This window comes from Streptomyces scopuliridis, assembly GCF_042790125.1.
GTDB lineage: Bacteria > Actinomycetota > Actinomycetes > Streptomycetales > Streptomycetaceae > Streptomyces > Streptomyces scopuliridis_A.
This window is the reverse complement of record NZ_JBHTZS010000016.1, coordinates 112,653-170,323: the sequence shown is the minus strand read 5'-3', so window position 1 is coordinate 170,323 and position 57,671 is coordinate 112,653. Positions and strand designations below refer to the sequence as shown.

The following is a 57,671-nucleotide window of genomic DNA, read 5'->3' as shown; positions in this document are numbered from 1 at the left end:
GCCGCGTTGGCGGCGAGATCGACGGGGAGCGGGGCGCCCGTGTAGGTCCCGTCGCCGGCCCGGAAACGGTAGGCCGTGCCGAACCGTTCCGCGCCGACCGTCTCGGACAGGCCGCCGATGGACGCGTATCCGTGGTTCTGGAGAATCACGGCCTTGAAGGGCAGCCGCTCCTGGACGGCCGTGACGATTTCGGTGGGGTTCATCAGATACGTGCCGTCACCGACGAGCGCCCAGACCGGCCGGCCCGGCGCCGCGAGCTGCACGCCGATGGCCGCCGGGATCTCGTAGCCCATGCAGGAGTAGCCGTACTCGACGTGGTACTGGTCGCGGGAGCGGGCCCGCCACAGCTTGTGGAGATCGCCGGGAAGCGATCCGGCCGCGTTGATGACGATGTCCTCGTCGGTGACCAGGGCGTCGAGCGCGCCGAGAACCTGGGCCTGGGTGGGGCGCACGAGATCTTCGTCGGCGGCGAACGCGGCGGCGACGCGGTACTCCCAGCGCTCTTTGTCCTCGGTGTACTCGGCCGCGTAGGCGGGCGCGACCCGGTGGCCGACGAGGCCCGCGGCGAGCAGTTGCAGGGCCGTACGGGCGTCCGCCACCAACGGGTCGGCCACGAGCTTGTGGGCGTCGAAGCCGGTGATATTGATATTGAGGAAGTGGACGGCGGGGTTCGAGAAGAGCGTGCCGGACGCGGTGGAGAAGTCCGACCAGCGGGTGCCGACGCCGATCACCAGATCGGCGGTCCTGGCCAGTTCATTCGCGGTGGCCGTGCCGGTGTGGCCGATGCCGCCGACCTCGCAGGGGTGGTCGTACGGCAGCGAGCCCTTGCCGGCCTGGGTGGCGGCGACCGGAATACCGGTCTCGTCGGCGAACGCGGCGAGCACCTCCTCCGCCGCGCTGTGGTGCACTCCGCCGCCCGCGACGAGCAGGGGACGGCGGGCTTCCCGCACCAGCCGTACCGCCTCGGCGAGTTCGTCGGGATCGGGCGCCTGACGGCGGACTCGCCAGACACGTTCGGAGAAGAACTCCTCCGGCCAGTCGTACGCCTCCGCCTGCACGTCCTGGGGCAGAGCGAGGGTGACGGCCCCGGTCTCGGCGGGGTCGCTGAGCACGCGCATCGCGGCGAGCGCGGCCGGGATCAGCGCCTCGGGGCGGGTGACACGGTCGAAGTACGTGGAGACGGGCCGCAGGGCGTCATTGACGGTGATGTCGCCCGCGCTGGGCAGTTCGAGCTGTTGCAGGACGGGGTCGGCGGGTCGGGTGGCGAAGGTGTCACCGGGGAGCAACAACACGGGGAGGCGGTTGATGGTGGCGAGAGCCGCACCGGTGACGAGGTTGGTGGCGCCGGGACCGATGGAGGTGGTCACGGCATGGGCGGACAGGCGGTTGCTCTGGCGGGCATAGCCGACGGCGGCGTGGACCATGGCCTGCTCATTGCGTCCCTGCAAGTACCTCATCTCCGAGGCGGACTCGACAAGGGCTTGGCCGATACCCGCCACGTTGCCATGGCCGAAGATGCCCCAAGTGGCGTTGATCAAACGCTGCTTGTGGCCGTCCCGCTCGGTGTACTGCCGGGACAGGAAGCTGATCAGCGCCTGGGCGACGGTAAGACGACGCGTACTCATCGGGAATCCTCCTCGGCTGCGGGTGCGGTGCCCGCTCCGACCGTGGCCCCTGGCTTCGCGGCCGCGCGCTCGGGGTCGGGGTCGGAATCGGGCCCGGCCGACGGCGCCTCGTACAGCGGCAGCCGGGGGTCGACCGCCAGCCCCGGCCAGGTCTCCCTGATCCAGCCGTGGTCGGGGTGGTCGCTGATCAGCCACTCCCGCGACTCCCCCGGCCCCGCCATCACATTGAGGTAGTACATGTCCCGGCCCGGCGAGGCGATGGACGGGCCGTGCCAGCCGTCCGGGATCAGGACGGTGTCGCCCGTACGGACCTCGGCGAGCACATCCGTACCGCCGGGCCGGGACGGCGAGACCCGGTGATAGCCGACGCCGTCACCGTCGATCTCGAAGTAGTAGATCTCCTCCAGCTCGGACTCGACGCCCGGCCGGTGCTCGTCGTGTTTGTGCGGCGGATACGACGACCAGTTGCCGCCCGGGGTGAGCACCTCGACCGCGATGAGCCGGTCGCACGCGAAGACCCCCGCCGCGCCGAAGTTGTTGACCTGGCGCGAGCAGCCGCCCGCGCCGCGCAGCTCGACCGGAACCTCCGGCGCGGGGCCGTAGCGAGCGGGGAGTCGTCGCTCGCACTTCGCTCCTGCCAGGGCGAAGCGGCCTCCCGCACCGGAGGCGATCTGTGCGTGGGCATCACGCGGCACGTACGCGAAGTCCGTGACTCCGCTGAACACGCTTGCCCTGCCCCGCAGTTCAAAGAGTTTGCCCTGTGTGTTCACCGTACAACCGCCGGTGAGCGGAAGAACGATCCATTCGCTCTCCCCGGCGTCCAGCGCGTGCGTACCGCCGGGCGGGAGCTCCAGGACGCGCAGACTGCTGTGTGCCCAGCCGGCCCGCCGCGGATCGATGTCGAGGGCGTACGGTCCCGCCGCGGCGCTGCCCGCGGGTACGTACCATCCGTACGGTTCGTGGTTGGTCGTCATGAAGTCTCCGTACCCCCTAGAGCAGACCCACGGCCGTATCGACGGCACGGGCCACATCCCCGTCGACCGGATAGAGCAGCGAACGGCCGACGACCAGCCCCCGGACGGTGGGCAGTTGCAGCGCCTTGCGCCATTTCTCGTACGCGCCCTCCTGATCGCCCCCGATCTCGCCGCCCAGCAGGACGGCCGGGAGTGTCGAGGTCTCCATCACCCGGGCCATATCGTCGGGGTCCTGGGTAACGGGAACCTTCAGCCAGGTGTACGCGGAGGTACCGCCCAGTCCGGAAGCGATGGCGATCGAGCGCGTCACCGCGTCCGCGCCCAGATCGGTGCGGAGCCGGCCGTCCGCGCGGTGGCAGATGAACGGCTCGACGAAGACCGGCAGCCGGCGTTCGGCCATGGCGTCGATGGCACGGGCGGTGGAGTGGAGCGTGTCGAGGGAGCGCGGGTCCTCGTAGTCGATACGGAGGAGCAGTTTGCCCGCGTCGAAGCGGAGCCTGGCGAGGTCCTCGGGGCGGTGCCCGGTGAAACGGTCGTCGAGTTCGAACGCGGCGCCGGCGAGCCCGCCGCGGTTCATGGAGCCGACGACGACACGGTCCTCCAGGGCGCCGAGGAGCAGCAGGTCGTCGAGGATGTCCGCGGTGGCCAGGACGCCGTCGACACCGGGGCGGGACAGCGCCAGACAGAGCCGCTCCAGCAGATCGGCGCGGTTGGCCATGGCGAGCCGCCGGTCCCCGACGGCCAGGGCGCCGCGGGCCGGATGGTCGGCCGCGATGATCATCAGCCGGCCGCCGGCGCGCAGCAGGGGGCGGCGGGTACGGCGGGCGGCGGCCTCGGCGACGGCCTCGGGATGGTGCGTACGCAGCCGGACCAGCTCGGACACATCGACGCCGCTCATGAAAGGGCCTCGGGGGTTTGAGCGGAAGACCGCGCAGAAGCTGACGGTGTCACGGTGGACGCCGCGGGGTCCCCCGCCGCGACCCGTCCGTCCGCGAGCGTCCGGGCGACCTCTCCGTCGTACGGCATGGCGGAGGAGCAGGCGAGGCGGCCCGCCACGATGGCCCCGGCGGCGTTCGCGTACCGCATCACGCGCTCCAGATCCCAGCCGGCCAGCAGCCCATGGCAGAGGGCGCCGCCGAACGCGTCCCCCGCGCCGAGTCCGTTGACGACATCGACGGGGACGGGAGGCACTTCGGCCCGGGTGCCGTCCCGGTGCACGGCGAGCACACCCTTGGGACCCTGTTTGACGACGGCCAGCTCGACCCCGGCGGCGAGCAGCGCCCGCGCGGCGGCGTGCGGTTCGCGCTCCCCCACGGCCACTTCGCACTCGTCGAGATTGCCCACGGCGACGGTGGCGTGCCGCAGCGCCCGCGCGTACACCGCGCCCGGCTCCGTGCCGTTCGCCGCTGCGTCATGCGCCCCCGCGCCGTCCGCCCCCGCGCCGTCCGGCCAGAACATCGGCCGCCAGTCGAGATCGAAGACGGTGAGCCCCGTCTTTCCGCGCGCTTCCAGCGCCGCGAGCGTCGCCGTACGGCTCGGCTCCGCGCACAGACCGGTGCCGGTCATCCAGAAGATACGGGCCGAACGGATGGCGTCCAGGTCCAGTTCGTCCGGATGGATCTCCAGATCGGGGGCCTTGGGCAGCCGGTAGAAGTAGAGCGGGAAGTCGTCCGGGGGAAACACTTCGCAGAACGTGACCGGGGTCGGATACGCGTCCACCGGCGTCACCCAGCGGTCATCGACCTCGAACTCCCGCAGCGCCTGGTGCAGATAGTCCCCGAACGGGTCGTGGCCGGTACGGGTGATGACGGCGGCGCGCCGGCCGAGCCGGGCCGCCGCGACGGCGACATTCGTCGCGGAGCCGCCGAGGAACTTGCCGAAGGTGTCGACCTGGGCCAGCGGGACACCGGTCCGCAGCGGGTAGAGGTCCACCCCGATCCGGCCCATGGTGATGACGTCGTACGGCTCAGGCATGCGCGTCCCTTCGGTTCGACGGTCACTCCGATGTCATTCCCACGTCCACGTCACTCCCAGGTCTAATGCCCGGCCCGGAGCCCTGTCAACGTTTTGTCCTTACATTCGGACGAAGGGGTTGACACTCTTTCCGCGCGGCCGGAAAGCTGACCGGTATGACCTCTTCCGTACCCACGTCCAACCGCATCCGGGTCGGGTCGGCCCCCGATTCCTGGGGCGTGTGGTTTCCCGACGATCCCCAGCAGGTTCCCTGGCGGCGATTCCTCGACGAGGTCGCCGAGGCGGGCTACGAGTGGATCGAACTCGGCCCGTACGGCTATCTCCCCTCCGATCCCGTCCGGCTGGGCGAGGAGACCGCCCGGCGCGGGCTGAAGGTCTCCGCCGGAACCGTCTTCACCGGACTGCATCACGGCCCCGCCGTCTGGGAGAAGACCTGGGCGCATGTCGCGGACATCGCCGCGCTCACCCAAGCGATGGGCGCGGACCACCTGGTCGTCATCCCTTCGTTCTGGCGCGACGACAAGACCGGCGAGGTGCTGGAGGACCGCACCCTGACGGCGCGGCAGTGGCGCGATCTGACGGCGCAGACCGAGCGGCTCGGCCGTGAGGTGCGGGACCGGTACGGGCTGCGCATCGTCGTCCATCCGCACGCCGACACCCATATCGACAGCGAGGAGAACGTCAGCCGCTTCCTCGACGCGACCGATCCCGCCCTGGTCTCGCTGTGCCTGGACACCGGGCACTACGCCTACTGCGGCGGCGACAGCGTCAAACTGATCGAGACCTATGGGGAGCGCATCGGCTATCTCCACCTCAAGCAGGTGGACCCGGAGATCCTCGCCGGGGTCGTGGCGGACGAGGTGCCGTTCGGGCCGGCGGTCGGGCGCGGGGTGATGTGCGAGCCGCCGGGCGGGGTTCCCGCACTGGAGCCGGTGCTCGCCGCGGCGCGGCGGCTGGATGTGGACCTCTTCGCCATCGTCGAACAGGACATGTATCCGTGCCCTCCGGACAAGCCGTTCCCGATCGCCGCACGCACCCGCCGTTTCCTGCGGAGCTGCGGCGCCTGACGCACCGCTCCACTCCGACGGCGCCCTGACGCCGCCCCGCGGCCGACCTGACGCCCGGACAGGATCCGAGAGGTTCCGTCCGGGCGTTTCCGCTTCTCCGTCCAACAGCCCCACCGGCCTCATTGATCCGACCTCTCCTCATGTCGCCACCTTGACAGGGACACGACTGCGCAAGGATCGTCCCAGTAAGGGCTATTCCTGAACCGCAGACAGGGGACGTCGTGCATTCACCTGTTCCTTCACCTTCATCGCGTCCCGGATTCCTCGGAGGTATCACGCGAGCAGGGCACATCTCACGGCGTACGTTCATGACGGCGGCGGGAGCGGCGGCCTTCGCGGTCTCCTCCCGCACCGCCTGGGCACGGACCTCCGACGGTGACGGCGGCGATGTGCGCGGCGGGAGTGGTGACACGGACCCACATGGACGCATCCTGCTCGACGCGGCCATGAAGTGGCGCAGGCTTCCCTCCGGTTGGCAGTCCGCGCCGTTCTTCGGCAACGGCTTCCTCGCCGCGCATCTCTACAGCAAGGCGGGCGAGGGCAACGCCCTGAGGATCATGCTCAACCACTCGCTCGTGCAGGACCAGCGCGGGCAGTGGGAGGCGGCCATCGGCTACTCCCGGCTGCCGGTCGGCTATCTCACCCTGACGTTCACGGGCACGGTCACGGATATCGACTGGTCCCTGGATCCGGCGACCGCCGAGCTGAACGGCACGGTCACCACCACCGCCGGCGGCGTCCGGCTGCGGGTGCTGATCCTGCGTCAGAGCGATGTGCTGCTGGTGTCCCTGGAGCCCACGGCGGGTGAGCGGGAGGCCGCCTGGGGGTTCACGGCGCTCCCGTCCGCGACCACCAGGACCACCCGCGTACCACCGGAGTACACCGCCAACCCCGATCCGGCCGCGGGGCCCGGTTTCGTGGAACAGCCACTGGACGCGGGCGGCGGGTACACCACGGCGTGGCGGGAGATCCACGAGGGCAGCCGCCGGCTGCTCGCGGCCGGCATCGCCTACGGCTTCCCGGATTCGACCGGCCGCGAGCGTGCGCTGTCAGCCGTGAACCGGGCGCTGACGACCTCCCCGGACACGCTCGTACGCGAACACCGCCGGTGGTGGGGCGACTTCTACCGGCGCAGTCTGGTCTCGGTCCCCGACAAACATCTCCAGCGCTTCTACTGGATCCAGCTCTACAAGATGGCGTCGTCCACCGGGAAGGACTCCCCCGTACTGCCCGTCTTCGGGCCGTGGTTCCCGGAGACCGGGAACAACTGGACCAATATCTGGTGGAACCTCAACACCCAGGTCGCGTATCCGCTGATCAATGGCTCCAACCATCTGGAACTGGATGCGATCACCCCCACCTTCCGTACGTACCACCGCAATCTGGAGCTCAATATCCACCCGGCCCACCGGGACGGCGAGAGCTACGCGCTCTGCCATCCGGGCGACCGGGAGCTGCGTCCGGGCCCGCGCTATGTGGGAGTGCCCGGGATCAGCCCCAACGACCACACCGGCAATCTCACCTGGGCCATGCACAATGTGTGGCTGTCCTACCGGCACTCCATGGACCGGCGGATTCTCCAGGACGTGCTGTATCCGGTGCTCAGCCGGGCCATCGCCTACTACGCGCGCTTCCTGACCGAAGGGTCCGACGGTCTGCTGCATCTGCCGGAGACCCGGTCACCGGAGTACGCCAACGCGTCCGACTGCACCTACGACCTGTCCCTGATCCGCTGGGGCTGCCGGACACTGCTGGAGACGGCGCGGGCACTGCGGATCGACGAGGCGCCGACCGCGCGCCTGCACGACATCCTGACCCGGCTGGTGCCGTACCACCGGGGCGAGCAGGGCGTGCTGATCGGCGCGGAGGTGCCGCTCGCGGAGTCGCACCGGCATTACTCGCATCTGCTGTGGCTCTACCCCCTCCAGGAGTCGCTGGACCGCACGAGCTTCGAGCACTGGGCGGGCATGCGGGAGCGCTGGCACGGCTACAGCTTCGCGGCCGCCGCCTCGATGGAGACCCTCTTCGGCAACGCGGACCGGGCGCTGTCCCATCTGAAGTTCTTCACCGACGGGAACACCGTCGACGGCACGCAGCTGACGCCGAACACCATGTACCGCGAGGGCTCCAACTTCGCCATCGAGAGCCCGCTCGCCGCCGCCCAGTCACTTCTGGACATGCTGGTCCAGAGCCATGGCGGTACGGTCCGCGTGTTCCCCGCCGTCCCCTCGGGCTGGGCCGACGCGTCGGTCCAACGCCTGCGTACCCAGGGGGCGTTCCTCGTGGACGCGTCCCGTTCGGCCGGCCGCACCGACTGGGTGACGGTACGGAGCGAGGCGGGCGCGCCGCTGGTGCTGGAGCACGGCATCGACGGCGCGATCGACGTACGCGACGAGCGCGGCCGGAAGCTGCCGTACCGGGGCACCGGGACCATCACCGTCGATCTGCCGAAGGGCCGTACCGCCGTGGTGACCCGACGAGGCTCAGACCCGGTGCTACGACCGCGCGATGTACCGGCGGACGGCACATACCCGCGGTGGGGGCTGCCCGAGCCGGACTGACGCAAGGCACCTGACGTCATGTAACTGATGTGCGTATCCATGCCACATGAGGTGCGCGCCACATGAGGTGCACGCGCCAAATGTGCCGTGTGTGCCACAAAGATCCCTCTACTGTCACGCATATCTCGATTACACGGTCCTTCCGTCACAGGAAGGTGACAAATCCACTCTCTTCATCACTCTGTGTCGCTCAAGAGGCACAGGCTGGGTGATCACCAGCGTCGTGCCGCAGCTCCCCCGACGGCCCACCGGCCTCCCTGCGGCGGACGCGGGGAGGTGCCACTGATGACGGACAAAAGGCTCTGGTCCTACAAGGAGATCGCGGCGCACATCAGCGTGCAGCCGGACACCGTCCGCTCGTACCGCAAGCACGGACTGCTTCCGCCGCCGGACCATGTGGAGAACGGAAAGCCCTACTGGTACGCGGACACCGTCCGCGCCTGGGTGGCCCAACGTCCCGGTAACAGAAGCAGCAGAAGCTGAGCGAGGCGCTCGCTCAGGGGCCGCCCAAGGGCCCGCCGTGGGGGCCGTGCCGATCCGGTACGGCCCCCACGGCCCCCATTCCGTTCCTCCGCGCGGCCCCCGTTCCGTCCCGGTCAGACGCCCGCCGTGTCCCGGTCGCGGGCAGAGGGCTCCGGCCGGGCCGGATCTCCCGTATCCCCTCCGGCGGCCGGCTTCGACTCACCCTCGCTCAGCCCGAACCGTTCATGGAAGCGGCGCAGCGGCCCGGGGGCCCACCACATCGCCCTGCCCGTCAGCTTCATCACCGCGGGCACCAGCAGACTGCGGACCACCATCGCGTCCATGAGTACGGCGAGCGCGATACCGAGCCCCAGCATCTTGGTGTTGGTCACCCGCGAGGTGCCTATGCCCACCATGACCACCGCGAGGATCACGGCCGCCGCGGTGATCAGTCCTCCGGTGCGCCGGAGGCCGAAGGTCACCGCCTGTTCGTGATCACCGCTCCGGTCGTATTCCTCCTTGATCCGGGAGAGCAGGAAGACGCCGTAGTCCATGGAGAGTCCGAAGGCGACACAGAACATCAGGACCGGCAGGGTCGTTTCGATGTCGCCGGTGGCGGTGAAGCCGAGCAGCCCGGAGAGGTTGCCGTCCTGGAAGACCCAGACGACCGCCCCGAACATGGCCGTGAGACTCAGCGCGTTGAGCACCACCGCCTGGACCGGGATCAGCACACTGCCGGTCAGCAGGAAGACCAGCAGCAGGGTCACCACCACGATGATGGCCACCGCCCAGGGCAGTCGGTCGGCTATCGCCTCCTTGGAGTCGACCAGCACGGCGGCGGTGCCGGTCACCGACGTGTCGAACGCGGCCGGTACCGCACGGATGTCCCGGACGAGCTGCTGGGCCTCCTGGCCCACCGCCTCTCCCTCGGCCCGCACCGTGAAGTACCCGTGCTCGCCCTCGGTGACGGGACCGTCGACCCCGAGCGTCCCCGGCAGAGCCTCTATCCGGCTGCGGTAGTCCGCGTATTCGGCGGGTGTGCCGGCGGACCCCACGAAGATCTCCAGGCTCCCGCTGGGGCTGCCGGGGAAGCCGTCCCGTATCTCCTCCTGGACCACCCGGGAGTCGGCGTTAGACGGCAGCTGACGGTAGTCGGCGGTGCCGAACGTGGCCCCCAGGAAGGGCAGTCCGAGCACGATCAGCCCGGCCGCGGTCGCAAGGGCGAAGACCGGCGCCCGGCGCATGACCAGCGCTGCCGTACGCCCCCAGCCGGCCCCCGGCTCGGCGGACTCGCCCGCGGCTCCCGATCCGTCCCGCGTCCCGGACTTCCGCCGCCTCCGGCGCAGCAGCACCCGCAGATCCAGCGCGTTGACCCGGTGGCCCAGCAGCATCAGCGCGGCCGGCAGCAGTATCAGCGCGGCGGCCGCCGCCAGCAGCACCACCGCGATCCCGGCATAGGCGAAGGAGCGCAGGAAGTACTGGGGGAAGACCAGCATGGCGGCCAGCGACACGGCCACGGTGAGCGCGGAGAACAGCACCGTCCGCCCGGCGGTGCGCAGCGTGACACCCACGGCGTCCCGTACCTCGGCGCCCTCGGCCAGCTCCTCACGGAACCGGCGCACGATGAACAGGGCGTAGTCGACGGCCAGTCCGAGCCCCAGGGCCGTCGTGAGGTTCTGTGCGAAGACCGAGACATCGGTGAGCTCGGTGATCCCGCGCAGTACCGCGTTCGTCCCCAGGATGGCGACGATGCCGAGCCCGAGCGGCAGCAGAGCGGCGACCGCGCTGCCGAAGACCATCACCAGCAGCACCAGCGTCACCGGCAGGGCGATCAGCTCGGCCCGCAGCAGATCCTCCTGGATGATCTCCTGCATCTCGTGCTGTACGGCGACGGGTCCGCCGAGCGAGACCTCCAACGGTCCGTGCGCGCCACGGAATTCCGGCGCTATCCGGTCCAGGGCCGCGGCGGCCGTCTTCTCGTCGCCCTCGATCCTCGCCGCGATCAGCGCTTCCCGGCCGTCCTCGGCGCGCAGCGCGGCCGATCCGGTCCCCCAGTAGGAACCGACCCCGGTGATGCCCGGCTCGGCCGCGAGCCGGTCGGTGAGACGCTTGGCCTCCGCGGCCACCGCGGGGTCGTCCACACTCCGGCTCCCGCTGTCGACGAGCAGCAGCAGATTGGGCTGGGAGGCCGGGAACTCCCGCTCCAGCGCCTGGGTCGCGTACGTCGACTCGGCGTCCGGATCGGCCCAGCCACCGCTTCCCATCCGGTCGGCGACGCCGCTCCCGGCGAAGACGGCCAGGGCCGTGATCACCAGCGCGACCAGCAGAGAGAGCCTTGGGCGCGCGGTGACGAACCGGGTCCATCCCCCAAGACTCGGTCCAGTATTGACTTCGGACATGGTGCGGTGTCCCCTTCACCGTGACCCGTGGCATGGGTCAGTGATTGCCATAGAATAGACAAACACGAGTCATCGCTCGCATAAGTCAATATTGCGAGCTGCCACTCGTGTTTGTCAACCGATCCAGGAAAGCCGGGGATTCACATGCCGGAGGCCAAGAACGGCAGCGAGAGCGGGACGGCGAAGCCGCGCCGCCGTCAGGCCCGCGGCGAGCGCCGCATCGCCCAGCTCCTCGAAGCGGCGGCCAACGTCTTCTGCACCACCGGATACTCCGGGGCGAGCACCAACTCCATCGCCCGCGAGGCCGGCGTTTCCCCGGGCACGCTCTACCAGTTCTTCCCGAACAAGGAAGCCATCGCCGTCGAACTGGGCGATCATCTGCTGACGCGCTGGCGCGCCACCTACGGCCAGGCGTTCACCCCCGCCCATCTCGAACTGCCCCTGGACCAGCTGCTGGACGCCGTCCTCGACCCGCTGATCCAGTTCAACTCCGAGAACCCCGCCTTCGGCGTCCTCATGCACGGCCCCGACATCCCCGGCCAGGTCACCCGGGAGCACGACGCCCTGCACTCCTCCATGCTCACCCGGGTCGAGGAAGTCCTCGCCGGCTACCTCCCCGCGACACCGGAGTCCGACATCACCCGGGTCGCGCACACGGCCTTCGCCGTATTCAAGGCGGGCATGGATCTGATCCTCGCCGCGGAGCCCGCCGAGCGGGACGCGTACATCACCGAGCTGAAGACGGTCCTCTTCCGCTATCTGGATCCGCTCGTCGGGGATCACTGAACCGACCCTGGTCGCCGGGACCGGTTCGATTTCATACCCCCTAGGGGTAAAGTCATAGCGACCGGGGAGCCACGCGGCCCACGCGCGCCCCTGGCGCATCACCCATCCCTACGCCAGCCCCGAAGAGGAGAAACGCCATGACCGCCGAGACGAAGAACCAGGTCACGACCGTCTACCAGGTCACCGGCATGACCTGCGGCCACTGCGAGGGGGCCGTCTCCAGCGAGATCTCCGGAATCGAGGGCGTCACGTCCGTGGAGGCCACGGCCGCCACAGGCCGGGTGACCGTCGTTTCCCAGGCCCCGCTGGACGAGGAGGCCGTACGCGCCGCCGTCGACGAGGCCGGTTACGAACTGGCCGGGCAGGCCTGACCGCACGATCGGAGGCAGGGACCCGCCCGCTCCTCCGTTTATGTGGTTAGCACCTTCTATGCGCCTGCGGTCCTTCACATGCACCACAGGACCTTCACAAAGAGATCTAGATCACATAGATTGAGGGGTAACCATTAGGTCGACTCGCGAGTCTAAGAGGACGATGCCAGAGAACGTCTTGGGGGACGTTCGACGGGATCGTGTGGGATGTCTTGGGGGACATCTCATGCACGCGATTGGCCGGGGCACGTGCACCGGGGAGCTTTGAGCGGCCCTCCCGTACGTACCCCGGTCCGACCGCTAGTAGCCGTTGATGGTTACGGCAGACGCCCGGCCCGGATCCCGTGGGGGGAATCCGCTCCGGGGATATGGAAAGCGCCCCGTTCGCCGACCCGTGGGGGGATCGGCGGCGGGGCGCTTTTCGCTGCGTACACCCGGCGTGGACCGGCGTGCGCGGTACGAGCAGGCGCGCCGGGCCCGCGGGGGCCCGGGCGCGGGAAGCGTGGGTCAGCGGGACTCGACCGGGATGAAGTCGCGCAGGACCTCGCCGGTGTAGATCTGGCGCGGACGGCCGATACGGGAGCCGGGCTCCTTGATCATCTCGTGCCACTGGGCGATCCAGCCGGGCAGCCGGCCGAGCGCGAACAGCACGGTGAACATCTCGGTCGGGAAGCCCATGGCCCGGTAGATCAGACCGGTGTAGAAGTCCACGTTCGGGTAGAGCTTCCGCTCGACGAAGTAGTCGTCGGCAAGGGCGTGCTCTTCGAGCTTGAGCGCGATGTCGAGCAGCTCGTCGGACTTGCCGAGAGCCGAGAGGACGTCGTGCGCCGCCGCCTTGATGATCTTCGCCCGGGGGTCGAAGTTCTTGTAGACGCGGTGCCCGAAGCCCATGAGCTTCACGCCGTCTTCCTTGTTCTTCACCTTGCGGATGAAGGAGTCCACGTCGCCGCCGGAGGCCTGGATGCCCTCGAGCATCTCCAGCACCGACTGGTTGGCACCACCGTGCAGCGGGCCCCACAGGGCGCTGATGCCGGCGGAGATCGAGGCGAACATGTTCGCCTGCGAGGAGCCGACCAGCCGCACGGTGGAGGTCGAACAGTTCTGCTCGTGGTCCGCGTGCAGGATCAGCAGCTTGTCGAGGGCGGAGACGACGACCGGGTCCGGCACATACTCCTGCGCCGGGACCGAGAAGGTCATCCGCAGGAAGTTCTCGACGTACCCGAGGTCGTTGCGCGGGTAGACGAAGGGGTGGCCGATCGACTTCTTGTACGCGTACGCCGCGATGGTGGGCAGCTTGGCGAGCAGCCGGATCGTGGAGAGATGACGCTGCTTCTCGTCGAACGGGTTGTGGCTGTCCTGGTAGAACGTGGACAGCGCGCTGACCACGGAGGACAGCATCGCCATCGGGTGGGCGTCGCGCGGGAAACCGTCGTAGAACCGCTTGACGTCCTCGTGGAGCAGCGTGTGCCGGGTGATCTCGTTCTTGAACGAGGCCAGCTGGTCGACCGTCGGCAGCTCGCCGTTGATCAGCAGATACGCCACCTCGACGAAGCTGGAACGCTCCGCCAGCTGCTCGATCGGATAGCCGCGGTAGCGCAGGATGCCCTGTTCGCCGTCGAGATAGGTGATCGCGGACTTGTAGGCGGCGGTATTGCCGTATCCACTGTCCAGCGTCACCAGACCGGTCTGAGAACGGAGCTTCCCGATGTCGAAGCCCGTATCGCCGACGGTGCTGTCGATCACCGGGTAGGTGTACTCGCCGTCGCCGTACCGCAGTACTACCGCGTTGTCGCGTTTCTCGCTCACGTCATCCCTCACCGACGTAGTGCCTCTTCTTCGAGGTGCCCTGACTGTCTCTACCATCCCCCATTTGGCTCAGGAGAGTGCACTCGGGGTCGGCCTTTAGGCCTTTTGGCGGCACTCAGTGCCGCCAACCTGCTCATCCTGCCCCCTTCGCCCCAGTTGTGGGAAGCCGAGGCGCGGAAAGTCCCGTCAGCCGGTGCGAGAGGGCGGTAAAGCGTCTGCCCGCGGAGACCGTCCGCACCGCCTGTCCTATGGCCTTGCGTGAGCCGACCAGCACGACGAGTTTCTTGGCGCGGGTGACCGCCGTGTAGAGCAGATTCCGCTGGAGCATCATCCAGGCACCGGTAGTGACCGGAATGACCACGGCCGGGTACTCACTGCCCTGGGAGCGGTGGATCGTCACCGCGTACGCGTGCGCCAGCTCGTCCAGCTCGTCGAAGTCGTACGGCACCTCCTCGTCCTCGTCCGTCAGCACCGTCAGCCGCTGGTCGTCCATGTTCAGTGCGGTGACGACGCCGACCGTGCCGTTGAAGACGCCGTTCTCGCCCTTCTCGTAGTTGTTGCGGATCTGGGTGACCTTGTCACCGACGCGGAAGACCCGGCCGCCGAGCCGCTTCTCCGGAAGATCGGGCCTGGCGGGGGTGATGGCCTGCTGGAGGAGTGCGTTCAGCGCGCCCGCGCCGGCCGGGCCGCGGTGCATCGGCGCCAGCACCTGCACATCGCGCCGCGGGTCGAGACCGAATTTGGCGGGAATCCGATGGGCCGCCACCTCGACGGTCAGCCGGCCCGCGTCCTCCGTCTCCTCCTCGACGAAGTGGAAGAAGTCGATGAGGCCCTGGGTGATGGGCGGTACCCCGGAGTTGATGCGGTGGGCGTTGGTGACCACCCCCGACTGCTGGGCCTGCCGGAAGATCCGGGTGAGCCGGACCCGCGGCACGGGGCCGCTTTCGGCCAGCAGATCGCGCAGCACCTCGCCGGCCCCGACCGAGGGAAGCTGGTCCACATCCCCGACGAGCAGCAGATGCGCGCCCGGCGCCACCGCCTTGACCAGCTTGTTGGCCAGCAGCAGATCGAGCATCGACGCCTCGTCGACCACCACCAGGTCGGCGTCCAGCGGGCGGTCCCGGTCGTACGCCGCGTCCCCGCCCGGCTTGAGCTCCAGCAGCCGGTGCACGGTGGACGCCTCGGCCCCCGTCAGCTCGGCGAGCCGCTTGGCCGCCCGCCCGGTGGGCGCCGCCAGCACCACCTTGGCCTTCTTGGCCCGCGCCAGCTCCACGATCGAGCGGACCGTGAAGGACTTGCCGCAGCCGGGACCGCCGGTCAGAACGGCCACCTTCTCGGTGAGGGCGAGCCGGACCGCCTGCTGCTGCTCGGGGGCCAGCTCGGCACCCGTACGCCCCGCCAGCCAGGTCAGCGCCCGGTCCCAGACCACGTCCTGGAAGGCCGGCATCCGGTCCTCCCCGGTGCGCAGCAGCCGCAGCAACTGGGCGGAGAGGGACAGCTCCGCGCGGTGGAAGGGGACCAGATAGACCGCGGTGACCTCCTCCTCGCCGCCGTCCGGCCCCGGCACCCTCTCCCGTACGACCCCCTCGTCCTCAGCGGCCAGCTCGGCGAGGCATTCGATGACCAGGCCGGTGTCGACCTGGAGCAGCTTCACCGCGTCCGCGATGAGCCGCTCCTCCGGCAGGAAGCAGTGGCCCTGGTCGGTGGACTGGGACAGGGCGTACTGGAGCCCGGCCTTGACCCGCTCCGGGCTGTCGTGCGGGATCCCGACGGCCTGGGCGATCCGGTCGGCGGTGAGGAAGCCGATCCCCCAGACATCGGCCGCCAGGCGGTACGGCTCGTTCTTGACGACGGAGATCGAGGCGTCCGCGTACTTCTTGTAGATGCGGACGGCGATGGAGGTGGAGACGCCCACCCCCTGGAGGAAGACCATGACCTCCTTGATGGCCTTCTGCTCCTCCCAGGCGGCGGCGATCCGCTTCGTCCGCTTGGGGCCGAGGCCGGGGACTTCCACGAGCCTCTTGGGCTGCTGCTCGATGATGTCGAGCGTGTCCAGGCCGAAGTGCTCGACGATCCTGTCGGCGAAGACGGGGCCGATGCCCTTGATCAGGCCGGAGCCGAGATAGCGGCGGATGCCCTGGATCGTGGCCGGCAGGATCGTGGTGTAGTTCTCCACCGTGAACTGCTTGCCGTACTGGGGATGCGAGCCCCAGCGGCCCTCCATCCGCAGTGACTCACCGGGCTGCGCGCCGAGCAACGAGCCGACCACGGTGAGGAGATCGCCGCCGCGGCCGGTGTCGACGCGGGCGACGGTATAGCCGTTCTCCTCATTGGCGTACGTGATCCGCTCAAGGACGGCTTCGAGCACAGCGGAATTGGACATGATCCGACGCTACCGTCAGGCTCCGACATCATGGCCGACCTGTGGACAACTGCCCCTGTGGACAACTACTGGGGGCCCGGTCCACCGGACCGGGCCCCACGCGCTCCCCCCTCGACAGGGCCTTCCCGATCCCCCCGGATCCCACCCCCGAAAGCCCTGTTGACGTATACGACTCACGTCACCCCGGAAGGGTTGCGCGGTTCCTCTGAGTAATTTTCCGGACCCGCGGCCACGCGTCCGCGGATGACGAGAGCGAGCAGCGCGGCCATCGCGCAGAACGCGCCCGAGGCAACCCAGACCGGGTCGTACGTCCCGAACGTGTCCCGTATGGCGCCGCCGAGACCGGCCATCAGTCCGGCGCCCAACTGGTGGGCCGCGTTGACCCAGCCGAAGACGATCGCGCTGTCCGCGCCGTAGAACTCCCGGCAGAGCGCGATCACCGGCGGGACGGTCGCCACGTCGAGCAGCCCGAAGAGCACCGCGAACAGCACCAGGGGCACCCCCGGGGTGGCGGTCATCAGCATCGGCAGCAGGACGAGTGAGATGCCGCGCAGTACGAAACAGCCCGCGAGGAGCCGCCTGGGGTCGTACCGGTCGGTCAGCCAGCCGGAGCCGATGGTGCCCGCCACATTGCAGACGCCGATCAGCGCGAGCAGCGAGGAGGCGGTGGTCGCGGCCATGCCGTGGTCGTGGGCGGCCGGGGTGAAGTGGCTCCACATGATGCCGTTGGTGGAGGCGCCGCAGACCGCGAAGACGCCGGCGAGCAGCCAGAACGGCCCCGTACGCGCGGTGCCGAGCAGCACCCGTACGGTCCGCCGGGCGGCGCCGGGCGCCGGAGCGGGGCGCGGCACGAACTCCGCGCCGCCGTACGGCTTCAGCCCGCAGTCCGCCGGATGGTCCCGCAGCAGCAGCCGGACCAGCGGCAGCAGGACGAGCGCGGCGAGCGCCACCGACACCAGGGCCGGGCGCCAGCCCTGCCGTTCGGTGAGCCAGGAGAGCACCGGCAGGAAGACGAACTGGCCGAAGACCCCGGCGGCGGTGAGGATGCCGGTGACCAGACCGCGTCCGTGGACGAACCACCGCTGGGTGACGGTCGCCGCGAACGTCATCGCCATGGCGCCGCTGCCGAGGCCGACCAACAGCCCCCAGAAAAGGGTGAACTGCCAGGGCGCGGTCATCACGGTGGTCAGCAGGGCGCCCATGGCGACGACGGCCAGCGCGGCGAGTGCGGTACGGCGGATCCCGAAGCGGTCCATGAGCGCGGCGGCGAAGGGGGCGGTCAGTCCGTACAGCACCATGTTGACCGAGACCGCGACTCCGATCGTGCCGCGCGACCAGCCGAAGGCGCTGTGGAGCGGGGTGACCAGCACGCCGGACAGGGTGGTGAAGGCGCCGGCCACCACGATCGTCAGAGCCGCGGCGAGGGCGACCCACCAGGCGCGGTGCACGCGCGGGCGGCGTCCGGGTGTCTTCGCTGATCGCGGTGTTTCCGGTGATCGCGCTGTCCGTTGGGCCATTCCTCGACCCTGCGGCAACCGGTCCGGCCGATCGAGTTGCCCGATGGCCAGGACGGGAAAGGTTCGGGCCATGGCTGCCTTTGTCGCTTCCGACCCCCACCGAATCGCCGTGCTCGTCCGGCCCGGTCTGCTCCAGATGGAGCTGGGCATCGTCCACCAGCTCTTCGGCCAGGCCGTCTCGGCCGCGGGCGATCCGCTCTATACCGTGCTGACCTGCACGCTCGCGCCGGGAGCGGTACGGACGGACGGCGATGTCACGGTCAATGTGGCGCACGGCCCCGAACTGCTGGCCGAGGCGGACACGGTGATCGTCCCGACCTCGGACGAGGACTACACCCCGGTGGACGGCCGGCTGAGCCCGCCACTCGCCGCCGCGCTGGCCCGGATCCGCCCCGGTACGCGGATCGCCTCCATCTGTACGGGCTCGTTCGTCCTGGCCGCCGCCGGGCTGCTCAAGGGGCGGCGCGCGACCACGCACTGGAAGTCCTGTGACCGGTTCCGTGAGCTGCATCCGGACGTACGTCTCGATCCCGATGTCCTCTATACCGAGGACGGGGACGTGCTCACCTCGGCGGGCGTCGCCTCGGGCATCGATCTCTGTCTGCATATGATCCGCGCCGACCACGGCGTCGCGGTCGCCAACGCGGTGGCCCGTACGACAGTCGTACCACCCCATCGTGACGGCGGCCAGGCCCAGTACATCCGCCGTCCGGTCCCCGAGGCGACGGGCTCCTCCACGGGCGCGGCCAGGGCATGGGCGCTGGATCATCTCGAACGCCCGCTGCCTCTGCGGGAGCTGGCCGCGCTGGAATCGATGAGCGTACGGACGTTTACGCGCCGCTTCCGTGAGGAGGTCGGGCTCTCCCCCGCGCGGTGGCTGACCCTTCAGCGCGTCGAGCGGGCAAGGCAGTTGCTGGAGGAGAGCGACCTCCCCGTCGACCGGGTGGCGGCCAACGCGGGCTTCGGTACGGCGGTCTCGCTGCGGCACCACCTCCTGGAGGCGACAGGAGTGACGCCGACCGCGTACCGGAGGACGTTCCGCGGTCCCCACGGAACGCCTCTATGGAGCGCGCCGTGAAAAACGCGTCCATAGCGGCTGTAGCCGCTAAAGAGCGTGCTGTACGTACCGTCCGATGACCTCGGTGAGCAGTTCCACGCCGTCCCGCGCCCACAGTTCGTCGTTGAACAGCTCCACCTCGATCGGGCCGGTATAGCCCGCCGCGTCGACCCGTTCCCGCCAGGCACGCATATCGACGGCGCCGTCCCCGATCTGACCACGGCCGTTCAGCACCCCGGCCGGCAGCGGCGTCGTCCAGTCGGCCAGCTGGAAGGTGAAGATGCGCGACCCCGCGCGGGCGACGGCCGCGGGAGCCCGGTCGTCCCACCAGATGTGGTACGTGTCGACCGCCACCCCCACCCGGTCGGCGGGGAAGCGTTCTGCCAGGTCGAGAGCCTGGTCGAGGGTGGAGACCACACAGCGGTCGGCCGCGAACATCGGGTGCAGCGGCTCAATGGCGAGCCGCACCCCGCGCTCCGCCGCGTACGGCGCCAGTTCGCCCAGGGCGTCGGCGATGCGTTCGCGCGCCCCCGGCAGATCCCGGTTTCCCTCCGGGAGCCCGCCGGAGACCAGGACGAGGGTGTCCGTGCCCAGCGCCGCCGCCTCGTCGATCGCCGCGCGGTTGTCGGCCAGCGCCTCCGCCCGCCGGCCGGGGTCGACGGCGGTGAGGAACCCGCCGCGGCAGAGCGTGGTGACCGCGAGGCCGGCGTCCCGTACGAGCTTGGCGGTGGCCTCGGTCCCGTATGCCCGGACGGGCTCGCGCCACAGCCCGATCCCTGGCACACCAAGGCGTACACACGCCTCGGTCAGTTCGGGCAGGGAGAGCTGTTTCACCGTCATCTGGTTGATGCTGAAGCGCTTCAGCTCCGCCATGGGCCGCTCGGTCACTGGTCCACTCCGTACACGCTGAGCAGGGATGTCATCCGGGCCTCCGCCACCGCCGGATCGGGGAACAGACCCAGCCCGTCGGCCAGTTCGTACGCCCGCGCCAGGTGGGGCAGCGAGCGGGCCGACTGGAGGCCGCCGACCATCGTGAAATGGTCCTGGTGTCCGGCCAGCCAGGCGAGGAACACCACGCCGGTCTTGTAGAAGCGGGTCGGCGGCTGGAAGAGATGCCGGGACAGCTCGACGGTGGGATCGAGGAGTTCCCGGAAACCCTTCGTGTCGCCGGTGTCCAGGACGCGTACGGCTGCCGCGGCGAGCGGCCCCAGAGGATCGAAGATCCCGAGCAGCGCGTGGCTGAAGCCCCGCTCGTCACCCGCGATCAGCTCGGGGTAGTTGAAGTCGTCGCCCGTGTAGCAGCGCACTCCCTTGGGCAGGCGGCGGCGCAGTTCGATCTCGCGCCGGGCGTCCAGCAGGGAGATCTTGATCCCGTCGACCTTGTCCGGGTGCTCGGCGATGACCTGGAGGAACGTCCCGGTGGCGGCGTCGAGGTCCGTGCTGCCCCAGTACCCCTCCAGTGCGGGGTCGAACATCGGGCCGAGCCAGTGCAGCACGACCGGCTCCGACGCCTGCCGCAGGAGATGGGCGTAGACGGCCAGGTAGTCGTCGGGGCTCTTGGCGGTCGCGGCGAGGGCCCGGGAGGCCATCAGGATGGCCTGTGAGCCGGTCTCCTCGACGAGCGCCAACTGCTCCTCGTAGGCGGCCCGGACTCCGTCCAGGGAGCCGCCCGCCGCCGGGGTCAGCTGATCGGTGCCCACACCGCACGCGATCCGGCCGCCCACCGCCTTCGCCTCGGCGGCGGAGCGGCGGATCAGCTCGGCCGCGCCCGCCCAGTCCAGACCCATGCCGCGCTGGGCGGTGTCCATGGCCTCGGCGACGCCGAGGCCGTGCGACCAGAGATGGCGCCGGAAGGCGAGGGTGGCGTCCCAGTCGACGACGGCGGGCGCGTCGGGGCTGATATCGGCGAACGGGTCGGCCACGACATGGGCCGCGGAGAAGACCGTACGGGAGGCGAGGGGCACCCCGCCCGCGACGAGGCGGGCGGGCTCGGAGCGAGGCGTGTACCTCCGCGATCCGCCGCCGGGGGAAGGCAGTCGGAGGGTCACAGCGACAGCTCCGGTACGTCGAAGCGGCGGCCCTCGGCCGAGGACCGCAGCCCCAGCTCGGCGAGTTGCACACCGCGCGCGCCCGCGAGCAGATCCCAGTGGTACGCCTCGCCGAGCGCCACATGGCGCAGGAACAGCTCCCACTGTGCCTTGAAACCGTTGTCGAACTGGGCGTTGTCCGGCACTTCCTGCCACTGGTCGCGGAAGGACTCGGTGGCGGGCAGATCGGGGTTCCAGACGGGCTTGGGGGTGGCGCTGCGGTGCTGGACGCGGCAGCGGCGCAGGCCCGCGACGGCCGATCCGTGTGTGCCGTCGACCTGGAACTCGACCAGCTCGTCGCGGTTGACCCGGACCGTCCAGGAGGAGTTGATCTGGGCGACCGCGCCGCCGTCCAGCTCGAAGATGCCGTAGGCGGCGTCGTCGGCGCTCGCGGCATACGGCTTGCCCTGCTCGTCCCAGCGCTGCGCGATGTGTGTGGTGATGTGCGCCTGGACGGTGGTGACCCGGCCGAACAGTTCGTGCAGGACGTACTCCCAGTGCGGGAACATGTCCACGGTGATACCGCCGCCGTCCTCGGCGCGGTAGTTCCAGGAGGGGCGCTGGGCGTTCTGCCAGTCGCCCTCGAAGACCCAGTACCCGAACTCTCCCCGGACGGAGAGGATCTCGCCGAAGAAGCCGCCGTCGATGAGGCGCTTCAGCTTGAGCAGACCCGGCAGGAAGATCTTGTCCTGGACGACGCCGTGCCTGATCCCGGCGTCACGGGCCAGCCGGGCCAGTTCGAGGGCGCCGTCGAGATCGGCCGCGGTCGGCTTCTCGGTGTAGATGTGCTTGCCGGCGGCGATCGCCTTCTTGATGGCCTCGACCCGGGCGGAGGTGACCTGGGCGTCGAAGTAGATGTCGATCGTGTCGTCCGCGAGGACGGCGTCGAGATCGGTGGACCATTCGGTGAGGCCGTGCCGTTCGGCGATCTCCCTGAGGGCGTGTTCGCGGCGGCCGACGAGTACGGGCTCGGGCCACAGCGCCTCGCCACCCCCGAGGTCCAGTCCGCCCTGCTCGCGGATCGCGAGGATGGAGCGGAGCAGATGCTGCCGGTATCCCATCCGCCCCGTGACGCCGTTCATGGCGATCCGCACTGTCCTGCGTGTCACGAAGGTCCCTCCATATTGCCGTAGCAAGCGCTTTCTATTGGGTAAGAAGCTAGCCTGCGACAGCGAACCGGACAAGAGCCCGGCTCGGATCCCGCACCATCCCGCACCGATCTCGCCGAACGCACCTCGATCACCCTCGTCCCCCTCGGAGGTAAGCGATGACAGTCACCCTGGCCGATGTGGCGGCGCGCGCCCGGGTGTCGCCCGCCACCGTCTCCCGCGTACTGAACGGCAACTACCCGGTCGCCGCCGCCACCCGGGAGCGCGTGCTGCGCGCGGTGGACGATCTGGATTACGTGCTCAACGGGCCCGCGAGCTCGCTGGCCGCCGCCACCTCGGATCTGGTCGGCATCCTCGTCAACGACATCGCGGACCCGTTCTTCGGGATCATGGCGGGCGCGGCGCAGACCGAGATCGGCGGTCAGGAGGGCACCGGCCGGGCGGGCGGCGAGAAGCTCGCCGTCGTCTGCAACACGGGCGGCTCGCCCGAGCGCGAACTCACCTATCTGACCCTGCTCCAGCGCCAGCGCGCCGCGGCCGTCATCCTCACCGGCGGAGCGCTCGAAGACCCGGGCCATATCGCGGCGATGACCACGAAGCTGGCGAAACTCGCGGACGCGGGGACCCGGGTGGTGCTGTGCGGACGCCCGCCGCTGCCGGGCAGCGACGCGATCGTGGCTTCGCTGGCCTTCGACAACCGGGGCGGCGGGCGACGGCTGACGGAGCATCTGCTCACGCTGGGACACCGGAAGATCGGCTATGTCGCGGGCCCGCTGGAACGGACGACGACCCGGCACCGGCTGGAGGGGCACCTGGCCGCCCTGGCGGCGGGGCTGGGGGATCCGGCGTCGGGCAAGGGGCGGGGCAAGGGATCCGGCGAGGGGCGGCCGGGGCAGGAGGAGCTGGTCGTGCACGGCCCCTACAGCCGCCGGTCGGGATACGAGGCGACGCTTGAGCTGCTGCGCCGCGCGCCGGATCTGACGGCCGTGGTCGCCGCCAACGACACAGTGGCGCTGGGCGCGTGCGCGGCGGTACGCGACCAGGGGCTGCGCATCCCGGAGGACGTCTCGGTCGCGGGCTTCGACGATCTGCCGTTCTCGGTCGACGCGACGCCCGCGCTGACGACGGTGCGGCTGCCGCTGTACGAGGCGGGGGCGCGCGCGGGCCGGCTGGCGATGGGCACGGAGACACCGCCGCCGGGCGGGATCGCCACGATCACGGCCGAGTTGATGGCACGGGCGTCGACGGCGCCACCACGGCCGACGCGCTGACGGGCGGGGAGGCGGGTGGCGAGCTGACGCCAATGTGCGGAGGGGGCCTTGTCGAGCCTCGACGGACCGGCGTAGCGTTGACTCAGTCAAAGAAAAGGCTCGGGGGTGGATCATGGCCGTTCAGGAAATCCGCGCGTTCAACCGCTTCTATACGAATCTGATCGGGGCGCTCGACTACAGCAAGCACCTCTACACCCCGTACACGCTCACGGAGTCGCGGGTGCTGTACGAGCTGGCTCACGCGCCGCGCACCGACGCCGCCGATCTGCGGGTCGAGCTGTCGCTCGACGCCGGCTATCTGAGCAGGCTGCTGACCAAGTTCGAGAAGGACGGGCTGGTCGGCCGCGCGCCGTCCGAGCGGGACTCCCGGCGGCAGCGGATAACGCTCACACCGCAGGGGCGCGAGGCCGCGGCGCTGCTCGACGAGAGGTCACGGGAAGCGGTGGGCTCGCTGCTGGCCCGGGTCGAGCCGGAGCAGCGGCCCAGGCTCGCGGACGCGATGCGGACCGTACAGGACATCCTCGGCGCCGACCGCCGGGCGTCGCCCCACCACGACGGGCCGGTCCTGCGCGATCCGATGCCCGGTGAGCTGGGCTGGATCGTGCAGCGCCATGGTGCCGCGTACGCCGCGGAGTACGGCTGGAACACCGAGTTCGAGGGCCTTGTCGCCCGGATCGTCGCGGACTTCGCGGCGGACCACGATTCCCGGCTGGAGCGGGTCTGGATCGCCGAGCTGGACGGCGTCCCGGTGGGGTCCGTGATGTGCGTACGGGACGACGCACCGGAGGTACGGGACGAGACACCCGTCACGGCGCGGCTGCGGCTGCTCCTGGTCGAGCCGGGAGCTCGGGGACACGGCCTCGGGAAGAGGCTGGTCGGGACGGTGGTGGATTTCGCGCGCGAGGCCGGATATCAGGAACTGACGCTGTGGACCAATGACGTCCTCGCCGCCGCCCGCACCCTCTACCAGCACGCCGGATTCACGCTGGTCTCCGAGACCCCGCACCACTCGTACGGAGCGGATCTGGTCGGCCAGGACTGGCGGCTCCCTCTCGGGACAGGAGACACCTCAAGCCAGGAAGGAATACCACTGTGAAATTCGCCTTCTCCACCCTTGGAGTACCGGGCCTGCCCATCCCCGACGTCCTCGCGCTCGCCGCCCGGACCGGCTACCAGGGGGTGGAGCTGCGTGCCCACCCGGAGGAGCCGGTCCACCCGGGCATCGGGCCACGCGAACGGGCGGCGGTGGTCGAGGAGTTCCAGCGTGCCGGAATCGAGATCCTGACCGTCGCCGGGTACGTACGGGTGGCGAAGGCCGACGCCGACGAGGAGCGGCTGCGCCAGGAGCTGGACGAACTGCTGTGGCTGGCACGGGATCTGGGCGCCTCGTTCATCCGTGTCTTCCCGGGCGGCGACCGGCCCGCGGCCGAGGCCGACGCGACGGCCGCGCGACGGCTGGGCGCGGCGGCCGAACTGGCGGCGGACTTCGGCGTACGGATCCTGCTGGAGACGCATGACTCGCACCGCACGGGTACGGACGCGGCCAGGGTGCTGGGGCCGGTGGGGCACAAGCACGTGGGGGCGCTGTGGGATGTGATGCACACCTGGCTGGGCGGCGAGGCGCCGGCCACCACGCACGCGGCGCTCGCTCCGTACCTGGGCTATGCGCAGGTGAAGGACATCGCCTCGGCGGAGGACACGACGCCGCTCGCGCTGGGGACGGGGGTGCTTCCCCTGGGCGAGTGCCTGGCACTGCTCGATGACGACGGCTGGGTGTGCTGGGAGTACGAGAAGCGGTGGTATCCGCAGGCGGAGGAGCTGCCGGGGCTGCTCGCCGCGGGGCGGGAGCATCTGGAGGGACTGATCGCGGCGAGCCGCCACGGCTGAGGAAGCCCCGGGTGAGACGTAGACGGAAGCGGAGGTGGAGGGGGCAGGAGTCAGGGACGTCGGGACGTCCGAGGCATCAGGGCCGTGTCGGCGAGGACTCTGGTATCAGGGGCCCGGTGGGGGTGTTGGCGACCGGGGCAGGGCGAGCGGGAATCGGCGCCACGGACACCCGCACCGGTCCGGCGGAGGCGGACGCGGCGGGTATCGGCTCGGCGGAGACCGGCCCATCGGGAAGCGGCTCAGTGGGGAGCGGCTCGGCGGGAGCCGGCTCAGTGGGGAGCGGGGGCGTGGGGCCTCCGGTGCGGGAGAGTGACGTGAGGGCCACTCCCCCGACCAGCAGCGCCGCCGCGCACCAGCGCAGAGGGCTCACGGACTCGCTCAGCAGCAGCGCGGCCGAGGACATCCCGAAGACCGGGACGAGCAGTGAGAAGGGCGCCACGGACGAGGCGGGGTAGCGGCGCAGCAGGAAGCCCCAGGCGCCGAAGCCGAAGACGGTCGTGACCCAGGCGACATAGAGAAGGACCGCGATGCCGGTCCCGTCCAGGGCGCGCAGGGCGGCCAGGTCGGCGTCCGCGCCTTCGAAGAACAGTGAGAGACCGAGCAGCGGCAGCACGGGGACGACCGACACCCACACCATGAAGTTCAGGGCGTCCGGCGGGGACGCCTTGCGGGTGAGCACGTTGGAGACACCCCAGCAGGCCGCGGCGGCGATGACCAGCGTGAAGGCGAGCAGCGGGCCCGAGGTTCCCTCGTCGACCGCCGCGACCGCGATACCGGCCAGCGCGACGGCCATGCCCAGCAGCCGTACGCGGCCGGGCCGTTCGCCGAGGGCGACCGCCGCGAACAGGGCCGTGAAGACAGCCTGGATCTGGAGGACGAGAGACGAGAGACCGGCCGGCATGCCCTGGTCCATGCCGACGAAGAGCAGACCGAACTTGGCCACACCCAGCATCAGTCCGACCCCGATCACCCACTTCCAGGCGACCTTCGGCCGGCCCACGAAGAAGACCGCGGGCAGCGCCGCCGCCAGAAAGCGCAGTGCGGAGAAGAGCAGCGGCGGGAAGTGGCCGAGACCGACCTCGATGACGACGAAGTTCACTCCCCAGACGGCGGTGACGAGAACGGCGAGAGCGATATGAGTGGTGCGCATGCACAGAGGATCACCGGACCGGACTATGTAGCACCAGCGCGAATTTCTTCATGGTGGAATTCAGCGTTGCTTATGATTCTCCGAGAAAGGGGGCAGCGATGCTCGATCTGGCCAGGCTGCGGGCGCTGCACGCCGTCTCCGTCCACGGCTCCGTCGCGGCGGCGGCCGCCGCTCTCGGCTATACGCCCTCGGCCGTGTCGCAGCAGATCACCAAGTTGGAGCGGGAGACCCGTACGACTCTGCTGGAGCGGCGCGGACGCGGCGTGGCGCTCACCGACGAGGCGCGCCATCTCGCCTCCACCGCCGAGGAGTTGCTCGCGATAGTAGAGCGCGCCGAGACCACCTTGGAGGAGCGCAGGGGGCAGCCGACCGGGCAGCTCGTCGTCGGGGCGTTCGCCTCCTCGGCCCGCGGCCTGCTCCCCGGCGTCCTGGCGGAGCTGGCCGTACGGCACCCCACCCTCGATATCCGGCTGCGGGAGATCGATCCGCATCTCTCCATCGATCTGGTGGCCCGCGGCGCGATCGATCTGGCGGTCGCCCACGACTGGGACATCGCGCCGCTTCCCGCCCCCGAGGGGGTGGAGCAGGCGGTCATCGGGGACGACCTGTGCGATGTGCTCGTGCCGGTGGCGCATCCGCTGGCGGCGCGGCCGTCCGTACGGCGGGAGGATCTGTCACGGCAGCGCTGGATCTGCCAGCCGCCCGGGACGGTCTGCCATGACTGGCTGGTGCGTACGCTGCGCGCGGCCGGGTGCGAGCCGGATCTCGCGCACCAGGCCGAGGAGAACCACACCCAGCTCGCGCTGGTGGCGGCGGGGCTCGGTATCGCCATGATTCCGCGTCTGGGGCGCGGGCCGCTGCCCGAGGGGGTACGCGCGATCGCGCTCGACCCGGTACCGATACGCAGGCTGTACGCGCTCTGGCGGACGGGCGCGGCCAGGCGTCCGGCGGTCACGGCGACCGTGGAGACGCTGCGCCGGCACTGGCCGGCGGTCGCCGCCGGCTGAGCCGGCCGTCCGAGCCGTCGTGGCGCGCGGGCGCTTTCCGTGGCGCGTCCCTTGACTGGAAGTTACTTTCCGGATATCCGTAAATCTTGGAAGTTTCCTTCACTTCCCTCGCAGCGCACGGCCGGAAGGAGCACCAGTGCACGACCGGACCATCTCCAGACGCGCCCTCCTCACCGCAACCGCCGTAGCGGCGGCGGCCGTTACCACCGCCACCGTCCCCGCAGCCGCAGTCGTTCCCCCGCCTCACGAGCGAGCCCCCGACCGGCTCCCCCTCGACCGCCACGACCCCCGCGACCGCCTCCGCCTGCTCATCAGCCGTATGAGCCTGGAGGAGAAGGTCGGTCAGCTCTTCGTCATGCGGGTGTACGGCCACTCCGCCACCGCGCCCGACCAGGCCGATATCGACTCCAACCTCGCCGAGATCGGCGTTCGCACGGCCGCCGAGCTGATCTCCACGTACCACGTCGGCGGCATCATCTACTTCGCCTGGGCGCACAACACCCGGGATCCGCAGCAGATCGCCGGTCTCTCCAACGGCATCCAGAAGGCGGGCCTGGCCCAGCGCGTCCCCCTGCCCCTGCTCATCGCCACCGATCAGGAGCACGGCATCGTCGCCCGGGTCGGCAAGCCCGCCACGCTGCTGCCGGGCGCGATGGCGCTCGGCGCGTCCCGTTCGCCCTCCGACGCCCGCGAGGCGGCCCGGATCGCGGGCGGCGAGCTGGCCGCCATGGGCATCAACCAGAACTACGCGCCCGACGCGGACGTCAACGTCAACCCGGCCAATCCCGTTATCGGCGTACGGTCCTTCGGCGCCGACCCGGAGGCCGTGGCCGGGATGGTCACCGCGCAGGTCAAGGGGTATCAGAGCGCCGGAATCGCCACCGCCGCCAAGCACTTCCCCGGTCATGGCGACACCAAGGACGACAGCCACTACGCGCTGCCCACCATCCACCACACCCGCGAACAGTGGACGGAGCTGGACGCGCCGCCGTTCCGGGCCGCGATCGCGGCCGGTGTCACCTCGATCATGACCGCGCACATCGTCGTCCCCGCCCTCGACCCGAGCGAGGACCCGGCGACCCTCTCGCACCCCATCCTCACCGGCGTCCTGCGCGAACAGCTCGGCTACGACGGCGTGGTGATCACGGACGCGCTCGGGATGGCGGGCGTACGGCAGAAGTACGGCGACGACCGCGTGCCCGTCCTCGCGCTGAAGGCGGGCGTCGACCAGCTGCTCAATCCGCCGGACCTCCGGGTGGCGTGGAACGCGGTCCTGACCGCGGTCAAGGACGGGGAGCTCAGCGAGCGGCGCGTCGAGGAGTCGGTCCTGCGCATCCTCGAACTGAAGGAGCGGCTGGGGCTGTTCCGCGGTGATCCCTATGTCTCGCCCCGGGATGTGGACCGTGAGGTCGGCACCCGGGCGCATCTCGCCGCGGCCGACCGGATCGCCGACGGCACCACCACCCTGCTCGTCAACGAGCGCGGACTGCTGCCCCTGAGCCGCCGCCGGGAGAGGAATCTGCTGGTCGTGGGCGCCGATCCGGCCTCGCCCTCCGGGACGACGGGTCCGCCGACCACCGTGCTGGCCACCGCCCTGACCGAACTGGGCTTCACGGCCACGGCGTTGTCCACCGGTACGGCGCCCACCGCGGCGCGCATCGAGGAGGCGGTGGGGGCGGCACGGGGCAAGGACGCGGTGGTCGTGGCCACGTACAACGTGTCGGCCACCAGCACACAGCGCACGCTGGTCAGCGCGCTGGCCGCGAGCGGCGTGCCCGTCATCACGGTCGCCATCCGCAATCCGTACGACATCGCGCGGCTGACCGGTGTCACCGCGTCCCTCGCCGCGTACTCGTGGACCGATGTCGAACTGCGGGCCGCGGCACGGGTGATCGCGGGCCGGGCGCGGCCCAAGGGCCGGCTGCCGGTGCCGGTGCAGCGCGCCGACGATCCGGCGCGGGTGCTGTATCCCATCGGCCATGGACTGGGCTACTGACGGCCACCGAAGACGACGAGCACCGAAGTCGACGAGCACCGAAGACAGCGACATGCCCGCCGTTCACCAGGCCTGATGGCAGTGGCCCGGTGAACGGCGGGCGCCTCGAAGAGCCGATGGGCTACGGCCTCAAGGTCTGCTGCCGCTCCACCTTCTGACGGTCGAGCTTGGAGTCGAACGGAGCCAGCGGCTTCGCCTTCGACTCGTCCTGCTGCACGGCGGCCGGAGCGACGCCCGCCCAGGCCAGGATCCGGGCCGTGGCCTTCGCCTGCTGGTCCGGGACCAGACCCGCGACATTGGCGCCGTGGTTGGCGCCCGGCGCGACATACACATAGCTGTCACGCGCGCCGCGGCCGAGGCGGAACGGCTCCGCGCCCCACGGGTCGTTCTCGCCGTACACGAACAGCATCTGGTTCGCGTTGTTGCGGACCCAGTTGTCGACATCCGGCATCGTCAGCGGGTTGAACTTCATGGGGATGTCGCGCGGCACGAAGTTCCGCGGCGGCTGGTATCCGTACCGGCTCAGATTGCCCAGGTGCGGCTGCTTGATGTCGGGCGAGCCCAGCTGGGTGCCGGCCTGGTAGTAGTACGGCGTGTAGGTCGTCAGACCCTGGTCCGTGTAGGCGGAGAAGCCGGAGATCGCGTCGACGGTGTCGTAGATCTCCTGGTCGGAGACGGTGGCCGCCGGGATCGAGTCGCAGTCGGAGAGCAGGCTGTACTGCCAGAAGCCCCAGACGAAGTCGAGCACGGTGGCCTCGTAGGCCTTGTCGAGCGTGCCGATCGTGTTGAACGTGGCGCCGTTGGCGTCCGCCCACTCCTTGAACTTCTCCTCCAGCGGCTCACGCCGGACCAGCGCCTCGCGCTGCACGGCGTTGAGCTTGTCGCGGCACTCCTTCGTGCCGACGCGCTGGAAGAACCGGTCGTACGCGGAGTCCTCGTTGTTCCACACGTCGTTGGGCGCGACGTACGCGACGACACCGTCCATGTCGCGCGGGTAGAAGCGCTCGAAGTACGTGGCGGTCATACCGCCCTTGGAACCGCCCGTGGAGAGCCAGTTCTTGGGGTAGATCTTCTTCAGCGCGGTGAAGATCCGGTGCTGGTCACTGGCCGCCTGCCAGATGTCCAGCTTCGACCAGTCGGCCGGCTGCGGGCGCGACGGGGTGAAGAAGCGGTACTCCATCGAGACCTGGTTGCCGTCGATGATCCGGGTCGGCTCACTGCGGCTGGGGTTGGTGGAGACGTTGTAGCCGCTGGTGAAGAAGACCGTGGGCCGGTTGGTGTCCTTGTGCAGCAGGGTGATGCGCTGCTGGAACGTGCCCTTGGACGGCTTCCGGTGGTCCACCGGCTGCGTGTAGTTGAGGACGAAGTAGCGGTAACCCTCGTACGGCTTCTCCTGGATCAGGCTCATCCCCGGGATCGCGAGGATTCGGTCCTTGATGTCAGTGGTGTCGGAGGCGGTCTGTTGACCCGCACTCCGATCGGCGGCGGTGGCCGCGCCGGCTGTGGCCACCGTGCCTATGACCAGCACGAGCGACAACACCCATCTCAGCGCCTTGCGCATTCACACTCCCTGTGTTCATGACAGACGCCGTGAACCTAGCCCGGTCACCGCCCGAACCGCCAGTCCTCTTGACCGTTTTATCCCGCCGGGTGTCCGGGCAATCCTCAGCAGAGGATCCAACCGGTCGAGCCCTTCCGCCCCGAGACGACACCCGTCGCCCGTACGCAGCGGTTCAGCGCGTGCACCGTGACCGGACCGGCCCGCTCGGTGTAATCGCCGCTGTCCACGACCGGACTCCCGCCGCGCGGCTGGAGGCTGACCGACATCGCGCGCCGGGGCCCCGGCTTCTTGGCGACGGTGACCGCGCAGGCGTAGGCGCGGTTCTTGTAGACGCGCAGCTCACCGGTGGCGAAGCTGACCGTCTTCTGCGGCCGGCCCGAACAGACCGACGCGGCCTCGGCTCCTGACGCACCGGGACCGGCCAGGACCGTGGCTCCTGTGGCGATCAGCACCACCAGACAGTGCAGAAGCGCTCTCCTGATCCCGATTCCGTTCCGGGCGGTCCCAGCCGAACCGAACACGAATGCCCCCCTTGGCTACTCGGGTGTACATGCGTACGACGCGTGAGGGGCCGGGACGGTTGCGGAACCGCCCCGTACCACCGCGTACACCCCCGTCCGGCCCAGCGCGCCCCCGGCCTCTCACCGCACCACCGCGGGCTCCTCCTCGCCGATGAAGCTGTTCCACAGCCGGGTGTACCGGCCGTTCAGCGCGAGCAGTTGCTCGTGAGTGCCGTCCTCCACGACCCGGCCGTGGTCCATCACGATCACCCGGTCCGCGCGGGCCGCGGTGGTCAGCCGGTGGGCGACCACCAGGGTGGTACGGCGGCCGGTGAGCCGGTCGGTGGCCTGGTTGACCAGCGCCTCGCTCGCCAGGTCCAGCGCGGCGGTCGCCTCGTCCAGCAGCAGGATGTCCGGGTCGACCAGTTCGGCGCGGGCCAGGGCGACCAACTGGCGCTGTCCGGCGGAGAGATTGCGGCCGCGCTCGGCGACCTCGTGCAGATAGCCGCCGTCCAGCGTGGCGATCATCTCGTGGGCGCCGACCGCGCGGGCCGCGGCCTCCACCTCCGCGTCGGTCGCCTCGGGGCGCCCGTACGCGATGGCGTCCCGGACCGTACCGGCGAAGAGATACGCCTCCTGCGGTACGACACCGAGCCGGTGCCGGTACGCCGTCATATCCAGCTCGCGCAGGTCCGTACCGTCCGCCGTCACCCGGCCCGCGGTCGGGTCGTAGAACCGCGCGACCAGCTTGACCAGTGTGGACTTGCCCGCGCCGGTCTCGCCCACGAAGGCGACGGTCTGGCCGGCCGGAATACGCAGATCCACCCCCGTCAGCGCGGCCTCGGCGCCGCCGTCGCCGTCGCCGGAGACACGGTCGGTGGACAAGCCGTCGGCCGACTCGCCTCCGTACGTGAACTCGACGCCCTCGAAGGCGATCTCACCGCGCAGCGACAGCACGTCCAACGGCTCCTTCGGGGCGGCCGTCGACGTCCGCTCGCGCAGCAGTTCCTGGATCCGGCCCAGCGAGACGGTCGCCTGCTGGTAGCCGTCGAAGACCTGCGAGAGCTGCTGCACCGGCGCGAAGAACAGATCGATGTACAGGAGATACGCGACCAGCGCGCCGGTGGTCAGCGTGCCCGCCTCCACCCGCCCCGCGCCCACAATCAGCACGGCGGCGGCGGCCACCGAGGAGAGCAGCTGAACGAACGGGAAGTAGACCGATATCAGCCACTGGCCCCGCACCCGCGCCGAGCGGTAGTGGTCGCTGCGGGCCGCGAAGCGCTCGCCGCCGTCCTTCTCGCGCCGGAACGCCTGGACGATCCGCAGCCCGGACACGGACTCCTGGAGGTCCGCGTTGACGACGCTGATGCGCTCACGGGCCAGTTCGTACGCCTGCACGCTCTTGCGGCGGAAGAAGTACGTACCGACGACCAGCACGGGCAGGGTCGCGAAGACCACCAGCGCCAGTTCGACATCGATCACCAGCAGCGCCGCCAGTATGCCGAAGAAGGTGACGACGGAGACGAACGCGGTGACGAGCCCGGTCTGGAGGAAGGTCGACAGGGCATCGACGTCGGTGGTCATACGGGTCATGATCCGGCCCGTCAGCTCACGCTCGTAGTAGTCGAGTCCGAGCCGCTGGAGCTGGGCGAAGATCTTGAGCCGCAGCGCGTAGAGGACCCGTTCGCCGGTGCGGCCCGTCTTGCGGGTCTCGCCGATCTGCGCGGCCCACTGGACGAGCACGGTGAGCAGACCGAGCGAGGCGGCCGTCCAGACGGCGCCGAGGGCCAGTTGCTCGACGCCCTGGTCGATGCCGTGCCGGATGAGGACCGGGAGCAGCAGGCCCATGCCCGCGTCCACCGCGACGAGCGCCAGGCTGACCAGCAGCGGCAGTCCGAACCCGCGCAGCAGCCTGCGCAGCCCGTACGCGTCCTCGGCGGCCACGGCGCGCGCCTCGTCGATCGCGGGCAGGTCGGTGGCCGGGGGCAGCGCCTCGACCTGCGCGAGCAGTTCGGGCGTGGCGCCGGGGGCGGCGGAGTCGGAGGAGCCGCAGGACGCCTCGTCCCGTTCCCACAGGGCGGGGGTGACGCCACGCTCGACGTCGAACTCCGCGTCGATCTCGGCCTGGAGGGCGCGGGCGTCCTCCACGGACTCCGGTGACTCCACGGACCCCAGGGACTCGACGGACGCCTCGGACTCGACCGCTCCCGTCCCACCGCCTGCCCCGGACAGGGATTCGACGGCGACCGGAGTGTGACCGGGTGAGACCCCGCCCAGTTCGTCGGGCTCGGTCAGCAGCCGCCGGTAGAGGGCGGAGCGGCGCTGAAGCTCGTCATGTGTACCGATGTCCGCGAGCCGGCCGCCGTCCAGGACGGCGATACGGTCCGCCAGTCCGAGGGTGGAGCGGCGGTGGGCGATGAGCAGCGTCGTACGCCCGGCCATCACCGCGCGCAGCGCGTCATGGATCTCGTGCTCCACCCGGGCGTCCACGGCGGAGGTGGCGTCGTCGAGGACGAGCAGCCGGGGGTCGGTCAGGATGGCCCGCGCGAGCGCGATGCGCTGGCGCTGTCCGCCGGAGAGCGTGAGGCCCTGCTCGCCCACCTTGGTGTCGTAGCCGCCGGGCAGTTGGGAGATGAAGCCGTGGGCCTGGGCGGCGTGGGTGGCCCGGAGGATCTCCTCCTCGGTGGCGTCCGGCTTTCCGTAGGCGATGTTCGCGCGGACGGTGTCGGAGAAGAGGAAGCTGTCCTCCGGTACGAGCCCGATGGCGGCCCGCAGCGAGTGGAGGGTCAGCTCGCGTACGTCATGGCCGCCGACGAGGACCGCGCCGTGCGTCACGTCGTAGAAGCGGGGCAGCAGCAGCGAGACGGTGGATTTGCCGCTGCCGGAGGAGCCGACGACGGCGACGGTCTCGCCGGGCCGCATCTCCAGCGAGAAGCCTTCGAGAACGGTCCGCCCGTCCTCGTACGCGAACGACACGTCGTCGAACTCGACCGATGCCTCGGCATCCGCCGGGAGCTCCTTCGTACCGTCCTGAAGGGTCGGTTCGGTGTCGATCAGCTCCAGCACCCGTTCCACCCCGGCCCGCGCCTGCTGCCCGATGGTGAGCACCATGGCGAGCATCCGGACGGGGCCGACGAGCTGGGCGAGATAGGTGGAGAAGGCGACGAACGTGCCGAGGGTGATCTGCCCCCGGGTGGCCAGCCAGCCGCCGAGGGCCAGCATCGCGACCTGCCCGAGCGCGGGGACGGCCTGGAGGGCGGGGGTGTAGCGGGCGTTGAGCCTGATGGTGCGCAGCCGCCCGGCGAACAGCTTGCGGCCGGCCTCGCGGAGCTTTCCGGTCTCCTGGTCCTCCTGGCCGAACCCCTTGACCACGCGTACGCCGGAGACGGCCCCGTCGACGACCCCGGCGACGGCGGCGGCCTGCGACTGGGCGTACCAGGTGGCGGGGTGCAGCCGGGTGCGGCTGCGGCGGGCGATGAACCAGACGGCGGGGGCGACCGCCAGCGCGATCAGCGTCAGCGGCGGCGACAGCCACGCCATGATCACCAGGGAGATCAGGAACAGCAGCACATTGCCGATGGTCATCGGCAGCATGAAGAGCAGGCCCTGGATGAGCTGGAGGTCGCTGGTGGCGCGGCCGATGACCTGGCCGGTGGAGAGCGTGTCCTGGCGCCGCCCGTCGAGCCGGGCGATGGTGTCGTACATCTCCGTACGCAGGTCGTGCTGGACGTCGAGGGCGAGCCGCCCGCCGTAGTAGCGGCGGATGTAGGTGGTCACGTAGACGGCGAGCGCCGCGACGATCAGCAGGCCGGTCCAGACGAGGAGGGAACGGTCACCGGCCCCGATGACATCGTCGATGACGACCTTGGTGATCAGCGGGACGAGAGCCATCACCGCCATCCCGGCGAGCGAGGATCCGAGGGCGAGCACCACATTGCGCCGGTACCGCCACGCGTACCCGGTGAGCCGTCGTGCCCAGCCTTGTTCCGCCGCCGCCACTGAATGCCTCCCGATCGACCTGATCTGCCGGAAGGCACCAACGCGGGCGGTCGCGGATTTCATCCCTCCGCAACACATACCCGTCCGCGGCCGTAGACGTACGGGGCCGAGGTCCTAGGACCGCCGGAGCCAGGACCTAGGCGCCGGCCTGGAGGAGGTCCTTGTGGACTGTCCTGGCGACGGCCTGGATGGTGTTGATGCCGTCGTTCATCGTCTTGTCGTCGTGGGTGAGCACGGTGATCGTGTAGTCGTGGCCCTTGCCCGTGAACGCGCCGACGCTGTGCACGCGCCAGCCGTGGGTGGACCGCTGGAGCCAGCCGTTCTTGAGCTGGACGGTGGCGTCGGCCGGGGCGCCCGCCGGTACGCCCCAGCGCTGGGAGGTGACGACCTTGCCCATCCGGTCCAGGATGAAGGCGCGTGAGCCGGCGCTGAGCACGGTGTTCCTGGCAGTGATCAGGGACAGCAGCTTCTTCTCGTCCTGCGCGGTGATCTGGGTGAGGCCCCAGGAGCCCCGCGCGCCCGGAACCGTCCGGGTCATCCCCGCGGCCTTGAGGAAGCCCTTGACCTTCGTCGGGCCGAGCTGCTTCCACAGCGCGCTGGTCGACGCGTTGTCCGACTTGGTGATCATGGCCGTGGCGAGATCGGTCTCACGCTTGGTCAGCTCGCGGTCCGTCTTCTGCGCGTCCCAGAGCAGGGTCGCGAGGACAGTGACCTTGACCACACTGGCGGAGTCGTACGGCTGCGTGGCGCGCAGGGTGCAGCGCGTATGGGTCGTGCGGTCGTCGACCGCGAGCGCCGTGGTGGACTTCCGGCCCTTGAGCGACGCGGTGATGTCCCGGGCGAGCTTGGCCCCGAGCCCGGTCCTGTCCGAGGTGCAGGCGACGGCCGGAGCCGCCGCCGCGGCGGGCGCCGCTCCCGCGGTCACCGGTACGAGCACGCCCGCCGCCAGGGCAGCGGCGAGCGGGCCCCGGGCACGCCGGGGTATTCGCTGGTGAGTCATGAAGGATTCCCGCCCCTGGAGCGTCGGCGAGCGCGCCCCGCGCGGCGCGCTCGCTGAACATGATGCACACGGACGGGTGAGGGGTTATACGGTCGGCCGGTGTCGTGATTATCACAACTGTCGCCCTTGCCGCAAGCGTCCCCCGTGCCCCCGGCTCAGAGACGAGCCGCCCTCGCCTCAGAGACGGGGCGCCCCTCAGAGATGGGTCGGGGCGAACATCCTGAGCAGGGCGGGGAGAACGACCACCGACGGGCCCGGCTCCGTGAGCGCCTTGGCGAGGTCCTCGCGCAGCGATTCCGGGGTGGTACGGACCGCCGGGACCCCGAAGGACTCGGACAGGGCCACGAAGTCCGGCCGGGACAGCTCCGTGCCGGTCGCCTCACCGAAGGCGTCCGTCATGTACTCGCGCAGGATCCCGTAGCCGCCGTCGTCCACGATGAGCCAGGTGACCGGCAGGTCGTACTGACGGGCGGTGGCCAGCTCCGCGAGCGAGTACATCGCGCCGCCGTCGCCGGAGACGGCGAGGACCGGTTTCGTACGGTCGGCCGCCGCCGCGCCCAGGGCGGCGGGGAAGGCGTAGCCGAGGCCGCCCGCGCCCTGCCCGGAGTGCATCGGGCCCGGCCAGGCGGACCAGGCCCAGTAGGCGAGGATCGTCATGTCCCAGAAGCTGGGGGACGCGGCGGGCAGCGCGTCGCGTACGGAGGCCAGCACCCGCCGCTCCAGCGTGAGGTCCTGGGCGTCGATCCTCGCCCGTACCTTGGCCAGCACCGTGCGGACCGACTCGGCGCCCGACGGGTCCCGGCGCTCGCTCACCGCGTCCAGCAGCGCGGACAGCGCGTTGCGGGCGTCGGCGTGGATGCCGAGGGCGGGGTGGTTGGACTCCAGCTTGCCGAGGTCCGCCTCGATCTGGATCACCCGGCCGCGCGGGCGGAACGTGTGGTAGTTCGAGGAGAGTTCACCGAGCCCCGAGCCCACCACCAGCAGCACGTCCGCGTCTTCGAGGAAGTCCGTGGTGTGGCGGTCCTCCAGCCAGGACTGGAGCGAGAGCGGATGCTCCCAGGGGAAGGCGCCCTTGCCGCCGAAGGTGGTGACGACCGGCGCGGACAGCTTCTCGGCCAGCGCGCGGAGCTTGCCCGCGGCGTCGGCGCGTACGACTCCGCCGCCCGCGATGATCGCCGGGCGGGCGGCGTTCGACAGCGCGTGGGCGGCCACGGCGGTCAGCTCGGGACGGGGCATCAGCTCGCGCGGGGTGGCGTCCATGGCGGTGACGACCGGCAGGGACGTTTCGGCGAGGAGGACGTCCTGCGGGATCTCGACCCAGACCGGGCCGTGCGGCGCGGTGAGCGCGGACTCCCAGGCGGCGGCGATCGCGGACGGGATCTGGGAGGCGGCGCGCACGGGATGCACGGACTTCACGATGTCGCGGAACGACGCCTGCTGGTCGCGCAGTTCATGCAGATAGCCGTGCCGGCCGCCGCCGAGCCCCGCCGACGGGACCTGACTGGAGATCGCGAGGACGGGCGCGGAGGCGGCAGCGGCCTCCTGGAGCGCGGCGAGCGAGGTCAGGGCGCCAGGACCGGTGGAGAGCAGCAGCGGGGCGACCTCGCCGGTGACCCTGCCGTACGCGTCGGCGGCGAACCCCGCGTTGTTCTCGACGCGGAGGCCGATGTACTGGAGCGAGGACCGGCGCAGGGCGTCGAACATGCCCAGCGCGTGCTGTCCCGGCAGCCCGAACACGGTGGTGGCGCCGAGCCCGTACAGCGTCTCGACGACCAGATCACCGCCGTTGCGCCCGGCGGGCGGCGCCAGGGCCGCGGCGGTCTGTTCCGGGGTGAGGGGCCGGGGACCGTGGTCGTGATCGTGGTCGTGGGTCACTTCGACGCCCTTCCGGCGGCGATCTGCCGGGACATGACCGTCGTCAGTTCGTACGCCGTGTGGGAGGCGGCGACGGAGGTGATCTCGGCGTGGTCGTACGCGGGCGCGACCTCGACGACATCCGCCGAGACGAGGTGGCAGGAGGCCAGCCCCCGCACTATTTCGAGGAGTTCGCGGGAGGTCAGCCCGCCGGCCTCGGGCGTGCCGGTGCCGGGCGCGTGCGCCGGGTCCAGCACATCGATGTCGATGGAGATGTACAGCGGACGGTCCCCGATGCGCTGGCGCAGCTGGTCGGCGATCTCGTCCACGCCCCGGCGCATCACATCGGCGGACGTGACGATCCCGAAGCCCATCTTGGCGTCGTCGTCCAGATCCCGCTTGCCGTACAGCGGGCCGCGCGTACCGACGTGGGAGAGCGCCTCCGTATCGAGGATGCCCTCCTCGACGGCCCGGCGGAACGGCGTGCCGTGCGTGTACTCGGCGCCGAAGTAGGTGTCCCAGGTGTCCAGATGGGCGTCGAAGTGGAGCAGCGCGACCGGGCCGTGCCGCTTCGCCACCGACCGCAGCAGCGGCAGCGCGATGGTGTGGTCGCCGCCGAGGGTCATCAGCCGCGCGCCCGTCCCGAGCAGTTCGTCGGCGGCGGCCTCGATGGTGTCGACGGCCTCGTTGATGTTGAACGGGTTGGCGGCGATGTCCCCGGCGTCGGCGACCTGCGCGAGCGCGAACGGGGACGCGTCCTGGGCCGGGTTGTACGGGCGCAGGAGGCGCGACGCCTCGCGGATCGCGTTGCCGCCGAAGCGGGCGCCGGGGCGGTAGGAGACGCCGGTGTCGAACGGGACGCCGACGACGGCGACATCGGCGGTGCCGACCTCGTCGAGCCGGGGCAGCCGGGCGAAGGTGGCCGGGCCCGCGTACCTCGGGACCCGGGACGAGTCGACCGGACCGCGTGGACCGCCGTCGCCGCCCCCGGCGCCGGGGACCTGGGATTCGTTTCCGTTGCTGCTCATCGTCGGGCCTCTCCGGGTTCTGCTCGCGCGGCCTCGTGCTGCCGTGTACCGATAAACGCCGCCGCGTGCTGCTGTGTGGTGCTCTGTCAAGAATGGACCGGCCCACTGACAAGGGGCCGGTCCGGGTCGTGTGTCCGCCGCCCTCAGCCCACGGGAACGGCTGGTGCCGACGGGGTCTCGGGGCTCTCGTCGTCCGTCTCGCCCGCGAGCCGCCGCCGCCACGCGGCCAGCACCGCTTCATCCGTCGGCCTGGTCACCAGGCTGACGATCAGATAGGCGGCCAGCGAGGACAACAGCCCGTAGTAGACGGGCTCGTTGGCGAGGATGCCGTACGCCGCCATCAGCCCCACGACGGCTCCGCCGCCCACGATCACACCGGCCAGCGCGCCGTACACCGTCCCGCGCTTCCAGAGCAGACCGCCGAGGATCGGCACCAGCAGTCCGCCGACGAGCAGGTTGTACGCGACGGTGAGGGCCTCGACGACATCGTTGAGCGCGATCGCGATGGCGATGACGCCGATCCCCATGATCAGGATGAACAGCCGGTTCCCCCTGACCTCGTCGTGCCCGACGCCGTCCGCCCCGCCCGCCGCCCCGCCGCCCCGGCCGCCGAGCCTCCGCAGCCGTGACCAGATGTCGTTGTTCGCGACGGTCGCGCAGGCGATCAGCGCGCCGGAGGAGGTCGACATCACGGCCGCGAGGGCGGCGGCCAGCACCAGCCCCCGTACGCCCATGGGCAGTTCGTCCTTGACGATGGTCGCGAACGCGTCGTCCGCGCTGCCGAGGTTCGGGTAGAGCACCTTGGCCGCGGTTCCGATGACCGCTCCGGCCAGCGCGTACACCAGACAGTACGTACCGGCGACGGTCCCGCCCCAGCGCGCCACCTTGTCGCCGCGCGCGGTGAACACCCGCTGCCAGATGTCCTGTCCGATCAGCATGCCGAAGGTGTAGATCAGCACGTAGGTGAAGATCGTCTCGCCGCCGATTCCGAACGGCGCGAAGTACTCGTCCGGCAGCTTCGCCCGCATCTCGCTGAACCCGCCCGCCTTGACCACCGCGATGGGCAGCAGGAGCAGCAGCAGCCCGATGGTCTTCACGACGAACTGCACCATGTCGGTGATCGTGATGGACCACATGCCGCCGAGCGTCGAGTACGCGACGACGATCGTCCCGCCCAGGATGATCGCGACGGTGCGGTGCAGATCGAAGAGGACGTCGAAGATCGTGGCGTACGCGATGGTCGAGGTGACGGCCAGCATCAGGGTGTACGCCCACATCACGATGCCCGAGATGACCCCGGCCCGGCCGCCGTAGCGCAGATCGAGCATCTCGGAGACGGTGTAGACCTTCAGCCGGGCGATCCGCGCGGAGAAGAAGACCGAGAGGGCGAGCAGTCCGAGGCCGATGGTGAAGACCATCCAGGCGCCGGAGAGCCCGTGCTTGTAGCCGAGGCCGACCCCGCCGATCGTGGAGGCGCCGCCGAGGACGATCGCGGCCATCGTGCCCGAGTACATCCAGGGGCCCAGCCTGCGGCCCGCCACCAGGAACTCGCTCTTGGACTTGGCGCGGCGCATGCCCCACCAGCCCATGGCCAGCATGCCGGCCAGATAGACGACGATCACCGCGTAATCGACAGCCATGGGCTTCCTCCGTCTCGACTCGGGTTCTTCATCCCGTGTTCGTGTGGGTCATGACGGTAGGTGGCCGGAAAGCGTCGCTGAAGTGTACGTTTCATCCACTCGACGTACGACCGATGGATGGAACATCCATGACGGACCCCACCCCGCCCACCCCGCCGGTTCCGCTGGCGGCGCTGCTCGCGGACCGGGATCTCGGGCTGCGCCGGATCGCCGGGCCGCCGGACGACGGCTCCCAGGCGGTGCACTGGGTGCACACCTCCGAGATGGCCGATCCGTATCCGTATCTGCTCGGCGGGGAGCTGCTGCTGACCGCCGGTGTCCAGCTCCGCGACGCGCACGCGGACGAGTACGCGGCGCGGGTGGTCGAGGCGGGCGCGGCGGCGCTCGGTTTCGGGGTGACACCGGTGTACGACACGGTGCCGCCCGCGCTCGTGGAGGCATGCGACCGGCATGGTCTGCCGCTGCTCGAAGTGCCGCCCCGTACCCCGTTCACCACCGTCGCACGCGGGGTGTGGCGGCTGATGGCGGAAGCACGCCATCGCGAGCTGCGCCGGGTGACCCAGGCGCAGCAGGGCCTGGCGGCCGCCGCGGCACGCCAGGACCCGGTGCCCGCGGTGCTGCGGCAGCTGGCGGTGCGGCTGGGGGGCCGGGCGGTGCTGTTCGCGCCGGACGGCGCGGAGCTGCACACCACGGGCAGGCTTCCATCGCCCGGGGCGCGTACGGCGCTCGCCCGGCTGGCCCGGGTGGTACGCGGCGGACCGGCGTCCGCCACCGACACCGCCCAGGGCGCCCATCTCGCCGCCTACGCGCTCGGCGGCGGCCAGGGTCTCGTCCTCGGCGTGGTCACCGAGGGGCGGGAGGCCGGGGACCACACCGTGGCCGGTGTCGCCGTCGTCCTGCTGTCGCTGCTCACCGCGCCGCATCAGAGCGCGGCGGAGGCGGGCCGCTCGGCGGCGCTCGTCCGGCTGCTGCTCGGGGCCACACCCGCCGAGGCCGCGCCGCTGCTCGGGCCGGGGCCGTGGAGCGTGGTCCACGCGCGCGGCGGCTCCACGCCCTTCGCGGCGGGCGCGCTGGCGGCGGCGCTGGGCAGTGCGCTGGTCGACACGGACGGCACCACGACCCGGGTCGTCACCGACCGCGAGGTCACCGCCAGGCCAGGCTGGACCCTGGGGGTCAGCGAGCCGGTGGAACCGGCGGAACTGGCCGCCGCCGACACCCGCGCCGAGCGCGCGCTGCGCCGCGCGGAGGCCACCCGTACCCCGCTCGTACGCCACCACGGGGAGGGACTCACCGGCCTGTTCGCCCCCGAGGAGGCCGCCGCCCACGCCCGTACCCGCCTGGCACCGCTCACCGGCTCCCCGGCCCTGGCCGAGACGCTGCGGGTCTGGCTCTCGCTGCACGGCAGCTGGGACCGTACGGCGGTGGCCCTGACCGTCCACCGCAACACCGTCCGCCAGCGCATCGCCCGCTGCGCGACGCTGCTGGACGTGGACCTGGACGACGCGGACGTACGGATGGAGCTGTGGTTCGCGCTGCGCTGGGTGTGACCCGGCGCGCGTGACCCGGCGCCGAGCCGAGCGCCCTGTCCGGATTCCGCCAGCGCGCCGGGGGCCGGCCGCCGAGGCTGGGCTCATGACCACGTACACACCTCTCCCCGTCCCTCCCGCCGCGCTCAAGGAACTCCGCGAACTCGACGACGCCGGGCGGCCGGTGCTGCCGTACCTCGCGCGTGAGGACGGCGTTCCCCTCGCTTGCGTGGGCAGCCCGCTGCGCTGCTGTCTGCGGGCGATCGAGCCCGGCGACCGGGTCGCCCTCGTCTCGTACGCGCCGCTGCGCCGCTGGGCGGCGGCGACGGGAGCCGAGCCCGGGGCCTACGACGAGGCGGGGCCCGTGTTCATCCACGCCGACGCGTGCGCAGAGCCACCGGAAGCCCGGGGTTACCCCTTCGCGCGACCGGGCGCTCTTCGCACCCTCCGCCGCTACGACGACGCGGGACACATCGTCGGGGGCCGCCTCTTCGAGATCCCGGACGACGCCGAGGCAGGGTTCGACCGGGCTTTCGCGGAAGCGTTCGCCGAGCCGGAGGTGGCGCTGGTGCATGTGCGGGCCCTGGAGTACGGCTGCTTCCAGTTCGAGGTCCGGCGGCCGTAGGCGGTGCCCGGCGGTCCCGCCGGTCGTCCCGGGGGCCTGGACACCGGAACGAACCGCCGGGTAACTTGGATGAGCAAGCGCTTAGCCACGAGGGGGAGGAACTCCAGTGCGCCGTACCGTCTACAACGAGGACCACGAGGCGTTCCGGGAGACCATCCGGGCCTTCATCGAGGCCGAGGTCGTCCCTGTCCACGACGAGTGGTACGCGGCGGGGCAGGCGCCCCGCGACTTCTACCACCAACTCGGCGAGCTGGGCATCTTCGGGATCGAGGTGCCCGAGGAGTACGGCGGCGCGGGTGAGGAATCGTTCAAGTTCCAGGCGGTCATCACCGAGGAGTGCGCACGCGCGGGTGTCTCCTTCGGCGGCTCCGGGGTCCATGTGGCGCTCTGTCTGCCCTATTTGAAGGCGTACGCCACCGACGAGCAGAAGAAGCGCTGGCTGCCGGACTTCGTCAGCGGCCGGGCCATGTACGCCATCGCCATGACCGAGCCGGGCACGGGCTCCGACCTGGCCGGTATGAAGACCACCGCCAGGCTCTCGGAGGACGGTACGCACTACGTCCTGAACGGCGCGAAGACGTTCATCACCGGCGGCGTGCACGCGGACCGGGTGATCGTCTGCGCCCGTACCGCCGCCCCGACCGCCGAGGACCGCCGGCACGGCATCTCGCTGCTGGTCGTGGACACGAAGTCCGAGGGGTACGCGGTCGGCCGCAAGCTCGACAAGCTGGGCCTGCGGATCTCCGACACCGCCGAGCTGTCCTTCACCGACGTCAAGGTCCCCGTCGAGGACCTGCTCGGCGAGGAGAACAAGGGCTTCTCCTACCTCGGCCAGAATCTGCCGCAGGAGCGGCTGGGCATCGCCGTCGGCGCGTACGCGCAGGCCGCCGCGGCGGTCCGGTTCGCGCAGGCGTACGTCCAGGAGCGGACGGTCTTCGGCAAGAGCGTCGCGTCGTTCCAGAACACGAAGTTCGAACTGGCCGCGTGCAAGGCCGAGGTGGACGCGGCCGAGGCCGTCGTCGACCGCGCGCTGGAGGCCCATGACCTGGGCGAGCTGTCCGCCGCCGAGGCCGCGTCCGCGAAGCTCTTCACCACCGAGGTCGCGCACCGCGTCATCGACAAGTGCCTCCAGCTGCACGGCGGTTACGGCTATATGAACGAGTACCCGATCGCCCGGCTGTACGCGGACAACCGCGTGAACCGGATCTACGGCGGTACCAGCGAGGTCATGAAGATGATCATCGCCAAGTCGATGGGGCTGTAACACGCCGCGACGAGGGGGCGGGCCGGCGCGGCCGTACGGTCAGAGCAGGCCCGCCTCGTTCAGCAGATAGGCGGTCATCGGGTCGTAGAAACGCGGGTCCGTGACATGGTCGTCCAGCGGGACGGTCACCTCCAGCGTGCCTTCCGCCTCGGCGATGAAGAGCGCCGGGTCGTTGCAGTCCGCGTACCCGACCGAGTCCAGTCCGCGCTGGCCCGCGCACCCCGCCCAGCCGTGGTCCGCGACCACCAGATCGGGCTGCGGTCTGCCCTCGCGCTCCAGACCGTCCAGGATCGCCCGCATCGGCTCCGGCGAGTGCGTGTGCCAGAGGGTCGCGCCGCGCTCCAGCATCGCGACATCGGCGAACTGGAAGACCATGCCCTCGTCGGCGGTGAGCCCGCCCGGGATCCGGACGATCTCGCACCCCGCGGCCCGCAGGGCGTCCGCCGTCTGCCGGTGCACGTCCAGCAGCCCGCCGGGGTGGCCGGTCGCGAACAGTACGCGCTGCTTGCCGGCGGCGGCCTTGCGCAGCCGGGCGGCGAGCCGTTCCAGGCCGTCCACGGTCAGCTCGGGATCGATGGTGTCCTGGCCGGCCCGGTGCTCGGGGTCGTCGCTGACCCCGCACCGCTCGGCCATCACGGCGAGCACGTCCTGCTCGTCGGTCCAGCGGTCGCCCAGCTCCAGGCCGAGCCAGTAGTGGCGGTCGCCGTTGGCCAGCTTGCGGTAGTGGGAGAGGTTGTTGTCACGGGGCGTGGCGACATTCCCGGCGATACGCGTTCGGACGAGATGGTCGACAAGGGCGGCACGGCTCGGTATCGGCATGAGCCCATTGTGCCGTCCGGCCCGCGCGCCGCGCCGGGTGTCCCGGTTCACGGACGGTCTTCGGCCGGTCTTCGACCAGCCCGGACTCCGTACGCCCCCGTCGGCGGGGTCCGCCGGGCCTCATCCGCGACCGGCGGCGTCCCCCGGCTCGTCCGTACCGCCCGCCTCACCCGTCTCGCCGAGCGCCGCGAACGCGCCATGTGCCAGGCGGCGCAGCAGGGACTCCGTGGCCGCGCGGCCCGGGAGGCCACCGCCCGGTGAGCCGAGGTGCGGTGTCGAGTTCAGCAGGCCGAAGACCGCGTGGACGGCGCCGCGCGCCTGGGATTCCGGGACGGCCGGGTACAGCTCCCGTACGACCGTGACCCACAGCTCCACGTACTGCCGCTGGAGCTGGCGCACCAGCTTGCGGTCGCTGTCCCTCAGCCGGTCCAGTTCGCGGTCGTGCAGGGTGATCAGCGGGCGGTCGTCGAGGGCGAAGTCGATGTGTCCGTCGATCAGGGAGGCCAGTACGGCGGCCGGGTCGCCGGCCGCGCCCGCGCCCCGTACGCGCAGCTTCCCGCCGTCCAGCAGCCGTCCGCTGATGCCGACCAGCAGCTCGGCGAGCATCGCGTCCTTGCCCGCGAAATGGCGGTACAGACCGGGCCCGCTGATGCCGACGGCCGCCCCTATCTCGTCGACACCGACGCCATGGAACCCGCGCTCGGCGAAGAGGCGCGCTGCCTCGCTGAGGATCTGCTCGCGGCGGGTCGGGGCCGCGGTCCTGGTGCTCATGGGAAATCATTCTAGACAGGGCCGTTAGCGGTCGTTAACCTGAAGGCAATACGTTAACGCTCACTAACACCAGTGAACCCAGCGAGGGGGCTACGAGCGATGCGGCAGGCACCAGTGCTGGCGAGCGCCGCCGATCCGGCGTCCGAGGCATGGCAGGCCAACGAGGCGGCTCATCAGGAGCTGGCCGACGGTCTGCGCTCCCGGCTCGTCGCCGCGCGCCTCGGCGGCGGCGAGAAGGCCCGCGCCCGGCACACCGCGCGCGGGAAGCTGCTCCCGCGCGACCGCGTGGACACCCTCCTCGACCCCGGCTCGCCCTTCCTGGAGCTGGCGCCGCTGGCGGCCGAGGGGATGTACGGCGGGGCGGCCCCGGCCGCCGGGGTGATCGCCGGGATCGGCCGGGTCAGTGGCCGCGAGTGCGTGGTGGTCGCCAATGACGCCACGGTCAAGGGCGGTACGTACTACCCGATGACGGTGAAGAAACACCTCCGCGCCCAGGAGGTGGCCCTGGAGAACCGCCTCCCCTGTCTGTATCTGGTGGACTCCGGCGGCGCCTTCCTGCCGATGCAGGACGAGGTCTTCCCCGACCGCGACCACTTCGGCCGGATCTTCTACAACCAGGCCCGGATGTCCGGGGCCGGTATCCCGCAGATCGCCGCGGTGCTCGGCTCCTGCACGGCGGGCGGCGCGTACGTCCCGGCGATGAGCGACGAGGCCGTGATCGTCCGCGGTCAGGGCACGATCTTCCTGGGCGGCCCGCCGCTGGTGAAGGCCGCGACCGGCGAGGTCGTCACGGCCGAGGAGCTGGGCGGCGGCGAGGTCCACTCCCGGGTCTCGGGCGTCACCGACCATCTCGCCGAGGACGACGCGCACGCGCTGCGCATCGTCCGCACGATCGTCTCCACGCTCCCCGCGCGCGGCCCGCTGCCGTGGTCCGTCGAGCCGGTGGAGGAGCCCAAGGCCGACCCCGCCGGGCTGTACGGCGCGGTGCCGGTGGATTCCCGTACGCCCTACGACGTCCGCGAGGTGATCGCGCGGCTGGTCGACGGCTCACGGTTCGCCGAGTTCAAGTCGGAGTTCGGGACGACGCTGGTCACCGGCTTCGCGCGGATCCACGGCCATCCGGTCGGCATCGTCGCCAACAACGGGATCCTGTTCTCCGAGTCCGCCCAGAAGGGCGCGCATTTCATCGAGTTGTGCGACCAGCGCGGTATCCCGCTGCTCTTCCTCCAGAACATCTCGGGCTTCATGGTCGGCCGGGACTACGAGGCGGGCGGGATCGCCAAGCACGGCGCGAAGATGGTGACGGCCGTGGCCTGTGCGCGGGTGCCGAAGCTGACGGTCGTGGTCGGCGGTTCGTACGGCGCGGGCAACTACTCGATGTGCGGCCGGGCCTACTCCCCCCGCTTCCTGTGGATGTGGCCCAACGCCAAGATCTCGGTGATGGGCGGCGAGCAGGCCGCGTCCGTGCTGGCCACCGTCAAGCGCGACCAGATCGAGGGGCGCGGCGAGGAGTGGCCGGCCGAGGCCGAGGAGTCCTTCAAGGACCCGGTCCGCGCGCAGTACGAGACCCAGGGCAACGCCTACTACGCGACGGCGCGTCTCTGGGACGACGGCGTGATCGACCCGCTGGAGACCCGCCAGGTGGTGGGTCTGGCCCTGACCGCGTGTGCCAACGCCCCGCTGCCCCGGAGGGACAGCGCGGCGCAGGGCTTCGGCGTCTTCCGGATGTGAGGGTGGGAATGTTCGACACGGTTCTGATCGCCAACCGCGGCGAGATCGCGGTTCGCGTCATCCGCACCCTGCGGGCGCTGGGCGTGCGCTCGGTCGCGGTGTTCAGCGACGCGGACGCGGACGCCCGGCATGTACGGGAGGCCGACACCGCCGTACGGATCGGGCCCGCCGCCGCGGCCGAGAGCTATCTCCGCGTCGACCGGCTGCTGGAGGCGGCGGCCCGTACCGGCGCGGGGGCGGTCCACCCCGGCTATGGCTTCCTCGCCGAGAACGCCGGCTTCGCGCGCGCCTGCGCGGACGCGGGGCTGGTCTTCGTCGGCCCGCCCGCCCCCGCCATCGCGCTGATGGGCGACAAGATCCGCGCCAAGGAGACCGTACGGGCCGCCGGGGTCCCGGTGGTGCCCGGCTCCTCGGGCGGCGGGCTGAGCGACGACCAGCTGGCCGAGGCGGCGCGCGGGATCGGTATGCCGGTGCTGCTGAAGCCGTCGGCGGGCGGCGGCGGCAAGGGCATGCGGCTGGTGCGGTCCGAGGCCGCGCTCGCCGAGGAGATCGCGGCGGCCCGGCGCGAGGCGCGCTCCTCCTTCGGGGACGACACGCTCCTGGTGGAGCGCTGGGTGGACCGCCCGCGCCATATCGAGATCCAGGTCCTGGCGGACACCCACGGGAACGTGGTGCATCTGGGCGAGCGTGAGTGCTCGCTCCAGCGCCGCCACCAGAAGGTCATCGAGGAGGCGCCGTCCGTCCTGCTGGACGAGGCGACACGCGCGGCGATGGGCGAGGCGGCGGTCCGGGCGGCGCGCTCGTGCGGATACACGGGCGCGGGGACGGTCGAGTTCATCGTCCCCGGCGGCGACCCGTCGTCGTACTTCTTCATGGAGATGAACACCCGCCTCCAGGTCGAGCACCCGGTGACCGAGCTGGCGGTGTCGGTCGGCGGCAGGCGCGGCCTGGACCTGGTCGAGTGGCAGCTGCGGATCGCCTCCGGTGAGGAACTGCCCTTCGGCCAGGATGACATCGCGTTCGACGGCCACGCGGTCGAGGCGCGCGTCTGCGCCGAGGACCCCGCCCGCGGCTTCCTGCCCTCCGGCGGTACGGTGCTCGCCCTGCGCGAGCCGGAGGGCGACGGCGTACGGACCGACTCGGGCCTCTCCGAGGGCGCGGACGTCGGCAGCGCGTACGACCCGATGCTCTCCAAGGTCATCGCGTACGGCCCCGACCGCGCCACGGCCCTGCGCAGACTCCGCGCGGCGCTCGCGGAGACGGTCACGCTCGGGGTCCCGACGAACGCGGGCTTCCTGCGCCGGCTGCTGGCCCATCCCTCGGTGGTCGCGGGCGAGCTGGACACGGGGCTGGTCGAGCGCGAGGCGGCGGGGCTGCTGGCGGAGACGGTCCCGCCCGAGGTGTACACGGCCGCGGCGGCGGTCCGTCAGGCGGGGCTGCTGCCGCCCGCGACGGCGGAATGGGTGGACCCCTTCTCCGTACCGGACGGCTGGCGCCTCGGCGGCGCCCCCCAACCGGTCCGCCATCCGCTGCGGGTGCCGGGGCTGGACCCCGTGACGCGGGAGGCGCCGGCCGCGGACCGGTTCCGGGTGGAGCCCGGCCGGGTCACGGTCACCGTGGACGGGGTGACCCACGCCTTCCACCGCGCGGGCGACTGGCTCGGCAGGGACGGGGACAGCTGGCACGTCCAGGACTTCGACCCCGTCGAGGCCGCTCTGCGCGGGGCCGCCGGGGCGGGCGGTGTGGACGCGCTGACCGCGCCGATGCCCGGGACGGTCACCGTCGTCAAGGTGGCCGTCGGGGACGAGGTGACGGCCGGTCAGAGTCTGCTGGTCGTCGAGGCGATGAAGATGGAGCACGTCATCTCCGCCCCGCACGGCGGCACGGTCACGGAGCTGGATGTCACCCCCGGCTCCACCGTCGCCATGGATCAGGTGCTGGCCGTCGTCGCGCCGGCCGGTCCCGCCGAGGAGGAGTCATGACCGAAGGACTTCCCATGGCGGTGCCCGCGCAGGGCCTGCCGCCCCGGGTCCGTATCCATGAGGTGGGCGCGCGCGACGGGCTCCAGAACGAGAAGGCCGTCGTACCGACCGAGGTCAAGGCGGAGTTCATCCACCGCCTCGCCCACGCCGGGCTGACCACCATCGAGGCGACCAGCTTCGTCCGCCCCGAGTGGGTGCCCCAACTGGCCGATGCCGAGCGGCTGTTCCCGATGCTCGCCGACCTCGGCGGCGCCCCCGACATCGAGCTTCCCGTGCTCGTGCCGAACGGGCGCGGGCTGGACCGCGCCATGGCGCTGGGCGCCCGCCGTATCGCCGTGTTCGGCAGCGCCACGGAATCCTTCGCCAAGGCCAACCTCAACCGGACGGTCGACGAGTCGCTCGCCATGTTCGAGCCGGTCGTCGCCAGGGCCAAGGACGACCGGATGTGGGTCCGCGGCTATCTCTCGATGTGCTTCGGCGACCCCTGGGAGGGGCCCGTCCCGATCCATCAGGTCGTCAGGGTCGCCAAGGCCCTGCGGGACATGGGGTGTGACGAGCTGAGCCTCGGGGACACCATCGGCGTCGCCACCCCCGGCCATGTGCAGACGCTCCTCGCCGAACTGAACGAGGAGGGCGTGCCGACCGACGTCCTCGCGGTGCATTTCCACGACACGTACGGCCAGGCGCTCGCCAACACCCTCGCGGCGCTCCAGCACGGGGTGACCATCGTGGACGCCTCCGCGGGCGGCCTCGGCGGCTGCCCGTACGCGAAGAGCGCGACCGGAAATCTCGCCACCGAAGACCTCGTGTGGATGCTCGACGGCCTCGGTATCGAAACCGGCGTCGATCTCGGCCGGCTCGTCGCCACCAGCGGCTGGCTGGCCGAACGGCTGGGCCGCCCCAGCCCCTCCCGTACCGTACGCGCCCTCTCCCACAAGGAGTGACCATCGATGTCCCTGGACCACCGGCTCTCCGCCGAGCATGAAGAACTGCGCCGCACCGTCGAGGAGTTCGCCCGCGAGGTCGTCGCGCCCAAGATCGGCGACTTCTACGAGCGGCATGAGTTCCCCTACGAGATCGTCCGTGAGATGGGCCGGATGGGGCTGTTCGGGCTGCCGTTCCCGGAGGAGTACGGCGGCATGGGCGGTGACTATCTCGCGCTCGGCATCGCCCTGGAGGAGCTGGCCCGTGTCGACTCCTCGGTGGCGATCACCCTGGAGGCCGGGGTCTCGCTGGGCGCCATGCCCATCCACCGTTTCGGTACGGAGGAGCAGAAGCGCGAGTGGCTGCCCCGGCTCTGCTCGGGCGAGCTGCTCGGCGCGTTCGGCCTGACGGAACCGGACTGCGGTTCGGACGCGGGCGGCACGCGCACCACCGCCGTGCGCGACGGCGACTCCTGGGTGATCAATGGCACCAAGTGCTTCATCACCAACTCCGGTACGGACATCACCGGTCTGGTCACGGTCACCGCCGTCACCGGCCGCAAGGAGGACGGCCGTCCGGAGATCTCCTCGATCATCGTGCCGTCGGGCACGCCCGGCTTCACGGTCGCCGCCCCGTACTCGAAGGTCGGCTGGAACGCGTCGGACACCCGCGAGCTGTCGTTCTCGGACGTCCGGGTCCCGCTGGCCAATCTGCTCGGTGAGGAGGGCCGCGGCTACGCGCAGTTCCTGCGGATCCTCGACGAGGGCAGGATCGCGATCTCCGCGCTGGCGACCGGGCTCGCCCAGGGGTGTGTGGACGAGTCGGTGGCGTACGCGCGCGAGCGGCACGCGTTCGGCCGGCCGATCGGCGCCAACCAGGCCATCCAGTTCAAGATCGCCGACATGGAGACGCGCGCGCACATGGCGCGGATCGGCTGGCGGGACGCGGCCTCCCGGCTGACGCACGGCGAGCCGTTCAAGAAGGAGGCGGCGCTGGCGAAGCTCTACTCCTCGACGGTCGCCGTCGACAACGCCCGTGAGGCCACCCAGATCCATGGCGGATACGGGTTCATGAACGAGTATCCGGTGGCCAGGATGTGGCGCGACTCCAAGATCCTGGAGATCGGTGAGGGGACGAGCGAGGTCCAGCGGATGCTGATCGCGCGGGAGCTGGGGCTGGAGGATCTGACTCCGACGGGCTGACGCTCCGCCGCCCGTCGCCGCCGCGCGGGCCGGCCGAACCCAGGCTTCGCCGTGGACGGCCGCGACCGGAGCCCCGTCACCTTCGTCGGCCACTGGCGACGGGGCCCGGGCGAGGAGCGGTTGCGGGAGGAAGCACGCCCGGACGATTGAAAGTTAGGTTAGGCTAACCTTACTTTCCCCCACACGTCCGGGAGGACCTTGATGCGTGCGCACCTGCTCAATGACGCGACAGCGGAGCGCTATCGGCGCTCCGTGACCGAGGGAGTCGAGCGGGTGGCGGACCGACTCGCCACGACCAGAAGGCCGTTCACCGGAGTCACACCGGACGCGCTGGCCCTGGTCGTGTCCGCCGTCGATCTGGACCGGCCCCTGGGCGACGCCTCCGCCGCCCTCGACGAACTGGAGCGCGTCTATCTCAGGGACGCCGTCTACTTCCATCACCCCCGCTATCTCGCGCATCTCAACTGCCCGGTCGTCATCCCCGCGGTGCTCGGCGAGACCGTGCTCTCCGCCGTCAACTCCTCGCTCGACACCTGGGACCAGAGCGCGGGCGGCACCCTGATCGAGCGCCGGCTGATCGACTGGACGGCGAGCCGCATCGGTCTGGGCGCGTCCGCCGACGGGGTCTTCACCTCCGGCGGTACGCAGTCCAACCTCCAGGCCCTGCTGCTCGCCCGCGAGGAGGCCAAGGCGGACGCCGCGGCGAAACTGCGTGTCTTCGCCTCCGAGTGCGGCCACTTCAGCGTGCGGAAGTCGGCCAGCCTCCTCGGGCTCGGCCTTGACGCCGTCGTGTCCATCCCCTGCGACCGCGACAAGCGCATGGGGACGGTCGCCCTCGCCGCCGAGCTGGAGCGCTGCCGCGCCGAGGGCCTGATCCCGATGGCCGTCGTCGCCACCGCGGGCACCACCGACTTCGGCTCCATCGACCCGCTGCCCGAGATCGCCGCGCTCTGCGCGCGGTACGGCACCTGGCTGCATGTCGACGCCGCGTACGGCTGCGGGCTGCTGGCCTCCACCACCCGCCGCTCGCTCCTCGACGGCATCGAGCACGCCGACTCCGTCACGGTCGACTATCACAAGTCCTTCTTCCAGCCGGTGAGTTCCTCGGCCGTGCTGGTACGGGACGGAGCGACGCTGCGCCATGCCACGTACCACGCGGACTACCTCAATCCACGCAGGGCGGTGGAGGAGCGCATCCCCAACCAGGTCGACAAGTCCCTCCAGACCACCCGCCGCTTCGACGCCCTCAAACTGTGGATGACCCTGCGCGTGATGGGCGCGGACGGGATCGGGCAGCTCTTCGACGAGGTGTGCGAGCTGGCCGCCGAGGGCTGGCGGCTGCTCGCCGCGGACCCCCGCTACGACGTGGTCGTGGAGCCGCGGCTCTCCACGCTCGTCTTCCGCTATGTCCCCGCCCGTATCACCAGCCCCGCGGCGATCGACCGGGCCAATCTCCACGCCCGCAAGGCGCTGTTCGCCTCCGGCGAGGCCGTGGTCGCGGGGACGAGCGTCGGCGGCCGGCAGTACCTCAAGTTCACCCTGCTCAACCCCGAGACCTCGATACGGGACATCACGGCCGTCCTCGATCTGATCGCCGGCCACGCCGAGCAGTACCTGGGAGGGGAGACCCTTGTCCGCGCCTCGTGAGCCGCACGCCCCGCACGACGTCATCGGCATCGGGCTCGGGCCCTTCAACCTCGGCCTCGCCTGTCTGACCGAGCCGATAGCCGAACTCGACTGTGTCTTCCTGGAGTCGAAGCCGGACTTCGAATGGCACTCGGGGATGTTCCTCGAAGGGGCCCATCTCCAGACGCCGTTCCTCTCCGACCTGGTCACCCTGGCGGACCCGACCTCGCCGTACTCCTTCCTCAACTACCTCAAGGAGTCCGGACGGCTGTACTCGTTCTACATCCGCGAGAACTTCTATCCGCTGCGCACGGAGTACAACGACTACTGCCGCTGGGCCGCCGCGAAACTCACCAGCGTGCGCTTCAACCGGACGGTGACCTCGGTCGCCTACGACGACGAGAGCGAGCTGTACGTCGTCCGCGCCGGGGACGAGACGTACCGGGCCCGCCATCTCGTCCTGGGCACCGGCACCCCGCCGTACGTACCCGACTCCTGCCAGGGGCTCGGCGGCGACTTCCTGCACAACTCCCGCTATGTGCGGGGGAAGGCCGCGCTCCAGGCCAAGGAGTCCATCACCCTCATCGGCAGCGGGCAGAGCGCGGCGGAGATCTACCACGACCTGCTCTCCGACATCGATGTCCATGGCTACCAGCTCAACTGGATCACCCGGTCGCCGCGCTTCTTCCCGCTCGAATACACCAAGCTCACGCTGGAGATGACCTCCCCGGAGTACATCGACTACTTCCACGCGCTGCCCGAGGCCACCCGCTACCGGCTGGAGGCGGGCCAGAAGGGCCTGTTCAAGGGCATCGACTCAGAATTGATCAACGAGATCTTCGATCTGCTCTACCGGAAGAACCTGAAAGGCCCGGTGCCGACAAGGCTGCTGGCCAACACCGCCCTCACCTCGGCCGCCTTCGCCGACGGCACCTACACCCTGGGGCTGCGGCAGGAGGAGCAGGAGCGGGACTTCTCGCTCGCGACCCGGGGACTGGTCCTCGCCACCGGCTACAAGTACGTCACGCCCGACTTCCTGGAGCCGGTGGACGACCGGATCCGCCGGGACGGCCACGGCCGCTTCGACATCGCCCGCAACTACAGCATCGACATCACCGGGCGCGGGATCTTCCTCCAGAACGCGGGCACGCACACGCACAGCGTCACCTCGCCCGACCTGGGCATGGGCCCGTACCGCAACGCGTACATCATCGCCGAGCTGCTGGGGCGCGCGTACTACCCGGTCGAGAAGGCCATCGCGTTCCAGGAGTTCTCCGCCCCGGAAGGCACCGTCGTATGAGCGAGCGGACCACGGACATCGTGTACGTACGCACCGACGAATGGCTCGGCCGGTTCGAGGTGCGGCCCGTCGACCCTTTCACCGACGCCGAGTTGCTGCACGGCTGGGTCACCCATCCCAAAGCCGCCTACTGGCTGATGCAGGGCGCGTCCCTCCTGGAGGTGGAGCGCGCGTACATGGCGATCGCGGCGGCCAGGCACCATGACGCCTTCATCGGGCTGCACGAAGGGGTCCCGGCCTTTCTGATCGAGCGGTACGACCCGGCGGAGGTGGAGCTGAAGGGGCTGTACGACGCCGAGCCCGGCGACATCGGGATGCACTTCCTGGTCGCGCCGGCCGACAGAGCGCGGCAGCTGCACGGCTTCACCCGCGCCGTGATCACGACCGTGATGGAGCTGCTCTTCGACGACCCCTCGGTACGGCGTGTGGTGGTCGAGCCCGATATACGCAACACCGCCGTGCACGCCCTCAACGAGGCCGTCGGCTTCCGGATCGTGGAGCAGCTCGCGAAGCCGGAGAAGGACGCCCACCTCAGCATCTGCACGCGCGAGATGTTCCGCGCGGCACAAGGAGCCGGTCATGAACGTCACTGACAGCGTCGCGCATCTGACCCCCGCGCTCTGGGAGCGGGCGGGCCGGCTGCTGATCCGCAAGGGACTGGCGGAGTTCTCGCACGAACGCCTGCTGACCCCCGAGGCGCTGGGCGAGGACCGCTATCGCGTCCGCTCGGACGACGGCGCGACGGAGTACCGCTTCACCGCGCGCCGCTTCGCGCTCGACCACTGGCAGATCCCCGCCGAGTCCGTCACCCGCCATCGCGACGCCATGGAACTGGACCTGGATCCGCTGGAGTTCTTCATCGAGCTGCGCGAGACCCTGGGGCTCTCCGCCGCGATCCTGCCGGTCTATCTGGAGGAGATCTCCGCCACCCTCGCCGGTACGGCGTACAAACTCACCAAGAAGCCGGTCACCTCCGCCGAACTGGCCGCCTCCGGCTTCCAGGAGATCGAGACGGGGATGACCGAGGGCCACCCCTGCTTCGTCGCCAACAACGGCCGGCTCGGCTTCGGGGTGGACGAGTACCGCGCGTACGCCCCCGAGACCGCCAGCCCCGTCCGGCTGGTCTGGCTCGCCGCCCGCCGCGACCGCGCCACCTTCACGGCGGGCGCCGGGCTCGACTACCACTCGCTGATACGGCGGGAGCTGGCGCCGGAGACGCTGGAGCGGTTCGACGGCGTGCTCCGCGGCCAGGGACTCGACCCCGGGGACTACTTCCTGATCCCGGTGCACCCCTGGCAGTGGTGGAACAAGCTGTCCGTCACGTTCGCCGCCGAAGTGGCGCGGCAGCGGCTGGTCTGTGTCGGCGAGGGGGACGACAGCTATCTGGCCCAGCAGTCGATCCGTACCTTCTTCAATACGAGCGATCCGGCCAGGCACTACGTCAAGACCGCGCTGTCCGTCCTCAACATGGGCTTCATGCGCGGGCTCTCCGCCGCGTACATGGAGGCCACGCCCGCCATCAACGACTGGCTGGCGCGGCTGATCGAGGGCGACGACACGCTGCGGGCCGCGCGGTTCTCGATCATCCGGGAGCGGGCCGCCATCGGCTACCACCACCGCCAGTACGAGGCCGCGACCGCCAAGGGCTCGCCGTATCTGAAGATGCTGGCCGCGCTCTGGCGGGAGAGCCCGGTGCCCTCGCTCCGGGGCCGCGAGCGGCTGGCCACCATGGCGTCGCTGCTGCACACCGACCGGGACGGGGCGTCCTTCGCGGGCGCGCTGATCGCCGAGTCGGGGCGCGCGCCGGCCGACTGGCTGCGCCGCTATCTGGACGCGTATCTGGTGCCGGTGCTGCACTCCTTCTACGCGTACGACCTGGTGTTCATGCCGCACGGCGAGAACGTCGTCCTGGTCATCGAGGACGGCACCGTCCAGCGGGCGATCTTCAAGGACATCGCCGAGGAGATCGCGGTGATGGACCCGCACGCGGTGCTGCCGCCCGCCGTCGAGCGGATCCGCGCGGAGGTGCCGGAGGACATGAAGGCGCTGTCGGTCTTCACCGATGTCTTCGACTGCTTCTTCCGCTTCCTGAACGCGTCGCTCGTCTCGGACGGCGTGCTGGACGAGGAGACGTTCTGGCGGACCGTCGCCGAGTGCGTCCGGGGCTACCAGGAGTCCGCGCCCCACCTCGCCGATACATTCCGCCAGTACGACCTGTTCACCGGTGAGTTCGCGCTGTCCTGCCTCAACCGGCTCCAGCTGCGCGACAACGAGCAGATGGTCGACCTCCAGGATCCGGCGGGCGCGCTCCAGCTCGTCGGGACGCTGACGAATCCGCTCGCGCGGTTCGCGTCGTAGCGAGCTGGGTACGGGCGGGCGCCGGGGGTTGGCAGAGCCCCCGGCGCCCGCGCCTTTCCCGCCTTACCGGCTCGCTTGGCCGGTCGGCCAGTTCACCAGCGGCGAGCGGTAGTAGTCGATCCCGAGCGCCGCCATGCGCGGCCCCTGCGCCGCGAGCCGGACCTTGTACGTGTCCCAGTCGTGCGTGGCGGCGGGCGACCAGCCCAGCTCGGCGATGCCGGGCAGCCGCGGGAAGGCCATGGACTCCAGCTGGTCGCTCGTCGCGAGGGTCTCGGTCCAGAGCGGCGCCTCCACACCGAGCACCGCGTCCTCGGGCACGCCCGCGCCGGCGAGATAGGTGGCCGGATTCCAGTCGTACGAGCGGTCCACCTCCGTATAGCCGGCCCAGGACTGGCCCAGCACGGTGGTCCTGTCGTACTTCATGTCGAGGTACACACGGTCCGCCGGGGAGAGGATCAGCCGGGTGCCCTTC

The 57,671-nt window shown here is 70.7% G+C and carries 44 protein-coding genes (2 of these 44 cut by a window edge); 22 read left to right on the top strand and 22 right to left on the bottom strand.

What is annotated here, in order from left to right; translation table 11 throughout:
• The 4 genes in view from iolD to iolC are tightly spaced (at most 16 nt apart) and all read right to left on the bottom strand, a layout consistent with a single transcriptional unit that may run on beyond the window.
• Nucleotides 1-1,625 carry the 5' portion of a 3D-(3,5/4)-trihydroxycyclohexane-1,2-dione acylhydrolase (decyclizing) gene (gene iolD / locus ACFRKB_RS24335; protein ID WP_383108504.1) on the bottom strand. It extends 250 nt beyond the left edge of the window, so the window shows 1,625 of its 1,875 coding nt (coding positions 1-1,625); it begins with the start codon at nucleotides 1,623-1,625; its stop codon lies beyond the left edge, outside the window.
• Nucleotides 1,622-2,599, bottom strand: coding sequence for a 5-deoxy-glucuronate isomerase (gene iolB / locus ACFRKB_RS24330; RefSeq protein WP_383108503.1), 978 nt, complete (start codon nucleotides 2,597-2,599; stop codon nucleotides 1,622-1,624). Before iolB ends, iolD begins: the two co-directional genes overlap by 4 nt.
• A 16-nt stretch (nucleotides 2,600-2,615) precedes the next feature.
• Nucleotides 2,616-3,497 carry a Cgl0159 family (beta/alpha)8-fold protein gene (locus ACFRKB_RS24325; RefSeq protein WP_383108502.1) on the bottom strand — a complete coding sequence of 294 codons (882 nt, stop codon included), beginning with the start codon at nucleotides 3,495-3,497 and terminating at the stop codon, nucleotides 2,616-2,618.
• A complete protein-coding gene (gene iolC, locus ACFRKB_RS24320; protein WP_383108501.1) occupies nucleotides 3,494-4,573 on the bottom strand; it encodes a 5-dehydro-2-deoxygluconokinase in 1,080 nt (359 codons plus the stop codon). The genes ACFRKB_RS24325 and iolC overlap by 4 nt, the downstream gene beginning before the upstream one ends.
• A 155-nt stretch (nucleotides 4,574-4,728) precedes the next feature.
• On the opposite strand from iolC, the gene ACFRKB_RS24315 reads away from it, so the two are divergent.
• The 3 genes from ACFRKB_RS24315 (at nucleotide 4,729) to ACFRKB_RS24305 (ending at nucleotide 8,684) form a co-directional block, all read left to right on the top strand.
• Nucleotides 4,729-5,640 (top strand): sugar phosphate isomerase/epimerase family protein, encoded by a 912-nt coding sequence (locus tag ACFRKB_RS24315; protein WP_383108499.1) that lies wholly within the window; start codon nucleotides 4,729-4,731, stop codon nucleotides 5,638-5,640.
• Nucleotides 5,641-5,948: 308 nt separating this feature from the next.
• Nucleotides 5,949-8,201 carry a glycosyl hydrolase family 95 catalytic domain-containing protein gene (locus tag ACFRKB_RS24310; protein WP_383108498.1) on the top strand — a complete coding sequence of 751 codons (2,253 nt, stop codon included), beginning with the start codon at nucleotides 5,949-5,951 and terminating at the stop codon, nucleotides 8,199-8,201.
• Between the two features lie 285 nt (nucleotides 8,202-8,486).
• Nucleotides 8,487-8,684, top strand: coding sequence for a helix-turn-helix transcriptional regulator (locus ACFRKB_RS24305; RefSeq protein ID WP_365972613.1), 198 nt, complete (start codon nucleotides 8,487-8,489; stop codon nucleotides 8,682-8,684).
• A 113-nt stretch (nucleotides 8,685-8,797) separates the two neighbouring features.
• Here ACFRKB_RS24305 and ACFRKB_RS24300 read toward each other — a convergent pair whose 3' ends face one another.
• Nucleotides 8,798-11,062 (bottom strand): MMPL family transporter, encoded by a 2,265-nt coding sequence (locus ACFRKB_RS24300; RefSeq protein WP_383108497.1) that lies wholly within the window; start codon nucleotides 11,060-11,062, stop codon nucleotides 8,798-8,800.
• Between the two features lie 144 nt (nucleotides 11,063-11,206).
• Here ACFRKB_RS24300 and ACFRKB_RS24295 point away from each other — a divergent pair, with 144 nt between their 5' ends.
• On the top strand, nucleotides 11,207-11,848 hold the full coding sequence (locus ACFRKB_RS24295) for a TetR family transcriptional regulator (protein ID WP_383108495.1): 642 nt from the start codon (nucleotides 11,207-11,209) through the stop codon (nucleotides 11,846-11,848).
• Nucleotides 11,849-11,985: 137 nt separating this feature from the next.
• Nucleotides 11,986-12,219: a heavy-metal-associated domain-containing protein gene (locus ACFRKB_RS24290; protein WP_365912546.1), complete on the top strand. Its 234-nt coding sequence runs from the start codon at nucleotides 11,986-11,988 to the stop codon at nucleotides 12,217-12,219.
• Between the two features lie 507 nt (nucleotides 12,220-12,726).
• On the opposite strand, the gene ACFRKB_RS24285 is transcribed toward ACFRKB_RS24290, so the two are convergent.
• The 3 genes from ACFRKB_RS24285 to ACFRKB_RS24275 all read right to left on the bottom strand — a co-directional run bounded on the left by ACFRKB_RS24285 (nucleotide 12,727) and on the right by ACFRKB_RS24275 (nucleotide 17,925).
• Nucleotides 12,727-14,025: a citrate synthase gene (locus tag ACFRKB_RS24285; RefSeq protein WP_365972609.1), complete on the bottom strand. Its 1,299-nt coding sequence runs from the start codon at nucleotides 14,023-14,025 to the stop codon at nucleotides 12,727-12,729.
• Between the two features lie 133 nt (nucleotides 14,026-14,158).
• A complete protein-coding gene (recD2, locus tag ACFRKB_RS24280) occupies nucleotides 14,159-16,408 on the bottom strand; it encodes an SF1B family DNA helicase RecD2 (protein WP_383108494.1) in 2,250 nt (749 codons plus the stop codon).
• A 173-nt stretch (nucleotides 16,409-16,581) separates the two neighbouring features.
• The gene (locus tag ACFRKB_RS24275) at nucleotides 16,582-17,925 is read right to left on the bottom strand and encodes an MFS transporter (protein WP_383108493.1); all 1,344 of its coding nucleotides are present in this window, start codon (nucleotides 17,923-17,925) and stop codon (nucleotides 16,582-16,584) included.
• Between the two features lie 70 nt (nucleotides 17,926-17,995).
• Between ACFRKB_RS24275 and ACFRKB_RS24270 the strand changes: the two genes are divergently transcribed.
• Complete coding sequence (locus ACFRKB_RS24270; protein WP_383108491.1) at nucleotides 17,996-19,003, top strand: GlxA family transcriptional regulator; 1,008 nt, start codon at nucleotides 17,996-17,998, stop codon at nucleotides 19,001-19,003.
• A gap of 27 nt (nucleotides 19,004-19,030) precedes the next feature.
• Here the strand turns inward: ACFRKB_RS24270 and ACFRKB_RS24265 are convergent, their stop codons facing one another.
• Genes ACFRKB_RS24265 through ACFRKB_RS24255 form a run of 3 tightly spaced genes read right to left on the bottom strand, consistent with a single transcriptional unit; the run spans nucleotide 19,031 to nucleotide 22,178 of the window.
• Nucleotides 19,031-19,855: a sugar phosphate isomerase/epimerase family protein gene (locus ACFRKB_RS24265; protein WP_383108526.1), complete on the bottom strand. Its 825-nt coding sequence runs from the start codon at nucleotides 19,853-19,855 to the stop codon at nucleotides 19,031-19,033.
• Nucleotides 19,856-19,866: 11 nt separating this feature from the next.
• Nucleotides 19,867-21,030, bottom strand: coding sequence for a dihydrodipicolinate synthase family protein (locus ACFRKB_RS24260; RefSeq protein WP_383108490.1), 1,164 nt, complete (start codon nucleotides 21,028-21,030; stop codon nucleotides 19,867-19,869).
• Nucleotides 21,027-22,178, bottom strand: coding sequence for a Gfo/Idh/MocA family protein (locus tag ACFRKB_RS24255; RefSeq protein ID WP_383108489.1), 1,152 nt, complete (start codon nucleotides 22,176-22,178; stop codon nucleotides 21,027-21,029). Before ACFRKB_RS24255 ends, ACFRKB_RS24260 begins: the two co-directional genes overlap by 4 nt.
• A 158-nt stretch (nucleotides 22,179-22,336) precedes the next feature.
• Between ACFRKB_RS24255 and ACFRKB_RS24250 the strand changes: the two genes are divergently transcribed.
• The 3 genes from ACFRKB_RS24250 (at nucleotide 22,337) to ACFRKB_RS24240 (ending at nucleotide 25,336) form a co-directional block, all read left to right on the top strand.
• Nucleotides 22,337-23,449 carry a LacI family DNA-binding transcriptional regulator gene (locus tag ACFRKB_RS24250; RefSeq protein WP_383108488.1) on the top strand — a complete coding sequence of 371 codons (1,113 nt, stop codon included), beginning with the start codon at nucleotides 22,337-22,339 and terminating at the stop codon, nucleotides 23,447-23,449.
• Between the two features lie 112 nt (nucleotides 23,450-23,561).
• Entirely contained in the window at nucleotides 23,562-24,545 is a 984-nt protein-coding gene (locus ACFRKB_RS24245; RefSeq protein WP_383108487.1) for a bifunctional helix-turn-helix transcriptional regulator/GNAT family N-acetyltransferase, read from the top strand.
• Nucleotides 24,542-25,336 carry a sugar phosphate isomerase/epimerase family protein gene (locus ACFRKB_RS24240; RefSeq protein ID WP_383108486.1) on the top strand — a complete coding sequence of 265 codons (795 nt, stop codon included), beginning with the start codon at nucleotides 24,542-24,544 and terminating at the stop codon, nucleotides 25,334-25,336. The genes ACFRKB_RS24245 and ACFRKB_RS24240 overlap by 4 nt, the downstream gene beginning before the upstream one ends.
• 76 nt (nucleotides 25,337-25,412) lie before the next feature.
• Here the strand turns inward: ACFRKB_RS24240 and ACFRKB_RS24235 are convergent, their stop codons facing one another.
• Entirely contained in the window at nucleotides 25,413-26,486 is a 1,074-nt protein-coding gene (locus tag ACFRKB_RS24235) for an EamA family transporter (protein WP_383108485.1), read from the bottom strand.
• 98 nt (nucleotides 26,487-26,584) lie between these two features.
• On the opposite strand from ACFRKB_RS24235, the gene ACFRKB_RS24230 reads away from it, so the two are divergent.
• On the top strand, nucleotides 26,585-27,493 hold the full coding sequence (locus ACFRKB_RS24230; RefSeq protein WP_383108484.1) for a LysR family transcriptional regulator: 909 nt from the start codon (nucleotides 26,585-26,587) through the stop codon (nucleotides 27,491-27,493).
• Nucleotides 27,494-27,629: 136 nt separating this feature from the next.
• Nucleotides 27,630-29,489 (top strand): glycoside hydrolase family 3 protein, encoded by a 1,860-nt coding sequence (locus tag ACFRKB_RS24225; protein WP_383108483.1) that lies wholly within the window; start codon nucleotides 27,630-27,632, stop codon nucleotides 29,487-29,489.
• Nucleotides 29,490-29,610: 121 nt separating this feature from the next.
• Here ACFRKB_RS24225 and ACFRKB_RS24220 read toward each other — a convergent pair whose 3' ends face one another.
• The 7 genes from ACFRKB_RS24220 to ACFRKB_RS24190 all read right to left on the bottom strand — a co-directional run bounded on the left by ACFRKB_RS24220 (nucleotide 29,611) and on the right by ACFRKB_RS24190 (nucleotide 41,071).
• A complete protein-coding gene (locus ACFRKB_RS24220; protein WP_383108482.1) occupies nucleotides 29,611-31,050 on the bottom strand; it encodes a S28 family serine protease in 1,440 nt (479 codons plus the stop codon).
• Nucleotides 31,051-31,154: 104 nt separating this feature from the next.
• Entirely contained in the window at nucleotides 31,155-31,508 is a 354-nt protein-coding gene (locus ACFRKB_RS24215; RefSeq protein WP_383108525.1) for a hypothetical protein, read from the bottom strand.
• A 183-nt stretch (nucleotides 31,509-31,691) separates the two neighbouring features.
• Entirely contained in the window at nucleotides 31,692-35,549 is a 3,858-nt protein-coding gene (locus tag ACFRKB_RS24210) for an ABC transporter ATP-binding protein (protein WP_383108481.1), read from the bottom strand.
• A gap of 136 nt (nucleotides 35,550-35,685) precedes the next feature.
• Complete coding sequence (locus ACFRKB_RS24205) at nucleotides 35,686-36,549, bottom strand: serine hydrolase (protein ID WP_383108480.1); 864 nt, start codon at nucleotides 36,547-36,549, stop codon at nucleotides 35,686-35,688.
• A gap of 195 nt (nucleotides 36,550-36,744) precedes the next feature.
• Complete coding sequence (locus ACFRKB_RS24200) at nucleotides 36,745-38,424, bottom strand: thiamine pyrophosphate-binding protein (protein WP_383108479.1); 1,680 nt, start codon at nucleotides 38,422-38,424, stop codon at nucleotides 36,745-36,747.
• A complete protein-coding gene (gene speB, locus ACFRKB_RS24195) occupies nucleotides 38,421-39,431 on the bottom strand; it encodes an agmatinase (RefSeq protein WP_383108477.1) in 1,011 nt (336 codons plus the stop codon). Before speB ends, ACFRKB_RS24200 begins: the two co-directional genes overlap by 4 nt.
• 143 nt (nucleotides 39,432-39,574) lie before the next feature.
• Nucleotides 39,575-41,071: a sodium:solute symporter family protein gene (locus tag ACFRKB_RS24190; RefSeq protein WP_383108476.1), complete on the bottom strand. Its 1,497-nt coding sequence runs from the start codon at nucleotides 41,069-41,071 to the stop codon at nucleotides 39,575-39,577.
• Nucleotides 41,072-41,199: 128 nt separating this feature from the next.
• Here ACFRKB_RS24190 and ACFRKB_RS24185 point away from each other — a divergent pair, with 128 nt between their 5' ends.
• The 3 genes from ACFRKB_RS24185 (at nucleotide 41,200) to ACFRKB_RS24175 (ending at nucleotide 44,486) form a co-directional block, all read left to right on the top strand.
• The gene (locus ACFRKB_RS24185) at nucleotides 41,200-42,618 is read left to right on the top strand and encodes a PucR family transcriptional regulator (protein ID WP_383108475.1); all 1,419 of its coding nucleotides are present in this window, start codon (nucleotides 41,200-41,202) and stop codon (nucleotides 42,616-42,618) included.
• Between the two features lie 85 nt (nucleotides 42,619-42,703).
• Nucleotides 42,704-43,222 carry a DUF1203 domain-containing protein gene (locus ACFRKB_RS24180; protein ID WP_383108474.1) on the top strand — a complete coding sequence of 173 codons (519 nt, stop codon included), beginning with the start codon at nucleotides 42,704-42,706 and terminating at the stop codon, nucleotides 43,220-43,222.
• 106 nt (nucleotides 43,223-43,328) lie between these two features.
• Nucleotides 43,329-44,486: an acyl-CoA dehydrogenase family protein gene (locus ACFRKB_RS24175; protein WP_365972589.1), complete on the top strand. Its 1,158-nt coding sequence runs from the start codon at nucleotides 43,329-43,331 to the stop codon at nucleotides 44,484-44,486.
• Nucleotides 44,487-44,525: 39 nt separating this feature from the next.
• Here the strand turns inward: ACFRKB_RS24175 and ACFRKB_RS24170 are convergent, their stop codons facing one another.
• On the bottom strand, nucleotides 44,526-45,305 hold the full coding sequence (locus tag ACFRKB_RS24170) for a phosphatase (RefSeq protein WP_365972588.1): 780 nt from the start codon (nucleotides 45,303-45,305) through the stop codon (nucleotides 44,526-44,528).
• A gap of 120 nt (nucleotides 45,306-45,425) precedes the next feature.
• Nucleotides 45,426-46,076, bottom strand: a complete 651-nt coding sequence (locus tag ACFRKB_RS24165; protein WP_383108472.1) for an SACE_7040 family transcriptional regulator — start codon at nucleotides 46,074-46,076, stop codon at nucleotides 45,426-45,428.
• A 99-nt stretch (nucleotides 46,077-46,175) separates the two neighbouring features.
• On the opposite strand from ACFRKB_RS24165, the gene ACFRKB_RS24160 reads away from it, so the two are divergent.
• From ACFRKB_RS24160 to ACFRKB_RS24125, 8 genes are all read left to right on the top strand, one after another.
• Entirely contained in the window at nucleotides 46,176-47,807 is a 1,632-nt protein-coding gene (locus tag ACFRKB_RS24160) for a carboxyl transferase domain-containing protein (RefSeq protein WP_383108471.1), read from the top strand.
• 8 nt (nucleotides 47,808-47,815) lie between these two features.
• A complete protein-coding gene (locus ACFRKB_RS24155) occupies nucleotides 47,816-49,789 on the top strand; it encodes an ATP-binding protein (RefSeq protein WP_383108470.1) in 1,974 nt (657 codons plus the stop codon).
• A complete protein-coding gene (locus ACFRKB_RS24150; protein WP_383108468.1) occupies nucleotides 49,786-50,733 on the top strand; it encodes a hydroxymethylglutaryl-CoA lyase in 948 nt (315 codons plus the stop codon). The genes ACFRKB_RS24155 and ACFRKB_RS24150 overlap by 4 nt, the downstream gene beginning before the upstream one ends.
• Before the next feature lie 6 nt (nucleotides 50,734-50,739).
• A complete protein-coding gene (locus ACFRKB_RS24145) occupies nucleotides 50,740-51,915 on the top strand; it encodes an acyl-CoA dehydrogenase family protein (protein WP_383108467.1) in 1,176 nt (391 codons plus the stop codon).
• 201 nt (nucleotides 51,916-52,116) lie between these two features.
• Entirely contained in the window at nucleotides 52,117-53,562 is a 1,446-nt protein-coding gene (locus tag ACFRKB_RS24140; RefSeq protein WP_383108466.1) for a pyridoxal phosphate-dependent decarboxylase family protein, read from the top strand.
• Complete coding sequence (locus ACFRKB_RS24135) at nucleotides 53,546-54,841, top strand: lysine N(6)-hydroxylase/L-ornithine N(5)-oxygenase family protein (RefSeq protein ID WP_383108464.1); 1,296 nt, start codon at nucleotides 53,546-53,548, stop codon at nucleotides 54,839-54,841. Before ACFRKB_RS24140 ends, ACFRKB_RS24135 begins: the two co-directional genes overlap by 17 nt.
• Nucleotides 54,838-55,434, top strand: coding sequence for a GNAT family N-acetyltransferase (locus ACFRKB_RS24130; RefSeq protein WP_383108463.1), 597 nt, complete (start codon nucleotides 54,838-54,840; stop codon nucleotides 55,432-55,434). Before ACFRKB_RS24135 ends, ACFRKB_RS24130 begins: the two co-directional genes overlap by 4 nt.
• Complete coding sequence (locus ACFRKB_RS24125; RefSeq protein WP_383108462.1) at nucleotides 55,421-57,199, top strand: IucA/IucC family protein; 1,779 nt, start codon at nucleotides 55,421-55,423, stop codon at nucleotides 57,197-57,199. The genes ACFRKB_RS24130 and ACFRKB_RS24125 overlap by 14 nt, the downstream gene beginning before the upstream one ends.
• A 63-nt stretch (nucleotides 57,200-57,262) precedes the next feature.
• Here ACFRKB_RS24125 and ACFRKB_RS24120 read toward each other — a convergent pair whose 3' ends face one another.
• Nucleotides 57,263-57,671, bottom strand: the 3' portion of a protein-coding gene (locus ACFRKB_RS24120) for a beta-N-acetylhexosaminidase (protein WP_383108461.1). It continues 1,340 nt past the right edge of the window; 409 of the gene's 1,749 nt are visible here — the last part of the coding sequence; its start codon lies off the right edge, out of view; its stop codon occupies nucleotides 57,263-57,265.

Excerpts from the sequence above, each read along its gene's own strand:
- ACFRKB_RS24325 (WP_383108502.1), bottom strand. The coding sequence starts at position 3,497 with ATGAGCGGCGTCGATGTGTCCGAGCTGGTCCGGCTGCGTACGCACCAT.
- ACFRKB_RS24300 (WP_383108497.1), bottom strand. The coding sequence starts at position 11,062 with ATGTCCGAAGTCAATACTGGACCGAGTCTTGGGGGATGGACCCGGTTC.
- ACFRKB_RS24275 (WP_383108493.1), bottom strand. The coding sequence starts at position 17,925 with ATGGCCCAACGGACAGCGCGATCACCGGAAACACCGCGATCAGCGAAG.
- ACFRKB_RS24190 (WP_383108476.1), bottom strand. The coding sequence starts at position 41,071 with ATGGCTGTCGATTACGCGGTGATCGTCGTCTATCTGGCCGGCATGCTG.
- ACFRKB_RS24305 (WP_365972613.1), top strand. The coding sequence starts at position 8,487 with ATGACGGACAAAAGGCTCTGGTCCTACAAGGAGATCGCGGCGCACATC.
- ACFRKB_RS24270 (WP_383108491.1), top strand. The coding sequence starts at position 17,996 with ATGGCTGCCTTTGTCGCTTCCGACCCCCACCGAATCGCCGTGCTCGTC.
- ACFRKB_RS24290 (WP_365912546.1), top strand. The coding sequence starts at position 11,986 with ATGACCGCCGAGACGAAGAACCAGGTCACGACCGTCTACCAGGTCACC.
- ACFRKB_RS24265 (WP_383108526.1), bottom strand. The coding sequence starts at position 19,855 with ATGGCGGAGCTGAAGCGCTTCAGCATCAACCAGATGACGGTGAAACAG.
- ACFRKB_RS24180 (WP_383108474.1), top strand. The coding sequence starts at position 42,704 with ATGACCACGTACACACCTCTCCCCGTCCCTCCCGCCGCGCTCAAGGAA.
- ACFRKB_RS24220 (WP_383108482.1), bottom strand. The coding sequence starts at position 31,050 with ATGCGCAAGGCGCTGAGATGGGTGTTGTCGCTCGTGCTGGTCATAGGC.
- ACFRKB_RS24155 (WP_383108470.1), top strand. The coding sequence starts at position 47,816 with ATGTTCGACACGGTTCTGATCGCCAACCGCGGCGAGATCGCGGTTCGC.
- ACFRKB_RS24165 (WP_383108472.1), bottom strand. The coding sequence starts at position 46,076 with ATGAGCACCAGGACCGCGGCCCCGACCCGCCGCGAGCAGATCCTCAGC.
- iolC (WP_383108501.1), bottom strand. The coding sequence starts at position 4,573 with ATGCCTGAGCCGTACGACGTCATCACCATGGGCCGGATCGGGGTGGAC.
- recD2 (WP_383108494.1), bottom strand. The coding sequence starts at position 16,408 with ATGTCCAATTCCGCTGTGCTCGAAGCCGTCCTTGAGCGGATCACGTAC.
- speB (WP_383108477.1), bottom strand. The coding sequence starts at position 39,431 with ATGAGCAGCAACGGAAACGAATCCCAGGTCCCCGGCGCCGGGGGCGGC.
- ACFRKB_RS24185 (WP_383108475.1), top strand. The coding sequence starts at position 41,200 with ATGACGGACCCCACCCCGCCCACCCCGCCGGTTCCGCTGGCGGCGCTG.
- iolB (WP_383108503.1), bottom strand. The coding sequence starts at position 2,599 with ATGACGACCAACCACGAACCGTACGGATGGTACGTACCCGCGGGCAGC.
- ACFRKB_RS24235 (WP_383108485.1), bottom strand. The coding sequence starts at position 26,486 with ATGCGCACCACTCATATCGCTCTCGCCGTTCTCGTCACCGCCGTCTGG.
- ACFRKB_RS24315 (WP_383108499.1), top strand. The coding sequence starts at position 4,729 with ATGACCTCTTCCGTACCCACGTCCAACCGCATCCGGGTCGGGTCGGCC.
- ACFRKB_RS24250 (WP_383108488.1), top strand. The coding sequence starts at position 22,337 with ATGACAGTCACCCTGGCCGATGTGGCGGCGCGCGCCCGGGTGTCGCCC.
- ACFRKB_RS24125 (WP_383108462.1), top strand. The coding sequence starts at position 55,421 with ATGAACGTCACTGACAGCGTCGCGCATCTGACCCCCGCGCTCTGGGAG.
- ACFRKB_RS24230 (WP_383108484.1), top strand. The coding sequence starts at position 26,585 with ATGCTCGATCTGGCCAGGCTGCGGGCGCTGCACGCCGTCTCCGTCCAC.
- ACFRKB_RS24245 (WP_383108487.1), top strand. The coding sequence starts at position 23,562 with ATGGCCGTTCAGGAAATCCGCGCGTTCAACCGCTTCTATACGAATCTG.
- ACFRKB_RS24150 (WP_383108468.1), top strand. The coding sequence starts at position 49,786 with ATGACCGAAGGACTTCCCATGGCGGTGCCCGCGCAGGGCCTGCCGCCC.
- ACFRKB_RS24170 (WP_365972588.1), bottom strand. The coding sequence starts at position 45,305 with ATGCCGATACCGAGCCGTGCCGCCCTTGTCGACCATCTCGTCCGAACG.
- ACFRKB_RS24145 (WP_383108467.1), top strand. The coding sequence starts at position 50,740 with ATGTCCCTGGACCACCGGCTCTCCGCCGAGCATGAAGAACTGCGCCGC.
- ACFRKB_RS24205 (WP_383108480.1), bottom strand. The coding sequence starts at position 36,549 with ATGACTCACCAGCGAATACCCCGGCGTGCCCGGGGCCCGCTCGCCGCT.
- ACFRKB_RS24140 (WP_383108466.1), top strand. The coding sequence starts at position 52,117 with ATGCGTGCGCACCTGCTCAATGACGCGACAGCGGAGCGCTATCGGCGC.
- ACFRKB_RS24130 (WP_383108463.1), top strand. The coding sequence starts at position 54,838 with ATGAGCGAGCGGACCACGGACATCGTGTACGTACGCACCGACGAATGG.
- ACFRKB_RS24160 (WP_383108471.1), top strand. The coding sequence starts at position 46,176 with ATGCGGCAGGCACCAGTGCTGGCGAGCGCCGCCGATCCGGCGTCCGAG.
- ACFRKB_RS24310 (WP_383108498.1), top strand. The coding sequence starts at position 5,949 with ATGACGGCGGCGGGAGCGGCGGCCTTCGCGGTCTCCTCCCGCACCGCC.
- ACFRKB_RS24295 (WP_383108495.1), top strand. The coding sequence starts at position 11,207 with ATGCCGGAGGCCAAGAACGGCAGCGAGAGCGGGACGGCGAAGCCGCGC.